54 protein-coding genes, 1 other RNA gene, 1 pseudogene and 1 riboswitch (2 of these 57 running past the window's edge) are annotated in these 55,976 nt (G+C 58.7%); of the genes and pseudogenes, 21 read left to right on the top strand and 35 right to left on the bottom strand.

Translation table 11 applies throughout. The annotated features are described in order from the left end of the window. The 9 genes from mraY to rsmI form a co-directional block, all read right to left on the bottom strand. Positions 1-420 carry the start of a phospho-N-acetylmuramoyl-pentapeptide-transferase gene (gene mraY / locus ACYZUA_RS07635; RefSeq protein ID WP_283189080.1) on the bottom strand. Its footprint begins 663 nt before the window's first position, so the window shows 420 of its 1,083 coding nt (coding positions 1-420); its start codon is at positions 418-420; the stop codon falls past the left edge of the window. Further along, positions 420-1,787, bottom strand: a complete 1,368-nt coding sequence (locus ACYZUA_RS07630) for a UDP-N-acetylmuramoyl-tripeptide--D-alanyl-D-alanine ligase (protein ID WP_461962614.1) — start codon at positions 1,785-1,787, stop codon at positions 420-422. Before ACYZUA_RS07630 ends, mraY begins: the two co-directional genes overlap by 1 nt. After that, entirely contained in the window at positions 1,780-3,243 is a 1,464-nt protein-coding gene (locus ACYZUA_RS07625) for a UDP-N-acetylmuramoyl-L-alanyl-D-glutamate--2,6-diaminopimelate ligase (protein ID WP_461962613.1), read from the bottom strand. The genes ACYZUA_RS07630 and ACYZUA_RS07625 overlap by 8 nt, the downstream gene beginning before the upstream one ends. Continuing rightward, a complete protein-coding gene (locus tag ACYZUA_RS07620; RefSeq protein ID WP_461963905.1) occupies positions 3,243-4,982 on the bottom strand; it encodes a peptidoglycan D,D-transpeptidase FtsI family protein in 1,740 nt (579 codons plus the stop codon). The genes ACYZUA_RS07625 and ACYZUA_RS07620 overlap by 1 nt, the downstream gene beginning before the upstream one ends. Then, positions 4,982-5,275: a cell division protein FtsL gene (gene ftsL / locus ACYZUA_RS07615; RefSeq protein ID WP_033053422.1), complete on the bottom strand. Its 294-nt coding sequence runs from the start codon at positions 5,273-5,275 to the stop codon at positions 4,982-4,984. The genes ACYZUA_RS07620 and ftsL overlap by 1 nt, the downstream gene beginning before the upstream one ends. Next, complete coding sequence (gene rsmH / locus ACYZUA_RS07610) at positions 5,272-6,219, bottom strand: 16S rRNA (cytosine(1402)-N(4))-methyltransferase RsmH (RefSeq protein ID WP_046048256.1); 948 nt, start codon at positions 6,217-6,219, stop codon at positions 5,272-5,274. The genes ftsL and rsmH overlap by 4 nt, the downstream gene beginning before the upstream one ends. Then, the gene (gene mraZ / locus ACYZUA_RS07605) at positions 6,216-6,671 is read right to left on the bottom strand and encodes a division/cell wall cluster transcriptional repressor MraZ (RefSeq protein ID WP_008025967.1); all 456 of its coding nucleotides are present in this window, start codon (positions 6,669-6,671) and stop codon (positions 6,216-6,218) included. The genes rsmH and mraZ overlap by 4 nt, the downstream gene beginning before the upstream one ends. A 356-nt stretch (positions 6,672-7,027) precedes the next feature. After that, an RNA gene (rnpB, locus tag ACYZUA_RS07600) (RNase P RNA component class A) lies at positions 7,028-7,381 on the bottom strand. Positions 7,382-7,456: 75 nt separating this feature from the next. Continuing rightward, positions 7,457-8,362 carry a 16S rRNA (cytidine(1402)-2'-O)-methyltransferase gene (gene rsmI / locus ACYZUA_RS07595; protein ID WP_165353260.1) on the bottom strand — a complete coding sequence of 302 codons (906 nt, stop codon included), beginning with the start codon at positions 8,360-8,362 and terminating at the stop codon, positions 7,457-7,459. Positions 8,363-8,539: 177 nt separating this feature from the next. Here rsmI and ACYZUA_RS07590 point away from each other — a divergent pair, with 177 nt between their 5' ends. The 4 genes from ACYZUA_RS07590 to ACYZUA_RS07575 all read left to right on the top strand — a co-directional run bounded on the left by ACYZUA_RS07590 (position 8,540) and on the right by ACYZUA_RS07575 (position 11,986). Then, complete coding sequence (locus ACYZUA_RS07590) at positions 8,540-10,351, top strand: penicillin-binding protein activator (RefSeq protein WP_461962612.1); 1,812 nt, start codon at positions 8,540-8,542, stop codon at positions 10,349-10,351. Next, complete coding sequence (locus tag ACYZUA_RS07585) at positions 10,351-10,713, top strand: YraN family protein (protein WP_461962611.1); 363 nt, start codon at positions 10,351-10,353, stop codon at positions 10,711-10,713. The genes ACYZUA_RS07590 and ACYZUA_RS07585 overlap by 1 nt, the downstream gene beginning before the upstream one ends. Positions 10,714-10,817: 104 nt before the next feature. Then, positions 10,818-11,411 carry a phosphoheptose isomerase gene (locus tag ACYZUA_RS07580; protein ID WP_008025961.1) on the top strand — a complete coding sequence of 198 codons (594 nt, stop codon included), beginning with the start codon at positions 10,818-10,820 and terminating at the stop codon, positions 11,409-11,411. Then, the gene (locus ACYZUA_RS07575; RefSeq protein WP_008147477.1) at positions 11,408-11,986 is read left to right on the top strand and encodes a BON domain-containing protein; all 579 of its coding nucleotides are present in this window, start codon (positions 11,408-11,410) and stop codon (positions 11,984-11,986) included. The genes ACYZUA_RS07580 and ACYZUA_RS07575 overlap by 4 nt, the downstream gene beginning before the upstream one ends. Before the next feature lie 150 nt (positions 11,987-12,136). Here the strand turns inward: ACYZUA_RS07575 and ACYZUA_RS07570 are convergent, their stop codons facing one another. The 7 genes from ACYZUA_RS07570 to rplM form a co-directional block, all read right to left on the bottom strand. Beyond that, entirely contained in the window at positions 12,137-12,550 is a 414-nt protein-coding gene (locus tag ACYZUA_RS07570; protein ID WP_461962610.1) for a ClpXP protease specificity-enhancing factor, read from the bottom strand. A gap of 16 nt (positions 12,551-12,566) precedes the next feature. Continuing rightward, positions 12,567-13,184, bottom strand: a complete 618-nt coding sequence (locus ACYZUA_RS07565; RefSeq protein ID WP_008155978.1) for a glutathione S-transferase N-terminal domain-containing protein — start codon at positions 13,182-13,184, stop codon at positions 12,567-12,569. A gap of 148 nt (positions 13,185-13,332) precedes the next feature. Then, positions 13,333-14,115, bottom strand: a complete 783-nt coding sequence (locus ACYZUA_RS07560) for a cytochrome c1 (RefSeq protein ID WP_461962609.1) — start codon at positions 14,113-14,115, stop codon at positions 13,333-13,335. Beyond that, entirely contained in the window at positions 14,115-15,326 is a 1,212-nt protein-coding gene (locus ACYZUA_RS07555; protein WP_309674874.1) for a cytochrome b, read from the bottom strand. Before ACYZUA_RS07555 ends, ACYZUA_RS07560 begins: the two co-directional genes overlap by 1 nt. Further along, on the bottom strand, positions 15,326-15,919 hold the full coding sequence (petA, locus tag ACYZUA_RS07550; RefSeq protein WP_461962608.1) for a ubiquinol-cytochrome c reductase iron-sulfur subunit: 594 nt from the start codon (positions 15,917-15,919) through the stop codon (positions 15,326-15,328). The genes ACYZUA_RS07555 and petA overlap by 1 nt, the downstream gene beginning before the upstream one ends. Before the next feature lie 267 nt (positions 15,920-16,186). Then, positions 16,187-16,579, bottom strand: coding sequence for a 30S ribosomal protein S9 (gene rpsI, locus ACYZUA_RS07545; protein ID WP_003216038.1), 393 nt, complete (start codon positions 16,577-16,579; stop codon positions 16,187-16,189). A 14-nt stretch (positions 16,580-16,593) separates the two neighbouring features. Beyond that, positions 16,594-17,022 carry a 50S ribosomal protein L13 gene (gene rplM / locus ACYZUA_RS07540; RefSeq protein ID WP_007905295.1) on the bottom strand — a complete coding sequence of 143 codons (429 nt, stop codon included), beginning with the start codon at positions 17,020-17,022 and terminating at the stop codon, positions 16,594-16,596. A gap of 245 nt (positions 17,023-17,267) precedes the next feature. On the opposite strand from rplM, the gene ACYZUA_RS07535 reads away from it, so the two are divergent. Continuing rightward, positions 17,268-18,308 (top strand): NADP(H)-dependent aldo-keto reductase, encoded by a 1,041-nt coding sequence (locus ACYZUA_RS07535; RefSeq protein WP_461962607.1) that lies wholly within the window; start codon positions 17,268-17,270, stop codon positions 18,306-18,308. 105 nt (positions 18,309-18,413) lie between these two features. Here ACYZUA_RS07535 and ACYZUA_RS07530 read toward each other — a convergent pair whose 3' ends face one another. Further along, positions 18,414-19,550, bottom strand: a complete 1,137-nt coding sequence (locus ACYZUA_RS07530; RefSeq protein WP_461962606.1) for an acyl-CoA dehydrogenase family protein — start codon at positions 19,548-19,550, stop codon at positions 18,414-18,416. A gap of 244 nt (positions 19,551-19,794) precedes the next feature. Between ACYZUA_RS07530 and ACYZUA_RS07525 the strand changes: the two genes are divergently transcribed. The 4 genes from ACYZUA_RS07525 to ACYZUA_RS07510 all read left to right on the top strand — a co-directional run bounded on the left by ACYZUA_RS07525 (position 19,795) and on the right by ACYZUA_RS07510 (position 25,184). After that, entirely contained in the window at positions 19,795-20,691 is an 897-nt protein-coding gene (locus ACYZUA_RS07525) for a GlxA family transcriptional regulator (RefSeq protein WP_173860460.1), read from the top strand. 213 nt (positions 20,692-20,904) lie between these two features. Then, on the top strand, positions 20,905-22,842 hold the full coding sequence (locus tag ACYZUA_RS07520) for a flavin monoamine oxidase family protein (protein WP_461962605.1): 1,938 nt from the start codon (positions 20,905-20,907) through the stop codon (positions 22,840-22,842). Positions 22,843-23,077: 235 nt separating this feature from the next. Beyond that, positions 23,078-23,965 (top strand): nitrilase family protein, encoded by an 888-nt coding sequence (locus tag ACYZUA_RS07515; RefSeq protein WP_461962604.1) that lies wholly within the window; start codon positions 23,078-23,080, stop codon positions 23,963-23,965. A 16-nt stretch (positions 23,966-23,981) separates the two neighbouring features. Beyond that, entirely contained in the window at positions 23,982-25,184 is a 1,203-nt protein-coding gene (locus ACYZUA_RS07510; protein WP_461962603.1) for a hypothetical protein, read from the top strand. Positions 25,185-25,247: 63 nt separating this feature from the next. Here ACYZUA_RS07510 and zapE read toward each other — a convergent pair whose 3' ends face one another. From zapE to ACYZUA_RS07495, 3 genes are all read right to left on the bottom strand, one after another. Next, positions 25,248-26,342: a cell division protein ZapE gene (zapE, locus tag ACYZUA_RS07505; protein ID WP_008155962.1), complete on the bottom strand. Its 1,095-nt coding sequence runs from the start codon at positions 26,340-26,342 to the stop codon at positions 25,248-25,250. A gap of 91 nt (positions 26,343-26,433) precedes the next feature. Continuing rightward, positions 26,434-27,789, bottom strand: a complete 1,356-nt coding sequence (locus ACYZUA_RS07500; RefSeq protein ID WP_309674811.1) for a tryptophan--tRNA ligase — start codon at positions 27,787-27,789, stop codon at positions 26,434-26,436. Between the two features lie 24 nt (positions 27,790-27,813). After that, on the bottom strand, positions 27,814-28,443 hold the full coding sequence (locus ACYZUA_RS07495) for an alpha/beta hydrolase (protein ID WP_461962602.1): 630 nt from the start codon (positions 28,441-28,443) through the stop codon (positions 27,814-27,816). A 144-nt stretch (positions 28,444-28,587) separates the two neighbouring features. Here ACYZUA_RS07495 and ACYZUA_RS07490 point away from each other — a divergent pair, with 144 nt between their 5' ends. Further along, complete coding sequence (locus tag ACYZUA_RS07490; RefSeq protein WP_309674813.1) at positions 28,588-29,022, top strand: Z-ring associated ZapG family protein; 435 nt, start codon at positions 28,588-28,590, stop codon at positions 29,020-29,022. A 238-nt stretch (positions 29,023-29,260) separates the two neighbouring features. Here the strand turns inward: ACYZUA_RS07490 and ACYZUA_RS07485 are convergent, their stop codons facing one another. Continuing rightward, positions 29,261-29,992, bottom strand: a complete 732-nt coding sequence (locus ACYZUA_RS07485; protein ID WP_461962601.1) for an OmpA family protein — start codon at positions 29,990-29,992, stop codon at positions 29,261-29,263. A gap of 116 nt (positions 29,993-30,108) precedes the next feature. Continuing rightward, positions 30,109-30,753: an MBL fold metallo-hydrolase gene (locus ACYZUA_RS07480; protein WP_046048274.1), complete on the bottom strand. Its 645-nt coding sequence runs from the start codon at positions 30,751-30,753 to the stop codon at positions 30,109-30,111. 233 nt (positions 30,754-30,986) lie between these two features. Here ACYZUA_RS07480 and ACYZUA_RS07475 point away from each other — a divergent pair, with 233 nt between their 5' ends. Then, the gene (locus tag ACYZUA_RS07475) at positions 30,987-31,799 is read left to right on the top strand and encodes a PP2C family serine/threonine-protein phosphatase (protein WP_461962600.1); all 813 of its coding nucleotides are present in this window, start codon (positions 30,987-30,989) and stop codon (positions 31,797-31,799) included. 54 nt (positions 31,800-31,853) lie between these two features. Here the strand turns inward: ACYZUA_RS07475 and ACYZUA_RS07470 are convergent, their stop codons facing one another. From ACYZUA_RS07470 to ACYZUA_RS07455, 4 genes are all read right to left on the bottom strand, one after another. Next, a complete protein-coding gene (locus tag ACYZUA_RS07470; protein ID WP_461962599.1) occupies positions 31,854-34,592 on the bottom strand; it encodes a LuxR C-terminal-related transcriptional regulator in 2,739 nt (912 codons plus the stop codon). Positions 34,593-34,857: 265 nt separating this feature from the next. Further along, a complete protein-coding gene (locus ACYZUA_RS07465; protein ID WP_461962598.1) occupies positions 34,858-36,222 on the bottom strand; it encodes a DUF1329 domain-containing protein in 1,365 nt (454 codons plus the stop codon). 28 nt (positions 36,223-36,250) lie between these two features. Further along, complete coding sequence (locus tag ACYZUA_RS07460) at positions 36,251-38,188, bottom strand: DUF1302 domain-containing protein (RefSeq protein WP_461962597.1); 1,938 nt, start codon at positions 38,186-38,188, stop codon at positions 36,251-36,253. A gap of 336 nt (positions 38,189-38,524) precedes the next feature. Further along, the gene (locus ACYZUA_RS07455) at positions 38,525-40,207 is read right to left on the bottom strand and encodes a fatty acid--CoA ligase (protein ID WP_461962596.1); all 1,683 of its coding nucleotides are present in this window, start codon (positions 40,205-40,207) and stop codon (positions 38,525-38,527) included. A 346-nt stretch (positions 40,208-40,553) separates the two neighbouring features. On the opposite strand from ACYZUA_RS07455, the gene ACYZUA_RS07450 reads away from it, so the two are divergent. Continuing rightward, positions 40,554-41,447 carry a glycosyltransferase family 2 protein gene (locus ACYZUA_RS07450; protein WP_461962595.1) on the top strand — a complete coding sequence of 298 codons (894 nt, stop codon included), beginning with the start codon at positions 40,554-40,556 and terminating at the stop codon, positions 41,445-41,447. A gap of 15 nt (positions 41,448-41,462) precedes the next feature. On the opposite strand, the gene ACYZUA_RS07445 is transcribed toward ACYZUA_RS07450, so the two are convergent. Then, positions 41,463-42,092 carry a LysE family translocator gene (locus tag ACYZUA_RS07445; protein WP_461962594.1) on the bottom strand — a complete coding sequence of 210 codons (630 nt, stop codon included), beginning with the start codon at positions 42,090-42,092 and terminating at the stop codon, positions 41,463-41,465. A gap of 166 nt (positions 42,093-42,258) precedes the next feature. Here ACYZUA_RS07445 and ACYZUA_RS07440 point away from each other — a divergent pair, with 166 nt between their 5' ends. The 3 genes from ACYZUA_RS07440 to ACYZUA_RS07430 all read left to right on the top strand — a co-directional run bounded on the left by ACYZUA_RS07440 (position 42,259) and on the right by ACYZUA_RS07430 (position 45,094). Further along, the gene (locus tag ACYZUA_RS07440) at positions 42,259-43,224 is read left to right on the top strand and encodes a 2-hydroxyacid dehydrogenase (protein ID WP_461962593.1); all 966 of its coding nucleotides are present in this window, start codon (positions 42,259-42,261) and stop codon (positions 43,222-43,224) included. A 33-nt stretch (positions 43,225-43,257) separates the two neighbouring features. Beyond that, entirely contained in the window at positions 43,258-44,256 is a 999-nt protein-coding gene (locus ACYZUA_RS07435) for a methyltransferase (RefSeq protein ID WP_461962592.1), read from the top strand. A 40-nt stretch (positions 44,257-44,296) separates the two neighbouring features. Then, positions 44,297-44,421, top strand: a riboswitch (yybP-ykoY riboswitch). A gap of 88 nt (positions 44,422-44,509) precedes the next feature. Then, positions 44,510-45,094, top strand: a complete 585-nt coding sequence (locus ACYZUA_RS07430; RefSeq protein ID WP_095130427.1) for a TMEM165/GDT1 family protein — start codon at positions 44,510-44,512, stop codon at positions 45,092-45,094. Between the two features lie 142 nt (positions 45,095-45,236). Here ACYZUA_RS07430 and ACYZUA_RS07425 read toward each other — a convergent pair whose 3' ends face one another. Beyond that, entirely contained in the window at positions 45,237-46,055 is an 819-nt protein-coding gene (locus ACYZUA_RS07425; RefSeq protein WP_461962591.1) for a M48 family metallopeptidase, read from the bottom strand. Between the two features lie 273 nt (positions 46,056-46,328). Here ACYZUA_RS07425 and ACYZUA_RS07420 point away from each other — a divergent pair. Continuing rightward, positions 46,329-47,564: pseudogene (locus tag ACYZUA_RS07420) on the top strand (cache domain-containing protein); the annotation flags it as partial. A gap of 63 nt (positions 47,565-47,627) precedes the next feature. Continuing rightward, on the top strand, positions 47,628-48,470 hold the full coding sequence (locus tag ACYZUA_RS07415; protein WP_370695251.1) for a methyl-accepting chemotaxis protein: 843 nt from the start codon (positions 47,628-47,630) through the stop codon (positions 48,468-48,470). A 235-nt stretch (positions 48,471-48,705) separates the two neighbouring features. Here ACYZUA_RS07415 and ACYZUA_RS07410 read toward each other — a convergent pair whose 3' ends face one another. From ACYZUA_RS07410 to ACYZUA_RS07400, 3 genes are read right to left on the bottom strand one after another with little or no spacing between them, the layout of a single operon-like run. Continuing rightward, positions 48,706-49,329, bottom strand: a complete 624-nt coding sequence (locus tag ACYZUA_RS07410) for an SOS response-associated peptidase (RefSeq protein WP_461962590.1) — start codon at positions 49,327-49,329, stop codon at positions 48,706-48,708. Positions 49,330-49,364: 35 nt separating this feature from the next. Further along, entirely contained in the window at positions 49,365-49,625 is a 261-nt protein-coding gene (locus tag ACYZUA_RS07405; RefSeq protein WP_461962589.1) for a putative signal transducing protein, read from the bottom strand. A 12-nt stretch (positions 49,626-49,637) separates the two neighbouring features. Beyond that, positions 49,638-49,820: a CPXCG motif-containing cysteine-rich protein gene (locus tag ACYZUA_RS07400; RefSeq protein ID WP_461962588.1), complete on the bottom strand. Its 183-nt coding sequence runs from the start codon at positions 49,818-49,820 to the stop codon at positions 49,638-49,640. A gap of 142 nt (positions 49,821-49,962) precedes the next feature. Here ACYZUA_RS07400 and ACYZUA_RS07395 point away from each other — a divergent pair, with 142 nt between their 5' ends. Beyond that, entirely contained in the window at positions 49,963-51,126 is a 1,164-nt protein-coding gene (locus ACYZUA_RS07395) for a 1-acyl-sn-glycerol-3-phosphate acyltransferase (RefSeq protein ID WP_283189093.1), read from the top strand. A 176-nt stretch (positions 51,127-51,302) separates the two neighbouring features. On the opposite strand, the gene ACYZUA_RS07390 is transcribed toward ACYZUA_RS07395, so the two are convergent. Beyond that, complete coding sequence (locus ACYZUA_RS07390) at positions 51,303-51,587, bottom strand: hypothetical protein (protein ID WP_461962587.1); 285 nt, start codon at positions 51,585-51,587, stop codon at positions 51,303-51,305. 192 nt (positions 51,588-51,779) lie between these two features. Here ACYZUA_RS07390 and ACYZUA_RS07385 point away from each other — a divergent pair, with 192 nt between their 5' ends. Continuing rightward, positions 51,780-51,986 (top strand): hypothetical protein, encoded by a 207-nt coding sequence (locus tag ACYZUA_RS07385; RefSeq protein WP_461962586.1) that lies wholly within the window; start codon positions 51,780-51,782, stop codon positions 51,984-51,986. Between the two features lie 183 nt (positions 51,987-52,169). On the opposite strand, the gene ACYZUA_RS07380 is transcribed toward ACYZUA_RS07385, so the two are convergent. Continuing rightward, positions 52,170-52,754 carry a YajG family lipoprotein gene (locus ACYZUA_RS07380; RefSeq protein ID WP_309677343.1) on the bottom strand — a complete coding sequence of 195 codons (585 nt, stop codon included), beginning with the start codon at positions 52,752-52,754 and terminating at the stop codon, positions 52,170-52,172. A gap of 205 nt (positions 52,755-52,959) precedes the next feature. Between ACYZUA_RS07380 and ACYZUA_RS07375 the strand changes: the two genes are divergently transcribed. Both ACYZUA_RS07375 and mqo read left to right on the top strand, forming a co-directional pair. Further along, positions 52,960-53,193, top strand: a complete 234-nt coding sequence (locus ACYZUA_RS07375) for a hypothetical protein (protein ID WP_461962585.1) — start codon at positions 52,960-52,962, stop codon at positions 53,191-53,193. Between the two features lie 739 nt (positions 53,194-53,932). Further along, on the top strand, positions 53,933-55,441 hold the full coding sequence (gene mqo, locus ACYZUA_RS07370; protein WP_461962584.1) for a malate dehydrogenase (quinone): 1,509 nt from the start codon (positions 53,933-53,935) through the stop codon (positions 55,439-55,441). A gap of 151 nt (positions 55,442-55,592) precedes the next feature. Here mqo and ACYZUA_RS07365 read toward each other — a convergent pair whose 3' ends face one another. After that, entirely contained in the window at positions 55,593-55,880 is a 288-nt protein-coding gene (locus tag ACYZUA_RS07365) for a PA4642 family protein (protein WP_008153397.1), read from the bottom strand. 63 nt (positions 55,881-55,943) lie between these two features. Beyond that, a protein-coding gene (locus ACYZUA_RS07360) for a hypothetical protein (protein WP_461962583.1) crosses the window boundary here: on the bottom strand, positions 55,944-55,976 show its 3' portion. The gene runs 453 nt beyond the window's last position; only the last 33 of its 486 coding nucleotides appear in the window; the start codon falls outside the window, past its right edge; its stop codon occupies positions 55,944-55,946.

Raw genomic sequence — 55,976 nt, 5'->3', positions numbered from 1 at the left:
GAACACCGATTGCCAGAAGTACTTCCAGCGACTCGGCAAGCCACGGGAGTTCTTCTCGATCACTTTGCGGTAGTCGTCGACCCAGCCGATCGCGCCGAACAACAAGGTCACCAGCAACACGGTCCAGACATAACGGTTGCTCAGGTCAGCCCACAGCAAAGTACTGACGCCGATGGATGACAGAATCAGTGCGCCGCCCATGGTCGGGGTGCCCGATTTGGACAGGTGCGATTGTGGACCGTCGTTACGAACGGATTGACCGATCTGACGGTTCTGCAAAGTGCGGATCATCCACGGGCCAAAGCACAGCGACAAAACCAACGCGGTCAGCACACCGAGAATCCCGCGCAGGGTCAGGTACTGAAAGACAGCGAAGCCTTTGTAGAACTGTTGCAGATACTCCGCTAGCAGCAGCAGCATTAATGTTTCTCCAGGCTGGTCCCGCACAAAGCGGCGACGATGTTTTCCATCGCAGCGCTACGCGAGCCCTTGATCAAAATGGTGGTGTTAGTGTCTTGCTCGGCGCCGAGAGCCTTGATCAGTTCAGCCTGAGTGCTGAAGTGAAAGGCCTGTGGACCGAAAGCGTTCACGGCGTGAGCCATCATTGGCCCGACAGCGTAAAGCGCGGAAACCTTGCCGCGGGCGTACTCACCCACATCGCGGTGCCCCTGCTCCGCCCAATCGCCCAACTCGCCGATATCCCCGAGCACCAGAACGGTGCGGCCGGAAAAGCCGGCGAGTATATCAACGGCGGCGCACATAGAGGTGGGGTTCGCGTTGTACGTGTCATCGATTACGCGGATGCCATTGCTGGCCAGTTGCGCGACGGTGCGGCCCTTGACCGGTTGCACCGCGCCGAGGCCGGTGGCGATGCCGAACAGCGACACGCCCAGCGCATGGGCGGCTGCGGCGGCGGCCAGGGCATTGGCGACGTTATGGGTGCCGAGCAGGTTCAGTTGAACGCGCTCCATACCTTCAGGAGTGTGCAGGTTGAACGCCGGGCAACCGCGAGCGTCGCGGTCCAGATCGCTGGCGTAGAAATCGGCGCTGACATTGCTCAGGGCGAAGGTCAGCACTTTGCGACCGGCAGCGCGGGTCTTCCAGATGTCGAATGCCTTGTCGTCAAGATTGAGAACGGCGACGCCATCGGCATCCAGCCCTTCAATAATCTCGCCCTTGGCTTCAACGATTTTTTCCGGCCCGCCGAACTCGCCGACGTGGGCGGTCCCGGCGTTGTTGAGCACAGCCACATGAGGCTTGGTCATGCCGACGGTGTAGGCAATTTCGCCGAGACGCGAAGCACCCAGTTCGATCACCGCAGCGGCGTGTTCCGGTGCGAGCTCGAGCAGGGTCAGCGGAACGCCGAGATCGTTGTTCAGGTTGCCGCGGGTCGCCAACACCGGACCGCGCGTGCGCAGGATGCTGGCGAGCATTTCCTTGACCGTGGTCTTGCCGCTGGAACCGGTGATCGCTGCGACAGGGTTGGTGTAAGCCGCACGGTTCAACGCGCCGAGTTGCCCCAGCGCCTGACGAGAATCTTTCACCAACAATTGCGGCAGTGTGCTGTCGGCGACTTCGCGCTCGACCAATGCTGCTACGGCGCCTTTTGCGGCGACGTCATTGAGATAGTCATGACCATCGAAGCGCGGGCCGGTCAGGGCGATAAAGAGCTGGCCTGGTTTGATCGCGCGGCTGTCGATGCTGACACCGTCGAAGCTGGCATCGGCAGTGACCAGGCGGGCATTCAGCGCGCTGGTCAGTTCACTCAGTTTCAAGGCTTTAAGCATGGGCCACCTCCCACGCGGTCAAGGCGTGATCGGCCTCGACCAGATCGGAGAAAGCGTGACGCTGGCCGTTGATTTCCTGATAGTCCTCGTGACCTTTGCCGGCCAGCACAATCACGTCATCCGCCGAAGCGCTGGCGATCAACTGGGCAATCGCCTGGCCACGGCCAGCGACGAAGGTAACTTTATCCACAGCGGTAAAACCGGCACGGATGTCGTCGAAGATCACTGCCGGGTCTTCGGTACGCGGGTTGTCATCGGTCACCAGCACGCCGTCAGCCAGACGCTCGACCACTTCAGCCATGAGCGGACGCTTGCCGCGATCGCGATCACCACCGCAACCGAACAGGCACAGCAAACGGCCTTTGGCGTGAGGGCGCAGGGCCATCAAGACTTTTTCCAGCGCATCCGGTGTGTGGGCGTAATCGACCACCACCAGCGGCTGAGTACCGCCGCCGAGGCGCTGCATGCGACCGGCCGGGCCTTCGAGTTTCGGCAGCACGTTGAGGATTTCGTCCAGCGCGTAGTCCAAACCGAGCAAGGCACCGACCGCGGCCAGCACGTTGCTCAGGTTGAAGCGACCGAGCAAGGTGCTGCGCAGATGATGCTCACCCTGCGGCGTGACCAGCGTGGCGCGCACGCCTTCGTCGTCGAACTGCGCTTCACGGCAATAAAGGTAGGCACTGGAGTCTTCCAGGCTGTAGGTGATCAAGCGCGACTCGCGTTTATCGGCTGCCAGTTCGCGGCCGAATTCGTCGTCGAGGTTAACCACCCGGCACTTCAAATCATTCCAGGCAAACAGCTTGGCCTTGGCTTCGCCGTAGGCTTGCATGGTGCCGTGGTAATCCAGGTGATCGCGGGACAGGTTGGTCATCACCGCCACATCGAACGCCAGTGCGGTCACGCGCCCTTGATCCAGACCGTGGGAAGAAACTTCCATGGCAACGGCTTTGGCACCGGCCTTTTTCAGGTCGGCGAGGGTTGCCTGCACGGCGATCGGGTTCGGCGTGGTGTGCAAGCCGCTTTCGAGCGCGCCGTAGAAACCGGTGCCCAACGTGCCGACGATGCCGCAATGTTGGCCGAGCAAATCCAAGGCTTGCGCAACCAACTGCGTCACGCTGGTTTTGCCGTTGGTGCCGGTCACGCCGATCAGGTTCAGGTGACGACTAGGGTCACCGTAAAAACGCCCGGCGATGTCCGAGAGCTGCGCCGCCAGTCCTTTGACCGGAATCAGCGGTACATCGGTAATCGGCAATACAGTGGCGCCTTCGACTTCATACGCCACAGCGGCAGCGCCGCGTTGCAAGGCGTCGGCAATGTGCGCGCGACCGTCGAATTTGCCGCCAGGGACGGCGAGAAACAGATCGCCAGCCCGCACGTTGCGGCTGTCCAGGGTCAGTTCGCGGATCAACAGATCGCGGCCGGCGTGGGCGAAAATCTTGTTCAGACTCAGAGACATCAGCCTCGCCCTCCATTGGCTTTCAGCGGAACGACCGGTACTGCGTTCGCTTGTTGAGTAGGTGGCAGGTTGTCCGGGGTGATATTCATCAGACGCAAGGTCCCGGACATCACTTTGCTGAACACCGGCGCCGATACCAGACCACCGTAGTAGCCGGCCTTGGTCGGTTCATCGATCACCACCACGATGGCGTAGCGCGGATCGCTCATCGGGCCGAAGCCGGCGAACAGCGAGCGGTAGGAATTCTCGGCGTAGCCTTTGGTACCGACCGACGTTTTGCGCGCGGTACCCGACTTGCCGCCCACGTGATAAGCCGGCACTTGCGCACGGAATACACCGCGCGGGGCTTCGATCACTTGCTGCAGCATGGTTTGCATGGTTTTCGCGACAGCTTCCGGCAATACCTGTGTGGTTTGCGGCGCCTTGTCGGTTTTGATCAGGGTCAGCGGCGCGAGGCGACCATTGTTGGCCAGGGCCGAGAAGGCGTGGACCAACTGGATCGCAGTCACGGAAATACCGTAGCCGTAAGACAGCGTGGCGGTTTCAGCCTTGCGCCATTCGCGGTAGTTCGGCAGGTTGCCGACGCGCTCGCCCGGGAAGCCCAGGCCGGTGTCCTGGCCGAGGCCGACTTTTTGCGCCAGGCGGAAAATCGTTTCGCCGCCGATATCGAAGGCGACCTTACTCATGCCGACGTTACTGGAGTTGATCAGGATGCCGGTCAGGTCGAGCACCGGCCCTTCGCTCTTGGATACGTCCTTGATGGTGTATTTACCAATCTGCAAGGTGCCCGGGTACACCTCGACGGTATCGGTCGGCTTCCAGCGCCCGGTTTCAATCGCGGCGCTCATCGAGATCGCTTTCATCGTCGAACCCGGTTCGAACACGTCGATCATCGCGCGGTTACGCATCATCGCCGGTTGCAGGTTGCGACGGTTGTTCGGGTTGTAGGTCGGCTGGTTGACCATGGCGAGGATCTCGCCGCTCTTCACGTCCATGATCACCAGGCTGCCGGCCTTGGCGCCGTTCTCGATGATCGCGTTACGCAGTTCACGGTTGGCCAGGTATTGCAGACGCAGGTCAATGGACAACGCCAAGGGCTTTCCGGCCTTGGCGTTTTTGGTGACCTGAACATCCTTGATAAGTCGGCCACGCCGATCCTTGATCACTTGTCGCTTGCCAGGGACACCGGCCAGCCATTCGTCGTAGGCCAGCTCGACGCCTTCGCGACCGTGGTCATCGATGTCAGTAAAACCGACCATATGGGCCGTGACTTCACCGGCCGGGTAGAAACGCCGGAATTCTTCGATGCCATAAACGCCCGGCACTTTCAGATCGAGCACGGACTGGCCTTGTTCGGGGGTCAGCCCGCGCACCAGGTAAATGAATTCTTTGTTGGCCTGGGCCTCGAGACGTTCAGCCAGGGCTTTCGGGTCCTGCCCCAAGGCGGCCGCCAGTGCAGGCCACTTTTCTTTGGCCGTTTGCATTTCCTTGGCATTGGCCCAAAGGGTGGTGACTGGGGTACTCACGGCCAAAGGCTCGCCGTTACGGTCGGTGATCAGACCACGGTGAGCCGGAATAGGAATATGACGAACACTGCGCGCATCGCCCTGACCTTTAAGAAAGGCACGGTCGACTACTTGCAGATCGATAATGCGCCAGGCAATCGCCGCGACCATGACGCCGAGCAAACCCACCACCAGGCGGAACCGCCAAGGAAAGAGTGCGCCCTCGAGTTTCATCATGGCGCCACCATCTGCACTTCAGCTGCGCCAGGAATGCGCATCTTCAGTTGCTCGGTGGCCAGGACTTCGATACGGCTGTGGGCGGTCCAGGTGCTCTGTTCGAGAATCAAACGGCCCCACTCCGCTTGCGCCTTGTCGCGCACGCTCAACTCGTTGTACAGCGAATTCAGCAGCTGCCGGTTCCAGTGGGCGCTGTAGGAAACGCCGATGGCCGACACGAGCACACCAATAAACAGCAGAAACATGAAAAAGCTTCCGCCGGGAAGTGGCTTGGCGAAAAGCTTGCTCACCGCAGCTTCTCCGCGACGCGCATGACGGCGCTACGGGAGCGTGGGTTGGCTTTGAGTTCGGCCTCGGAGGCGGACTGCGCTTTGCCATGGATTTTGATGATGGGTTCGAAGGCGACGTGACGTACCGGCAGGTTGCGCGGCAAGTTGTCGGCTTCACCTTTCACCAGTTTGCGCATGAACAGTTTGACGATGCGGTCTTCCAGCGAGTGGAAGCTGATGACGACCAGACGGCCGCCGACTTCCAGGCATTCCAGAGCGGCTTCGAGGCCGGCTTCCAGATCACCCAGTTCGTTGTTGACGTGAATACGCAAGCCCTGGAACGCACGGGTCGCCGGGTTTTTGCCCTTTTCCCATGCAGGGTTGGCGACTTTCAGGACTTCAGCCAGATCGGCAGTGCGCTCGAACGGCTTTATGTCGCGACGCTCGGCCACGGCACGGGCCATGCGGCCGGAGAAACGTTCTTCGCCGTATTGCTTGAACACCCGGGCGATTTCTTCCACCGGGGCGGTGTTGACGAATTCGGCCGCGCTGATCCCGCGGGACGGGTCCATGCGCATGTCCAGCGGGCCATCATTGAGGAAACTGAAGCCGCGCTCAGGGTCGTCGAGCTGCGGCGAGGACACGCCGAGGTCGAGCAAAACGCCGCTGACCTTGCCGTCCAGACCACGTTCGGCGACTTCCGAACCGAGCTCGGCAAAGCTGCGCTGTACAACGACAAAGCGGCCGTCTTCGGCCGCTAGCGTTTGCCCGGTGGCAATCGCTTGAGGATCTTTATCGAATCCGAGTACCCGGCCATCGGGGCCGAGTTGGCTGAGGATCAACCGGCTGTGTCCGCCGCGCCCGAACGTACCGTCCAGATAGCAGCCATCAGGACGTACGGCGAGAGCCTCCACGGCTTCGTCAAGCAGTACGGTGATGTGGTTAAAGCCGCTATCAATAGTCACAGGATCAAATCACGCAGTTCATCAGGCATGGCGCCCGGTTGTTGAATGGCAGCCAGATCAGCGGCAGAAACCGCATCCCAGGCATCCTCGTCCCACAATTGGAACTTGTTCAGTTGGCCTACCAACATCGCGCGCTTATCCAACCTGGCATATTCACGAAGACGCGGCGGAACCAGAAAACGACCACTACCATCGAGCTCGAGGTCGACGGCATTACCAATCAGTAAACGTTGCAGGCGGCGGTTCTCTTCGCGAAGCGAAGGCAGTGCGCGCAGTTTGGTTTCAATAATTTCCCACTCATCGAGGGGGTAAACACACAAACACGGATCAACGGCATCAATTGTGACGATTAACTGACCAGAACTACGCGAAACGAGCTCGTCACGGTACCGGCTCGGCATAGCGAGACGGCCCTTTGCATCGAGACTGATAGCGTTAGCTCCGCGAAACACGTCAGCGTTTCTCCAAATATTAGCGTTTTGAGCTCAAAAAACCCACTTCATGCCACTTTCCGCCACTTGCGCACACTATAGGAATGCGGCCACCGCACCGTCAAGGCGCGGATTAAAGGAAAAGCCTTACAGAACTGAGATTTAGGAGCGCAAAAGGAGGGGTAGCGAGAATCTGAGGTGTCATCCTGCTCAACAACTTGAACCAGCACTGAAGGCTGCGCTCGAAAGTTAAAGTAATTTATTAAGAGTAAGATTTTTTTGGTATTACGAAAGTGCTTCTGCTGTTGATTCTGTAAGGAGGGGAATTGCTACTACAGGCGCCCTGCTCAATTGATTAAAGCAGGGAGGGGAAAAAGGTGGAGAGTCGATCTGTAAGCCGGGTTCTGTCTTGAACAGTCATTCGTCTACGATGGCCATCACTGGACATCTTTAGCAACCTACCCGGTCCCAGCGCGGGCCACGCCTTGGGACCCTATTTGGTCTTGCTCCAAGTGGGGTTTACCTAGCCACGAACTGTTGCCAGTCGCGCGGTGCGCTCTTACCGCACCTTTTCACCCTTACCGGCGCCGAAGCGCTTAGGCGGTTATTTTCTGTGGCACTTTCCGTAGGCTCACGCCTCCCAGGCATTACCTGGCACTTCGCCCTATGGAGCCCGGACTTTCCTCCCCCCCCTAATTTTCATAGAGGGCAGCGACTGTCCGATCGACTCTCCGCCGCGAAGATTAACGGCAGAGCAGCCGAAGGACAAGCGCTAAACGCCTCGGGCTACGCCTGCACGTCGGTTTTTACTCGCCCTTCTGTTTGTCCAGCGCGACCTGATAGAGCACATTCTTGCGCTCGCCGGTAATTTGCGCCGCCAACGCCGCGGCTCGCTTGAGCGGCATCTCTTCAAGCAACAGATTCAGAATGCGCATCGCTTCACTGCTGACGGCGTCCTCGGTCTCGGGGGCAGACCAACCCGCCACCAACACCACGCATTCACCGCGCTGCTGATTACTGTCTGACTCGACGAACTCGCGCAACTCGGCCAGCGGCAAGCCCTTAAGGGTTTCAAAGGTTTTAGTGATTTCACGGGCCAGCAAAGCCGGGCGCTCCCCACCAAACACCAACTCCATGTCTTGAAGGCACTCAAGGATCCGGTGCGGGGCTTCATAAAAAATCAGCGTGCGCGGTTCTTCCTTTACCAACTCAAGACGGGCGCGTCGACCGACAGCCTTGGCCGGCAGAAAGCCTTCGAAGATGAAACGGTCCGACGGCAACCCCGCCGCCGACAACGCTGCAATCAACGCGCAGGCGCCCGGAACCGGCACCACATTGATACCCGCAGCACGCGCCTGACGCACCAGGTGATAACCCGGATCGGAAATCAACGGCGTGCCGGCATCTGAAATCAGCGCCACATCGTCGCCGGCGAGCAAACGGGTGATAAAGCGGCTACCTTCATCCCGCTCATTGTGTTCATGACAGGCTGCCAGCGGTGTAGGAATGCCGAAATGTTGCATCAATCGCTGAGAGTGGCGGGTATCTTCGGCCGCAATCAGGGCGACCTCGCGCAGGATTTTCAGCGCACGCGCGCTGATGTCGTCCAGGTTGCCGATGGGCGTCGCCACCACATAAAGCGAGCCAGCAGCGGAATTCAAAGCACCTGGAGCAGTCAAAGCGCACACCTCATGATCTGTAAAAGCCGCCATTGTAGCGCGTCGCGACGTTCGCGATACGCGCAAGCAACCCTCGGTTTTGCAGCCTTTTGTGCAGTGCCGCAACATTTGCACGAGCTAAATTGATCGATTCACACCAGTAACATCGCGCCCCGGCCAGTGCTTGGGTACAATTCCACGCTAATTTGATCGAGTATCAGGAACACTTACATGATCGCTTGCCTGCGGCTGCTCACTGCCCTCTGCCTCGCTGCCTTGCTGGCGGCTTGCGCCAGCTCGCCCTCCTCCAGCCTTGGCGAACTTCCACGGACCCCGGATGCCAGTATCGAGCAATTGCTCGCACAGGCCGCTCAAAGCAAAGACCCGGAAAAAGCCTCCCTGTTGCGCCTGAGCGCGGCAGACCTGGCCTATCGTCAGGGGAATGCCGGCCAGTCCGCGCAAATCCTGCAACAAGTCCCCGTCGAAACACTCAAGCCTGGCCAACAGGTTTTCGCCAGTACCCTGGCGGCTGAACTGGCCATGGTTCGCAATCAGCCCAAAGCGGCGCTGACTGCCTTGAGTCATCCGAGCCTGCAACGCCTGAGCGAACTGCCGGTTGAGCAACAGGTTCGCACCGGCACCGTCCATGCCCGCGCCCTTGAAGCCGATGGCCAGACGCTGGCCGCCGCACGGGAGCGCATCTTCATCGCGCCGATGCTTGAAGGTGAAGCTGCGAGCAAAAACCACGAAGCGATCTGGACCCTGATCGCCTCGTTGCCGACCGACCAGTTGCAGCCAACCACCACCGACGACCTCGGCGGCTGGATGAGCCTGGCGCAGGCGGTGAAAACTGCCGGCACCCTGGAACAGCAGCAAGCTGCGATCGACAACTGGCGCGCACAGAATCCAAAGCACCCGGCCGCCATTCAGTTGCCGCTGCCATTGACCAAGCTCAAGGAACTGGCCAGCCAGCCTCTGAGCAAAATCGCCCTGCTGCTGCCACAAGACGGCCCGCTGGCGTCGGTCGGCAAAGCACTGCGCGAAGGTTTCATGGCTGCTCACTACCAGGCCCAACAAGCCGGGCAGAAGCCGCCAGCCATCGAGTTCTATGACAGCTCGCGCCTGACGTCCCTCGACGAGTTCTATCGCAAGGCTCAGGCCGACGGCGTGCAACTGGTGGTCGGCCCGCTGGAGAAACCGCTGGTCAAACAGCTCAGCGCTCGCCCGCAACTGCCAATCACCACCCTGGCGTTGAATTACAGCGAAGGCGCACAAGGTCCCGCGCAGTTGTTCCAGTTCGGTCTTGCGGCTGAAGACGAAGCCCGCGAAGTGTCCCGTCGTGCTCGCGCCGATGGCCTGCATCGCGCAGCCATCATGGTGCCGAAAGGCGAATGGGGCGACCGCGTCTTGAAAGCGTTCAGCCAGGATTGGCAGGCTAATGGTGGCAGCATCGTCGCTACCGAACGCGTCGACCAACCGGTTCAACTGGCCCAGCAAATTGCCGACATGTTCCAGCTGCGTCAGAGCGAAGGTCGTGCCAAGAGCCTGCAAAGCACCGTTGGCGGGCAGGTAGCCGCCCAGCCTTCGCGTCGCCAGGACATCGAGTTCATCTTCCTGGCTGCAACGCCTCAGCAAGCCCAGCAGATCAAGCCGACCCTGAACTTCCAGTACGCCGGCGACGTGCCGGTTTATGCCACCTCCCACGTGTTCAGCGCCAGCGGCGATGTGAACCAGTACAACGACATGAACGGCATTCGCTTCTGCGAAACCCCATGGTTGCTGGAGGCCAATGATCCACTGCGCAAACAGGTCACTGCACAATGGCCACAAGCTGCTGGCAGCCTGGGTCGTCTGTACGCGATGGGCGTTGACGCCTATCGCCTGGCACCACGCCTGGGTCAACTCAAGGCTCTGCCGGACAGCCGCATCGAAGGCCAATCGGGCAGCCTGGGCATGACTCAGAACCAACGTGTGGTCCGCCAGTTGCCGTGGGCACAGTTCGTCAGCGGCCAGGTTCAACGCCTGCCGGACACCCCGCGCTGATGCCCGACAGATCACGCCAGCAAAGCGGTAAAGATGCCGAGCGCCATGCGCTCGAGCATCTCCAACAACAAGGTCTGCGCCTGCTGGCGCAGAACTGGTTGTGTAAACGCGGTGAGCTTGATCTGGTCATGCTTGATGGCGATACAGTAGTATTCGTTGAAGTCCGCTACAGAAAAAACACTCAATGGGGTGGCGCGCTCGATAGCATTGATGGGCGCAAACAGCAGAAGCTGATATTTGCCGCGCAGTATTTTCTTCAGCGCGAGTCGCGTTGGGCCAATTCCCCTTGCCGTTTCGACGTGGTTGCCATCGACAGCAACCTCGATCAGTTGAATTGGTTGCAGAATGCCTTCGAAAGCTGATCGCGAGCACCCCGAACCGGACACTTTCACCCAACACTTTTGCTCTTTGCTTTGCGGGCTGCACATTCATGTGCCGAGTAGCCGCGCTAATTAAGGTCACACAGATGGACATGCAATCCCGAATTCGCCAGCTTTTTCAGGCCAGTATCGATACCAAGCAAATGGCGATGGACGTACTTGCACCGCACATCGAGCAAGCCAGCCAAGTGATGGTCAACGCCCTGCTCAACGAAGGCAAAATGCTGTCCTGCGGCAACGGCGGCTCTGCCGGTGATGCCCAGCACTTCTCGTCCGAGCTGCTCAACCGTTTCGAGCGCGAGCGTCCGAGCCTGCCAGCGATTGCGCTGACTACCGACAGCTCGACGATCACCTCGATCGCCAACGACTACAGCTACAACGAAATCTTCTCCAAACAGATCCGCGCCCTCGGCCAGCCGGGTGACGTATTGCTGGCGATTTCCACCAGCGGCAACTCGGCAAACATTATTCAAGCGATCCAGGCCGCACATGATCGCGAAATGATTGTCGTAGCATTGACCGGTCGCGATGGCGGCGGCATGGCATCGCTGCTATTGCCCGAGGACGTCGAGATTCGCGTACCGGCCAACGTCACCGCACGTATTCAGGAAGTCCACCTGCTGGCGATCCATTGCCTTTGCGATTTGATCGACAGCCAACTGTTCGGGAGTGAAGAATGACCCCTAATCGCCTAGGCCTTCTGGCCTTGACCCTGTGCCTCGGCATCAGCGGCTGCACCTCGGTGGTTAACGCCAGCCGTGAAGCACCGATTGAAGATGACCGCGGCACCCGCACCTTCGGCAGCAAGATCGACGACTCTCTGATCGACACCAAGGTCGGCGTGAACATCGCCAAGGCCGATCCAGCCCTGGACAACGACTCGCACATCGTCGTCACCAGTTTCAACGGTGTCGTGCTGCTCGCCGGGCAAACCCCGCGTGCCGACCTCAAGGCCAAGGCCGAACAGGCCGCTGCGGCTGTTCAGCGGGTGAAGACAGTCCACAACGAACTGCAAGTCCTGCCACCTTCCGGCTTCCTTGCCCGCCAGAACGACACCTGGCTGACCTCCAAGATCAAGACCCAGATGCTCACCGACCCGAACATCCCGGGCTCACGCATCAAGGTGGTCACCGAGAACGGCATCGTCTACCTGCTGGGTCTGCTGACCAAGCAGGAAGCAGCCCAGGCCACCAATTTGGTGCAGGGCGTTTCCGGCGTGCAGAAGATTGTGAAACTGTTTGAGTACATCGACTGACACTTGCTTACCGGCGATGGCATTCTTGAGATCGCCATTGACCTGTAGGAGCACAGCTTGCTGGCGATAGCGCCTTCAAGATCGCCATCGCCGGCAAGCCGTGCTTCTACACGTAATAAAAAAGGCGATCCTTGCGGATCGCCTTTTTTATTACTTCACCACCTTCAAACTGGGTCGACCGCTGGGACGCGGCGGCTCGCTGTCGGGTGGCGGAACATCGTCATCCGGCTCGATCTCTTCCTCGTCTTCCATAGGCGATTCCAGATCAAACACCATGCCCTGACCGTTCTCCCGGGCGTAAATGCCCAGGATCGATGCGATAGGCACGTACAGGGTGTGCGGCACGCCACCGAAACGCCCTTCGAAGCTGACCGCTTCGTTGTCCATGTGCAGATGACGCACGGCTGCCGGCGATACGTTCAGGACAATCTGTCCGTCACTGGCAAAACCCTGCGGCACCTGCACCGACGGATACTCGGAATTGACCAGCATGTGCGGGGTGCAATCGTTGTCCACAATCCACTCGTAGAGCGCGCGGACCAGATAAGGTCGACTGGAGTTCATAGCGGCTCCTTAAGCCTTAGCGCATATCGCGTTCGACACCAGACAGACTCGCCTGGAAAGCCTCACGCGCAAACGAGCGCTCCATGTAATCAAGCAGCGGCTTGGCAGGCCGCGGCAGTTCTATACCCAGAATCGGCAATCGCCAGAGTATTGGCAATAGGCAGCAATCCACCAGGCTTTGTTCCTCACTGAGGAAAAACGGCTTGTCGGCGAACAACGGCGACACGCCGGTCAGGCTTTCGCGCAGCTCTTTACGAGCCACGACACGGGCTGCTTCCTTGGACCGGGAATCCAGGATCAGATCCACCAGACCACACCAGTCACGCTGAATACGATGAATCAGCAGACGGCTGTTGGCACGCGCCACTGGATAAACCGGCAGTAAAGGCGGGTGCGGGTAACGCTCATCCAGATATTCCATCACCACGGTCGACTCCCACAACGCCAGGTCACGATCGACCAGGGTGGGCAGGCTGCCGTAAGGGTTCACTTCAATCAGTTTAGGCGGCTGGCGACCAGCTTCCACGTAAATGATCTCGGCGCTGACACCCTTCTCTGCAAGTACGATACGCACTCGGTGGGAATAGTGGTCGGCGGGGTCGGAGTAACAGGCCAACCGATTGGTCACGCCCATGGCGGTCCTCCTCGCTTGTTGAAATTATCGGAAACGGAAAAACGCGCGCGCCCAGAGGGCGCCTCCTGTAACGCCTGGATCACCAGGCTCGTTACACCTTCAGAGACGCCCTTGGGCGCGCGCGATTGACAGCAATTTTACAGCAATATCAATGGACGTCTTTCCAGTATTCACGCTTGAGCAAGTATGCGAATACGAAGAAGAACGCCAGGTACAGCAACACATAGGTACCGATGCGCTGATGCTGCAGCTTCACCGGGTTGGCCGAGTAGGCCAGGAAGGTCACCAGATTCTTGACCTTCTCGTCGAACTGCTCTTCGTTCAGCGTGCCGGTTTTCGGCAATACAGTCAGTTGATCGCAGGCTTCATGCGTCAAAGCGGTGCCGGTCAATGGATCGTATTGCTTCTTGTCGCCTTCGACGATTTGAACTTGTTTACAGCCTACCACCTGACGACCCTGCAGGCCGACCAGAACGTTAGGCATGCCGACGTTCGGGAATACCTTGTTGTTCACGCCCCAAGGACGCGATGGGTCTTCGTAGAAAGATTTCAGGTAACCGTAGAGCCAGTCAGTGCCACGAACGCGGGCGACCAGGGTCAGGTCGGGCGGCGCCGCACCGAACCAGGTCTTGGCGTCAGCCGGCTGCATGCCGATGCTCATGTGGTCGCCGATCTTGGCGCCGGTGAACACCAGCTTCTCAAGCATCAGCTCATGAGGAATGCCCAGATCATCGGCCACACGCTCGTAGCGCTGAAACTTGGCACTGTGGCAGCCCATGCAATAGTTGGCGAACGTACGCGCGCCGTCCTGCATGGCCGCTTTGTCGGAGACGTCGATATCGACCTTTTCCAACTCGGGAGCGCCAGCTGTCGAGGCGAACGAGAACACAGGCATCGCCGCAAGAATCAGTACAGCAAATAGCTTTTTCATCAGCCAGTCACCCTTTCCGGAACCGGTTTGGTCTTCTCGAGCCTGGTGTAGAAAGGCATCAGAATGAAGTAGGCGAAGTACAGGAAGGTACATACCTGCGACAGCAACGTACGGCCTGGCGTTGGAGCCAGAACACCCAACACACCCAGGATCACGAACGAGATGCAGAACACCCAGAGCCAGATCTTGCTCATCCAGCCTTTGTAGCGCATCGACTTGACCGGGCTGCGATCCAGCCATGGCAGGACGAACAGCACAGCGATGGCCGCGCCCATGGCGATAACGCCCAGCAGCTTGTCCGGAACCGCCCGCAGAATCGCGTAGAACGGGGTGAAGTACCAGACCGGAGCGATGTGCTCTGGCGTCTTGAAGGCGTTCGCCACTTCAAAGTTCGGCTTCTCGAGGAAGTAGCCGCCCATTTCCGGGAAGAAGAACACGATCGAGCAGAAGATAAACAGGAACACCACCACGCCGACGATATCTTTCACGGTGTAATACGGGTGGAAGGCAATGCCATCCAGCGGTACGCCGTTTTCGTCTTTGTATTTCTTGATGTCCACGCCGTCCGGGTTGTTCGACCCGACTTCGTGCAGCGCCAGAACGTGCAGCACCACCAGACCGAGGATCACGATCGGCAAGGCCACAACGTGCAGGGCGAAGAAGCGGTTCAGGGTGATACCGGAAATCAGGTAGTCACCACGGATCCACTGAGTCAGATCGTTGCCGATGACCGGGATCGCACCGAACAGCGAGATGATCACCTGGGCACCCCAGTAGGACATCTGACCCCACGGCAGCAGGTAACCCATGAAGGCTTCAGCCATCAGCGCCAGATAGATCAGCATGCCGAAGACCCACACCAGCTCACGCGGCTTCTGATACGAACCGTAAAGCAGGCCGCGGAACATATGCAGGTAAACGACGATGAAGAACATCGAAGCACCGACTGCGTGCAGCATACGCAGGATCGAGCCGTACTCGACGTCGCGCATGATGTATTCGACGGAAGCAAACGCCTCTTCCGCCGACGGGGTGTAGCTCATGGTCAGCCAGACACCGGTAACGATCTGGTTGACCAGAACGAGCAGCGCGAGGGAACCAAAGAAATAGAAGAAGTTGAAGTTCTTCGGGGCGTAGTACTTGCTGAGATGGTCTTCCCACATTTTGGTCGCGGGAAAGCGCGCATCAACCCAATCCATGAACTTGCTCATCACGCTTTCTCCGTATCGACGCCAATGACAATGAGGTCATCGGTCTCATAGGAATGCGGGGGAACTGGCAGGTTCAAAGGCGCAGGTTGCGACTTGTAGACGCGGCCAGCCAGATCGTAGTGGGAACCGTGGCAAGGGCAGAAATAACCACCTACCCAGTCCTTGCCCAGATCCGCAGGTGCCACTTCTGGACGGAAGGTCGGCGAGCAACCCAGGTGCGTGCAGATACCGATCAGCAGCAGAACCTCTGGCTTGATCGAACGCGTTTCCGGGTCGACATAAGTCGGTTGTGTCGAGTTCTTGGAGGCCGGGTCAGCGAGCTGGCCCTCGATCTTTTTCAGATTGCCCAGGATTTCCTCGGTACGGCGGACAATGAACACCGGCTGACCGCGCCACTCAGCAATCATCTGCTGGCCTGGCTCGATTTTGCTGACATTCACCTTCACCGGTGCACCTGCGGCTTTCGCCTTGGCACTGGGAAACCATGACCCCACGAACGGGACCGCAGCCCCCACCGCTCCTGCAGCACCCACCACGGATGTGGCTGCTACCAAGAAGCGACGCCGGCCTGCATTCACGCCGTCATTGCTCATTCAGTCCTCTCCCATCAGCTTTGTGGCCTGTTAAATCAGGCGTCTACTAAGTAAAAATCTGAACTTATAAAAATTTTGCCGAATGGTAATGAAAAGCCCCAATTCTGACAAGGTAATTACCGAGGGGCTCAACTGCCAAGCCTTGCAGTATAGGGCTTCTACGGCTGTGGCAAGTTGTCACAGAGCAATTCTTCGATAAATCGCGCCCATAAAAAAACGCCCAGCTTCGCGAGGAAACTGGGCGTTCTTTTTGAACGTAAAAGCGAATTAACGCTTCGAGTACTGCGGACGCTTACGCGCTTTACGCAGACCAACTTTCTTACGTTCAACTTCACGTGCATCGCGAGTAACGAAGCCAGCTTTGCGCAGAGCGCCACGCAGGGTTTCGTCGTACTGCATCAGTGCGCGAGTGATACCGTGGCGGATTGCGCCAGCTTGACCACTTACACCACCACCGATCACGGTGACGTAGATGTCGAATTTCTCGACAGTCTCAGTCAGTTCCAGCGGCTGACGAACTACCATGCGGGCAGTTTCGCGGCCGAAGAAATTTTCCAGGGTGCGGTTGTTGATGGAGATGTTACCAGTACCCGGACGCAGGAAAACGCGTGCGGTTGCGGTCTTGCGACGGCCAGTGCCGTAATTTTGAGTCGCCGACATAATGAACTATTCCGTTAAAACTTCAGTTCTTGGGGCTGCTGAGCAGTATGAGGGTGTACAGCGCCCGCATAGACTTTCAGCTTACGATACATGTCGCGACCCAGCGGGTTCTTAGGCAGCATGCCTTTGACCGCGGTCTCGATCACGCGCTCAGGGGCTTTAGCAATCAGCTTTTCGAAGTTGATCGACTTGATGCCGCCCGGGAAACCGGAGTGGGAGTAGTAGATTTTGTCGGTGGTTTTAGCACCGGTTACACGAATCTGCTCGGCATTGATAACGACGATGTAATCGCCGGTGTCAACGTGAGGAGTGTACTCAGCTTTATGCTTGCCACGCAGACGGCTCGCGATTTCGGTGGCCAGACGACCCAGGGTCTGACCTGCAGCGTCGACGACAAACCAGTCGCGCTGTACTGTTTCCGGTTTAGCAGTAAAAGTTTTCATTCTTTATAGCCTCAGGGGCCGCCCTGTAAATTAGACGGCGGATCTTACTGAATAGTGCGTACTTTGACAAGTCAAAGGCAGCCGGATACAGACGCTTTCGGGGGCTCGGGTCGGCGCGTCCGTTCAACGGCAAGATTCTTCGGCGGCGGCGCATCACTTCCACTGCAGAAAGAGGTGCGCAATTATGCAGATTGCGAAAAATAATTCAACCTGCTTTTATGATTGTTTTGCCCAAGGAGCACCCGATGGACTATCGACAGCTAGGCCGAACCAATCTGAACGTGAGCGCCATCTGCCTCGGAACCATGACCTGGGGCGAGCAAAACAGCGAGGCTGAAGCCTTCGCCCAGATTGAACGGGCCAAGAGCGCCGGGATTAATTTCATCGATACCGCCGAGATGTACCCGGTGCCGCCCAAGGCCGAAACCTACGCCACCACCGAGCGCTACATCGGCAATTACTTCAAAAGCCGCGGTGATCGCGCCGACTGGATCCTGGCCAGCAAGATCGCCGGCCCCGGTAACACCATCGATTACATCCGCGACAAAAACCTGCGACACAACCGCCAGCACATCACCGAAGCCGTGGACGCCAGCCTCAAGCGCTTGCAGACCGACTACATCGACCTCTACCAGTTGCATTGGCCGGAGCGCAGCACCAATTTCTTCGGCCAGCTCGGTTACAAACACCAGACCGAAGCCAACCTCACGCCGCTGGAGGACACCCTCGAAGCGCTGGACGAACAGGTCAAGGCCGGCAAGATCCGCCACATCGGCCTGTCCAACGAAACGCCATGGGGCACCATGCGTTTCCTCGCCCTGGCGGAAGCCCGTGGCTGGCCGCGCGCGGTGTCGATCCAGAACCCGTACAACCTGCTCAACCGCAGCTTCGAAATCGGTCTGGCGGAAATCGCCATCCGCGAACAGTGCGGCCTGCTCGCCTATTCGCCGCTGGCGTTCGGTTTCCTGTCGGGCAAGTACGAAGGTGGCGCGCGCCCGCCTAAAGGCCGCTTGAGCCTCTACAGCCGCTTCAGCCGCTATTTCAACCCGCAGTCGGAAGCAGCGTGCAGCCGTTATGTGGCACTGGCGCGTGAACACGGCCTGGACCCGGCACAAATGGCGCTGGCGTTCGTTACGCAGCAGCCGTTTGTGACCAGCAACATCATTGGCGCGACGACGATGGAGCAGCTTGAAAGCAACATCGCCAGTTTTGATCTGAAATTGTCGGAAGAGGTACTGGAAGGGATCGAGGCGATTCACAAGGATCATCCGAATCCGGCACCTTGATTGATTTCTAGATCCATTCGCGAGCAGGCTCGCTCCCACAGGGGGATCACCGTCACCTGTGGGAGCAAGCCTGCTCGCGATAGCGGTCTTACAATCACTGCCGCATCAAAGCGACCGCGCAATAATCTCCTTCATGATTTCATTGGTCCCCGCATAAATCCGTTGCACCCGCGCATCCGCCCACGCCCGGGCGATCGGGTATTCCCACATAAAACCGTAACCGCCATGCAGCTGCACGCATTCGTCGAGCACCTTGCATTGCAAGTCCGTGCCCCAGTACTTGGCCATCGCCGCGGTCGGCACGTCGAGTTTGCCTTGCAGGTGCAGTTCCAGGCAGCGATCGACGAAGACCCGACCGATCTGAATCTCGGTCGCCATCTCCGCCAGTTTGAAGCGGGTGTTCTGGAAGTCGGCGATCGCCTTGCCGAATGCCTTGCGCTCACGGGTGTAATCCAGCGTCCATTGCAGCGCAGCTTCAGCCGAAGCCAGCCCGCCGATGGCAACGGTAAGACGCTCTTGGGGCAATTCCTGCATCAGGTACGCGAAGCCCATTCCGGCCTGCCCCAGCAGATTTTCCTTGGGCACACGCACGTCCTGGAAAAACAGTTCCGAGGTGTCCTGAGCCTTCATGCCGACTTTTTCCAGGCGCTTGCCCTTGGCGAATCCTGGGGTGCTGGCTTCCACCAGAAACAGGCTGGTGCCTTTCGCGCCGGCCTTCGGATCGGTCTTGGCCACGACAATCACCAGGTCAGCGAGAAAGCCGTTGGTGATGAACGTCTTCGAACCGTTGATCACATACTCGTCGCCATCAAGCACCGCGGTGGTTTTCACCCCTTGCAGGTCGGAACCGGCACCCGGCTCGGTCATGGCAATCGCCGTGACCATCTCGCCAGACACCAGTTTCGGCAGGTATTTGTGTTTCAGCGCTTCACTGCCGTAATGCAGGATGTACGGCGCGACAATGTCCGAATGCAGGGAAAAACCGATCCCGGTCAGGCCGAGACGGCCGACCTCTTCGATCACCACCGCGCTGTAGAGAAAGTCCGCCCCCAGCCCGCCATATTCTTCCGGCAGATGCGAACAGAGCATCCCCGCCTCCCCTGCCTTGTTCCAGAGTTTGCGGTCGATATAGCCTTGTTTTTCCCATTGCGCATGGAACGGTACGGCCTCTTTTTCGAGGAACGTTCGCACGCTGTCGCGAAAAAGTTCGTGCTCGGAACTGAACAAGGTTCTGGGGATCATGCGGCACCTGTCGTTATTGTTAGCCGGAATTGACCCTCAGAGACTATGCCCCGCATCCGATACAGGACACTGGACACATCAGACAAAAAATAAGACGATCCAGCCGTCTGGTGACCACTTTCCCCTATAAGAATAAAGTTGAATTATGTCTAACCAAGTCTCCACGCCCTTGCGGCGCGTCAGCATCCTGGCTATCGACCGGGTTTTCGCTTCCACCCTCATGCAAGCCAAGGATTTCTTCCACCTGGCCAGCCTGCGTTACGGCAAACAACTGGGCCAAGGCCTGACTCCGGCGTTCGAAACCCGCCTGGTCAGCCCCGACGGCAAACCGGTGAACAGCTTCAGCGATGTGATCATGCCGGTGGACGGCGGCCTGGAAAACGCCGACATCATTGTCCTTCCAGCCTTCTGGGACGATTTCGACACCCTTTGCCAACGTTATCCACAGGTCCTGCCCTGGCTGCGTCAGCAACATGCTCGCGGCGCAGTACTCTGCGGCGAAGCCACCGGGGTGTTCTGGCTGGCCGAGGCCGGGCTGCTCGACGGCAAGGAAGCGACCACTTACTGGCGCTTCTTCAATGCGTTTGCCGAGCGCTTCCCACGGGTTCAGCTCAATCAGGACAAGCACCTGACCGATGCCGACAACCTGTATTGCGCGGGCGGCACTACTTCGGCCTGCGACCTTTACATCTACCTGATCGAACGCTTCTGCGGCGCCAACGTGTCCCAGGCCGTGGCGCGGGACATTCTTTATGAAGTGCAGCGCAGCTACTCGCCAGGACGAATCGGTTTCGGCGGTCAGAAGCTGCACCAGGATGTGATCATCCTGCAGATCCAGCACTGGCTCGAAGAGCATTTCGCCGACAAATTCCGCTTCGAAGACGTGGCCCGCGAACACGGCATGAGCATCCGTAATTTCATGCGGCGCTTCCAGACCGCTACCGGCGACAAGCCGCTGCATTACTTGCAACGACTGCGCATCGAAACCGCCAAGGGCTTGCTGTCCGGCAGCCGCAAGAGCATCAAGACCATCAGCTATGAAGTCGGTTACGACGATGCGAGCTTCTTCGCGCGGTTGTTCCGCCAGCACACCGAGCTGTCGCCGAACCAGTATCGGCAGCAGTTTCAACAGGCTGCATAACTGTTGGTTTAGGCGCCGCCAAGCGGCGCCTGTTTCAGAATTAAACTGCAAACACCAAGAGTGTTTAAAGATAACGATCGCGTGATTATTTCCCTTACGTGAAAAACGGAATGCAGAGTACCGAGCAAGTCCTTTGTACGCTTGCGGGCCGCTGACTGAGAACCCCACTATATTCTTCCCGCCCGCTGAACTGCACTTCAGGGAAGATCAACAATGACCACAGAAACAAGTTCCCGGCTTCTCTCATTTAACGACAAGACCGAAAATCTCCAGGCTAAAAATAAATGGTCCGGCCGATTCCCAAATCCGCCGGACTTATGCTTTGACTACCGAGCGTTAATTGAGCAGGAACACGGCGTAGCAAAGGCAACTGACCCCACTCATAAAATATGCATCATTGGCGCAGGCGTTACCGGACTCACTGCCGCCCGAGAACTTTATCGTTGCGGTTTTACCGACGTGACAGTAATAGAACAATCGACACGCATTGGCGGCCGGCACCTGACCGTCCATGGCAGCCATCCAATAAAAGAAAGTCATACACCTTTCGAGATGGGCGCTATGCGTCTGCCATTTTTCAATAGAGAAAACGAGCCACCCAAAGAGGGTCGATCGTTGATGGCTTACTACGCCAAGGCATTTGACCTGGCGCTATCGGACTTCCCCAATCCGGGAAGTCAATGGGTGAGTTCGACAGGCATTTATCTTCAGGAAGGCAGTCTGGGTGGTCGCGCGGATCCGCACATGTTGATCTGGAAGAATGAAGACGGCCTGACGCCTCCACCCGACGAGGCGCTGCAAACGGTTTATGCCAAGTGGAAAGCCTTTGCCGCCAGGATGACTCGCCAGATTGCGCTGATCTACGCCACGCAGGAGTGGGAAGCCGTTTGGGCGGCCATCGTCGAAAGGTACGAGCGTATTTCGTTTCGCGATCTGGTCTGCATGCCGGTGCTGGAATCCTGGAACAAGGACAAACCCGGAGATTTCGGCGGAGTCGGAATGACCTCGCACGAATCCACCTTGTTCTATTCGATCGGCATCGGCGATGGTAGCTGGGGCGCTTTTTATGACGTGTGCGCGCTCTACCCGCTGCGCACCGCCATTTTCGGATTCAGCAGTCGCCTGCAACTGGTTCACGGTCGGGTCGATTCGTGCGGCGAACCGCTTCCCGCGCCTTACTTGCACAGCGACGCTGTTCTCGATGCGAAGGGCCTGCCTTTCGACAGCCCGCGCTACATCGGCCTCGCGGCGCTGGACGAATGCCTGCTGTTCATGAACACCGACAGCGCGTACATGTCGTTCTACGAGCATTGTCTTGAAAGAGGCGACGGTTTTTTCACCGATTCATCCGTCAACAAACTGCAGAAGCTGGACGATCAAAAAGTACGCGTCTACTACACATGGAAATTCAGCCAGCCCTGCCAATCGCAGGAACTGTTCGATGACTTTGACGCCGTCATCATGACCTTGCCTTCATGGTTGATTGAAACAGGTATCCGGCTCGAAAACTTCAATCAACAGATGCTGCCATTCGCGATGATCAACGCTTACAAAACAGCGCACTGGGAGACAAGTTGCAAAGTGTACGCCCCCTTGAACAAATCATTCCTTTCAAGCCAAACCCGAATCCCTCACGCCATTGTGACCGACAGTTTCATTCATGACGTATACAGCTATCGCTACAACGAGAATTATCCATACGACTGCATATTATTAAGTTACACATGGGAGGATGACGCCACCAAACTGGTGTTGTTCAACGACCAGGAACTGGTGGCGAAGTGTGTAGAGGAACTCGACCGGATACTGATGAATTCCGCCAATATCCAGCAGAAGATTTCTCCCTACATTAAAACCGAACATGCCGTGGTCCAACGCTGGATGACGGACAGAAACGCTTTGGGCTGTGCAAAGTTATACAGGCCAGGCACTTATTACGACGCGGTGAGCCTGATGAAGTACAACCGGGATTTCTCGCATGTTTCCGGTCTGTATTTTTCCGGCGAATCGTTTTCAGTCGATGCCGGCTGGACAGAGCCCTGTTTTCGCGGCGCCGTCGATGCCGTGATTCATATCTGCAATAAAACCGCAGCGGTGTTCAACGGCGGATTCTGCATGAGCGACTACCCGCACTACCGCGTCCGCAACTGACACCCGGCTCCCTCTCGGAACCAATGCGCCCTGCGCGTTGGTTCTGTTTCTGCGCAACCGCTCTATTACGCCATCCTGCGCCCCGGCAGAAGCATTCGGGCGCCCTGCCCTGCGCGATCTTCGGACACGGACTACAGCTCAAACGGAAGCCGCTGACTTACGCAAAAACGCCATTTCAACTCTTATAAACACGCAGTTAAACAGCGTGAATAACAATAAAAAGAGGTTATCGAGAATGAGCGAGCCAACAAGTCCTGTTCGTGTAGCAGTCGTGCAATTCGACCCACAAGTCGGCAAAGAGAAACGTGCAGGTAATTTGCGTCATGGTCTGGAGTTGGCCCTGGAGGCGGTAAACGGCGGCGCGAATCTCATCGTGCTGCCCGAGCTTTGCAGCACAGGTTATTTCTTCAGCAATCGGCAAGACGCGTTCGACCATTCGGAGGTGATTCCCGACGGGCCAAGTGTGAAAATCTGGGTGGACTTCGCTCGTCAACACAAGGTTTACCTGGTGGCTGGCTTGACTGAGCGCGATGGCATGCAGCTGTTCAACACCGGCGTTCTGGTCGGGCCTGACGGCTTTATCGGCAAGTATCGCAAAGCCCATTTGTGGAACCTGGAAAAGCTTTGGTTCACCCCTGGAGATTTGGGCTTTCCGGTTTTCGACACGCCTATTGGCCGTATCGGATTGTTGATCTGCTGGGATATCTGGTTCCCGGAAGTGCCGCGAATCCTCAGTCAGCAAGGCGCAGACATCATTTGCAGCCTGAACAACTGGGTGTGGACGCCTCCGCCGCTGTTCGATGACGCCGGCAAGTGCATGGCGTCATACCTGACCATGACGGCCGCACACGTGAACAACGTGTTTATCGCCGCCGCTAGCCGGATCGGCGAAGAGCGTGGAGCTCGTTACCTGGGTTGTTCACTGATTGCCGGCACCAATGGTTGGCCGATTGGCGCGGTGGCGTCAGCGGACAAGGAAGAAATCCTGTTTGCCGATATCGACCTGACCAGCTCCCGCAGTGCGCCGATCTGGAACAACCTGAACGATCTGCATCGCGATCGTCGCACCGATCTCTACGATCAAATGCTCGGTTACACCCAGCACCCTTGTCTGCCGCGCTGATAAGGGGACATGCCTGATGGAAACCACAACCGAAAGAAACCGTCTTGCCGGCAGGTCGCCGCTGGATCTTGCGATCATCCTGCTGATGATCGGCACGACACTGCTGATTGTCTGGCTTTCATTCACCTACCGTTCCGCCTGGGAAGCGCATTGGCCAAGTTACAGTGACATGGTCTCGAGTCTCCCTGAACCCGGCGCCTGGTTGCGCTGGGTACTGGGCGACATCAGCGAGGTTGCGTTCTACAAACACGAGTTCGCTTCTATCGGGCTGTTGGCCGGCGCCTATCTGGCTTATTGGGCGAATCGAACGGGAAAAGCCTGGCAAGGTTTTGCCATCTCCTATGGGACGCGATTATGGCCGTGGCTGGTGACCAGTTCGTTGCTTGGGCTGTTGCTGAGTAATCTGCTGTGGGGCTGGACGGTCACGGCCACCAGTTGGCAACCGACGTTTGCGGCGTTTGTTTCACTGCCGGCGGCGATGGTGCTGATGTTCGGCAGAGGCTGGAAGGTCACGATCAATGGCGCAATCATGGGTGCCGTGTTCGTCACTCCGATGTGCTTGTTGATCGTCAATTACGTCTGCAACCCCCTCGGATTGCCGGCGGTGATCGGCAATGTCACGGGCATGGCTGTCGCCAGCGTCGGCGCTTTTCTGGTATGTCGTTACCTGCCGAGCCTGGTGAAGTCCGAGCCATCCAAGAAGCCGTCTCCCCCTGTGCCCGTACCCGCCATCACCAAAACGCCCGATTATGGTGTCGTGTGGAGCCTGCGCCGGGTGTTGGCCGACTTTTCGGAAGCGCCGTTCTTTGGCAACGAATGGGCCAGTCTCGGGTTGATCGCGGGCGCGTTGATGGCTTACACCTTGAACCCCACAAGCCCGGCGTATGGCACGGGCTTGCTGCCCCAACTGATCGCCGCGCAAGCGTTGACCTCGGCGTTAGGCGTAGTGATCTGGCGTCAGCAATGGATATTGCGCGGCTGGTATCCCACCTACGTTCCGTTGGTGTCAGTCGTACCGGCGGCCGTTCTGACGTACGGCGGCAGCTGGCAGGTCATCACCTCAAGCGCACTGCTGGGGGCATTGATTGCGCCACCACTGGCCTGCGCGATTGCCAAGCGGGTGCCGGCCTACATGCATGCCTACATCGGTAATGTCCTGTCCATGGCCATCAGCACGTTGCTGATCATTCCGGTTATTGGACTGCTGGTAGTCAGCTAACGAACGTCGCGACTGGCGCACAAAAAAGGCCTGCAATGCAGGCCTTTTTCACTTTCCGAAATCCTACGGTTTGTGCGCCCGGGACAGGAATTCATGAGACTGCATTTCCAGCAGACGGCTGAGGGTGCGCTGGAACTCGAAGTTCAGGCGACCGCCGGTGTAGAGGTCTTTGAGCTCGACTTCAGCGGAAATGATCAGCTTCACGTTGCGGTCGTAGAACTCGTCGACCATGTTGATAAAGCGTCGGGCGATGTCGTCGGTGGTGACGCTCATCTGCTCGACACCGCTGAGCAACACGGCATGGAAGATCTTGCCCAGTTCGATGTAGTCGTTCTGGCTGCGCGGGCCGTCGCAGAGTTCGCGGAAGTCGAACCAGGCCACGTCATCGCAGGTACGCAAGGCACGGATTTCGCGGTTCTCGATCATCAACACATCGTTCTCGATGGCTGCCGTGCATTCCGGCGTCAGGGCGCGGAAGCTCTTGCGCAGGCTTTCGTGGGACGCATCATCCAGCGGAAAGTGGAACAGCTCCGCTTGCTCCAGGTGACGCAGACGATAATCGACGCCGCTGTCGACGTTGACGATCTCGGTGTTCTGCTTGATCAGCGCAATGGCCGGCAGGAAGCGCGCACGTTGCAGGCCGTCCTTGTACAGACCGTCCGGCACGATGTTCGAAGTCGCGACCAGGGTCACGCCGTTCTTGAACAGCTCTTCCATCAGCGTGCCGAGGATCATCGCGTCGGTGATGTCGGACACGAAGAACTCATCGAAACAAATCACCCGGGCTTCGTCGGAGAAGCGTTTGGCGATGATGGTCAGCGGGTTTTTCTCGCCGCCGAGGGTCTTCATCTCTTCGTGCACGCGCTTCATGAAACGGTGGAAGTGAGTGCGGACCTTTTCCTTGAACGGCAGCGCTTCGAAGAAGGTGTCGACCAGATAGGTCTTGCCACGGCCGACGCCGCCCCAGAAGTACAGACCCTTGACCGGTGCCGCGTCTTTCTTGCCAAACAGTTTGCCGAACAGACCCGGTTTGCTATGCGAGGCCGCGACCAGATCGTCGTACAGGCGCTGCAAATGGCGCACCGCAGTTTCCTGCGCGGCGTCATGGAAGAATTCCGGGCGTTTCAGATCAGCTTGATATCGTTCTAGGGGCGTCATAATTCGTTAGCAAGGCAACAAAAACGGGCCGTCACTGTAGCGACGGCCCGTGGGAATGGCAATCGGCCCTTGGTCGGGCCGAGCCGTTGATTTATTCCTGAACCGGCGTCAGAGCAACCCGCAGGGTCTCGATGGCAGCATCGCGAGCGGCGCTGTCAGCAAAGGCCGGGCTGTCGGCAACGCACTCGCCTTCGAGCCAGACGCTGAAGCTCAGGTCTTCATTGCGCACGTCCAATGGCTGACCCGATTGCAGTTGCTTGGTCACCTGGCCTGCGGTTTTACCGTCGGCGAAGTTGCGCGACAACAGCAGTTGTTCGCCATCGGCCGCCAGCAGACGGAAGCGGAAACTGCCGTCGTCTTCACGGAAGCTGACGAAACGCGCGGCTTTCGCGGCTTTTTTCTTGGTGGTGGCAGCGACTTGAGTCTGAGCGACAAAAGAGCGCAGGCCCACCGCTTCACGCAGTTCGTGGAGGAACGGTGTCGCCACCGAACGAGCCTTTTTGGCGCCGATCTGCAGCATGTCTTCCAGGTCTGCCGGACGTTCGATCAGCTGGTGATAACGCTCGCGGGACTCGCCCAGCTCGCTGTCGAGCAGCTGGAACAGACGATTCTTCGCCTCGCCCCAACCCAGGCCCTGCAACAATTCGCTGCGGAATTCGTCGGACTGCGCCGGGGTGGCGAAGGCCTGGAACAAGGTGAACAGGTGCGAGTTGTCCGGATCTTTCGCCTCGCCCGGCGCACGGGAGTCGGTAACGATCCGCGAAATCGCGTCCTTCATTTCCTTGGCGCTGCTGAACAAGGGAATGGTGTTGTCGTAGCTCTTCGACATCTTGCGACCGTCGAGGCCTGGCAGCGTGGCGACGCTTTCTTCGATCAGCGCCTCGGGCATGGTGAAGAATTCTTTGCCCTGACCGAACAGATGGTTGAAGCGCTGGCCGATGTCACGGGCCATTTCCACGTGCTGGATCTGGTCACGACCGACCGGCACCTTGTGGGCGTTAAACATCAGAATGTCCGCGGCCATCAGCACCGGGTAGCTGTACAAGCCCATGGTGATGCCGGCGTCCGGGTCTTCACCGGTTTCGACGTTCTTGTCCACCGAAGCCTTGTAGGCGTGGGCACGGTTGAGCAAGCCCTTGGCGGCGACGCAGGTCAGCAGCCAGGTCAGCTCAGGGATCTCCGGGATGTCGGACTGACGGTAGAACGTCACGCGGTCAACGTCCAGGCCACCGGCCAGCCAGGTCGCGGCGATTTCCAGACGCGAGCGCTGGATGCGCAGCGGGTCATCGCATTTGATCAGGGCGTGGTAGTCGGCCAGGAAGTAGAACGAATCGGCATTGCTGTCACGGCTGGCGATGATCGCCGGACGGATGGCGCCGGCGTAGTTGCCCAGGTGCGGCGTGCCGGTGGTGGTGATGCCGGTGAGGATGCGGGTACGAGTCGTCATGGGTAATCGCTTGTCAGACTGCAATCAATTCGAAAGACGCGGCAGGATCAGATCCTTGAGATCGGTCAGCTTGCCATGAAAAAAGTGTCCGCATTCTGCCACTTTCAGCAGCTCATGGGGGCGCTCGAGTTTCGAGGACCAGTCGTAGACGGCTTGCGGATCGATGACTTCGTCGGTTTCCGGCTGGATCAGTGTCAGCTCGCCGTGTTGCGGCAGTTGATCCTGATCGCTGAGACGCATGACAGCGGGCGCGACCATGAACAAATGTTTCAGCTGTTCGCCCTTCGCTTCCAGCCGTCCGCCGAGACTGGCGGCAACAAAACCGCCGAAGGAGAAACCGAACAGCGTCAGCGGCAACTCAGGGTGTTTGGCTCGTAGCCATTCGGCAACGGCCTGGGCATCGTCGACTTCGCCGGTGCCCATGTCGTGCGCGCCTTCACTGGCACCCACGCCACGGTAGTTGAAACGCAAAGTAATCAAACCGGCGTCGCGCGCTGTGCGCTGCAAGGTCGAGACGACTTTGTTGAGCATGGTGCCGCCCTGCACCGGGTTCGGGTGGCAGATCAGCGCAATGCCGCGTGGCTGCTCGCTGTCCAGATACAAGCTCTCTAATTGACCGACCGGGCCATCAATCACTACAGGGGTTTCGCGCATAAGCAAGGAAGGAACTCCGTGACCTCGAATCGGGTCGACTCGTCTAGCAAATTGTCTGTGCCAATCTATTGCGAGTGAATCGCGGTATACAGCGCAGGTTCGAGCCGTTAACGTAAAGCAAAGCCGTTTATAGAGGAAGGACTCGTGGAACACTCGCTCTTAGTTTGGTTGTTGCCGACTCTTGCCCTGGTTGTGGGTGTCGCCATTGGTTTCCTGATCGCTCGCCTGGTGCCGAATGCTGCGCCTAGCAGCACACAACGTCAGCTGGATGACATTCAGGAACGCTTCGATAGTTATCAGAATGAGGTGGTCACCCACTTCAACAGCACTGCAACACTGGTCAAGAAGCTGAGTCAGAGCTATCAGGACGTGCAGGATCATCTCGCCGAGGGTGCCAACCGCCTGGCCCTGGACGAGCAAACCCGCCAACGCCTGCTGGCCTCGCTGCACGCCGATGCGGCAGCCGCCCCACGGGAACGCCTGACGCCGCCGCGCAATCAGGAGCCGCCTCGCGACTACGCTCCCAAAGCCCCGAACGCGCCGGGCATGCTCGATGAGCATTACGGCCTGAAGAAGTAATCAGGTTTAGCGCGATACAAAAAGCCTCCGGATGAGTGATTGTCCGAGGGCTTTTTTATTGCTGATCCAATATCTCTAGCGCCCATTCGGGCCCTATCGCGAGCAGGCTCGCTCCCACATTTGGAATGCGTTCCCCTGTGGGAGCAAGCCTGCTCGCGCAGGGGCCAGTTCTGGCGACACAAAAAAATGCCCGATCACTTAAGGATCGGGCATTTAGTATCAGGGAGACATCAGCCCCTTATGGGTACTGCTGAACCGTACCTGGTTGTTGCTGGCCACCATACTGCTGACCCGGAATCGCCTTCAGGTTGACCTCGACCCGACGGTTCTGCGCCCGGCCATTGACGTCACCGTTGCTGGCAATCGGGTTATCCGGGCCGGCACCGCGAGCTGACAGGTTGGCGCCGCTCACACCTTGAGACGTCAGGTAAGTCGCCACGCTCTGGGCGCGACGCTGGGACAGGTCCATGTTGTGCTGACGGCTGCCGGTGCTGTCGGTGTAGCCGACGATCTCGATCTGGTTCTGGCTGAACTCCTTGAGCGAGCCCGCCAGATTGTTCAGTGGCTGGTAGAAACCCGACGCGATGTTCGCCGAATCGGTGGCGAAGGTGATGTTACCCGGCATGATCAGTTTGATCTGATCACCCTGGCGCTGCACTTCCACCCCGGTGTTGGCCATGCTGGCGCGCAGCTTTTTCTCTTGCTGGTCGGCGTAATAACCGTAACCGGCGGCGGAAGCACCCACCACCGCAGCGCCAATCAGCGCGCCCTTGCCACGGTTATCGTGACCGATGGCGGCACCGGCCAGAGCACCGGCCAGAGCGCCGAGGCCACCGTATTTAGCGGTTTTGCTCATGCCCGTGGAACCACCATCGGCCTGGCCCTGGTTGTCGTAAGGGTTAGGCGAGGCGCAGCCAGACAACAAGGCCACAGCCGTAGCGACAATAATCAAACGCTGCTTGGTGAACATGTAGAGCTCCTACTTTTTGCATTCTGTGGTGCAACGGACCAAGGCATTAAACCTTTGCGGGCGTTGGATCATGGCGGATGAAAATAATTCCGCCACGCCCTTCACAACATTAGATATCACGCCCGCACAAAAGGGTTCTCGCGCATTTCATCGCCCAGACGGGTGTCCGGACCATGCCCGGTCACCACCGTCGCCTCTTCGTCGAGGGTGTACAGCCGCTGCTTGATCGACCGCACGATGGTCGCCTGATCGCCACCCCACAAATCCGTGCGCCCTACCCCGCGACGAAACAACGTGTCACCGGCAATCAGCAGCTTAGCCTCTGAAAACCAAAAGCTCATGGAACCCGGCGTATGACCCGGCGTATGCAACGCCACGCCGCAGCCGCAGGCCAGTTCTTCATCATCGGCCAACCAGCGATCCGGCGGCGGCACCGGCGTGTAGGGCACACCGAACATCTGGCATTGCATCTCCAGGTTGTCCCAGAGGAATTGATCTTCTTTATGCAGGTGCAGGGTTGCGCCGGTTTTTTCCTTCAACTGACCGGAAGCCAGGAAGTGATCGAGGTGCGCATGGGTGTGAATGATGCTGACCACCTTCAAGCCCAGTGCGTCGAGCCGCGCCAGGATCAGTTCGTGATTACCGCCCGGATCGACCACGATGGCCTTTTTGGTGATCGGGTCGCCGATGATCGTGCAGTTGCACTGCAACGGGCCGACCGGGAAGGTTTCGCGGATGAGGGCTGTATTCGGGGTTTGCATGGGTTTAATCCTGGTGCCAAGGCTGGGTACTGCGGTTATGATCCGCAAAATTGATAGGTTATCCTCGCGCCGCGCCTATTTGAAACAGGACGGCAGGAAGCCAATGCCTGGCTCAAACGACTCTTGAAGCGCTTTTTTGTAACGCTCAGCCCAAAAAGGATAATCCCATGCAAGAAGACTATCTCCTTCGTCAGGACATTAAAGGTATCGAAGCCTGGACACAGGCCTGAACCATGCCTGAGATTCCGGAAGACTTCAGCTGTAAAACGGCCTGCGCGTTTGTGGCAGGACGCGAACACCTCAGCACTCAAACGCCTTGTCAGGACTATGTCGCGGCCAGAGAGTCCAACGAGGTGACCTGCATTTCATTGGCCGTAGGGGCTGGCTCCAGATCCGACATCGGCGCCCAGGTAGCGGTCACCGCAACCCTGGCCTTTGTCTGCAAAAACTTTGAAAGCCTTTGGCAAAACATGGACAAACACAACGCGAAGGCCGCCCAGCGCCTGGTTAATCGCTGCCTGGACGCGTTCAGACGCAAAGCTGCAAAGCTCAGCGGCGATATCAACGACCTGGCCTGTACCTTGTCGTTTGTCGCTTACTCACAAGGCCGCTACCTCGCAGGTCACCTGGGCGATGGCGTCATCGCAAGCGTTGACGCGGACGGACAACTTCAGGCCCTTTCTCATCCAGAAAATGGCGAGTCGGCCAATACCGCCCCGTTGCTGACTGACCATAAAGCGGCGTCGCGACTCAGGTTGTACCGTGGGCAAATCGAAGCCACGACTGGCTTCGCGCTCATGAGCGACGGCACCGCGCAAAGTCTCTATGACAAATCCAGCGGCGTCCCCGCCCCGGCGCTCCAAAAGCTGCTGGAGTGGAATGCAGCGCTGCCCAGAAAAAAAGTAAGGGAAGTGTTGGGTGACCACTTGCAACAGTCCATTGCCAGTAAAACCGAAGATGACTGCTCCATAGGCTTACTGTCGATCCTGAAGCGCTCCATCGACGTGGTGCAGACATCCGGAGTGACTGCCTCAGAGGAGAGATGACCGAAAACCTCTGATCGCAAGGCCCAACGTGTTTCAAAGGTCTTCAAACAGCGATTACTGCAATACACCCAAGTCTTTCGCCCTGGCGACCGCTTGCGTTCGCCGCTCCACCCCAAGCTTGCTGTTGATATGGCTGGCGTGAGTTTTTACGGTGTGCAGCGAGATAAACAGCTGATCGCTGATCTCCTGATTTGAACAGCCCTGGGCGATCAGTCGCAGAACAGCCATTTCCCGCGTACTGAGTTGTTCCGCGGTGGCGGATGACTCCACTGCGGGACGGGCTGTCACTGCTGGAAGTTTTTCTGCAAGGCTCTGTGACACGGGCGTCGGTGCACCGAGTTGAAGTTGTCCACGCAGCCAGTCCGGATGTTCAGCCAACAACCTGTCAAACGGTTGCAGCACTCCCCCGGCCGCCGCTTCCAGCGCCTGACTAAGGGCCTTGCGGGCCTCGGGTTCGCGCCCGCCCCCCAGCAATAACGTCACTTTCTGAGTCAGTGCCATCACGCTGAGCAGCTGCCTGCCGGTTTGCTGCCCATGCTCAAGCAACGCGTTCAATCGTCCTTCGGCCAGCATCGGCTGTCCCTGAATGACCTCCAGCAAGGCTTGCTGCAACTCGATATGCAGCGGCAGTTGCGGATGAAACTCCGGAGGGGCTGCCGCGTGTTCGCCGTTGTAGGTCTGGCCCAAGCGAGCGAGCCAGGCTTCGGCCAGATCGGTACGCCCCTGAGCCAGCCAGAGTTCGCATTTCACCAGGGTGATCATCGCCAGGTAGTAGATCGGTGGCACGTCCCAGATGTGCATCAGGCGCTCGGCTTCGGCGAGTTCGGCGAAGGCTTTGGCGAATTCACCGCTGATGCCTTCAAGCCTGGCGATTACGCAGTGGCCGATCAATACGCTGATATCGCGACAGGCGCGTGCTTCATTCAAACCGGTTTGCAAGCGTGCCCGCGCAGCTTGGGGCTGCAATCGCAGGGCTAACAAAAAGCCTTCGTACAACGTCAGTCGGGCGCGGACGGCATACAGCCGTTGCGGGGATAACCCTTGCAGGCGTTGCAGGCCCTGGCGCACTTCATCCAGCGCACGAAGGATTTCCCCTCGCGCTTGCAGCACGCGAGCGCGGTCGTAATGGGCCAGCGCTTCGAACAGCGGGTTGCCGACCCGTTGCGCCAACTCGAGAGATTCACGGTTCAACCCGCGGGCACGCCACAAGTCGCCGTCGGCAATGGCCAGGTTGGACAGGGTCGAGAGGCACATCAAGCGTTGCCCGTAGCGTTTGGCGGGCAGGCTCTCCTGCGCTTCGGTGCAGTAGAGCAGCGTCAGCTCGCGATTGCCGCGCCCGCGGGCGATGATCCCGCTCAGGGCCAGCCATTGCGCCAGCATGGATTTCTGCGCAGTGGCCGACGGGGCCGGCAGGAAGCGACTCAAATGACTGGCCAGCTCCTCGGCGGCGTCCAGCTGACAGGCCAGCCCCAACGCCCAGCTGTACAGCACGATCAGCCGTGGTGTGCTGACCAGCAGGCTGTCGGGCAAGTCCATTTTCCAGCGCAGCAACATGCCGACGTTCTGTTCGGCCAACAGTTGTTCTTCGGAGAGGTTCTGCACCAGGTTCGCCGCGACGTCCAGGTGCCCGGCGCGCAATGCCTGCTCCACCGCCTCGTCGAGCAGCCCCTGGGCATTGAACCAGCGACAGGCGCGCAGGTGCAGGCTGGCCGCCGGTACCATCGCTTGCGCGGTAGGCCGGGTACGCAACAGGTCGGAAAACAAATGGTGGTAGCGATACCAGTGACCGTTTTCATCCAGTGGCACCAGGAACACCTGATGGGCCAGCAGAAATCGCAGGATCTCGGCACTGTCATGGGCTTCGCGAACGGCGTCGCACAGTTCGCTGCAAAAGCGTTCCTGAGGTGCGGTGTCGTAAAGGAATGACTGCACCTCGGCGGGCAGACAATCGATGACTTCTTCGAGCAGATAATCGCGGATCAGCCCTTCCCCGCCATGCAGCGTCTGCGGCAAGGCACCCTGGGAGCCCGCCTCAGACGCTGCCAGCAGCCAGAAACGCAGTCCGGCGACCCAACCTTCGCTGCGCTGGATGAGACTCTCCAGCGCTTCGCCGCGCAAGGAACTGCTGTGCCGATCAAGCAGGGTCAAAGCCTCATCGTGAGTCAGGCGCAAGTCCTGTTCATTCAACTCCAGCAGTTGCCGCGACAGGCGCAGGCGCGCCAGATGCCAGTCCGGCCGCTGCCGACTGGTGACCATGACCAGCAAGCCGTCAGGCAGGTGATTGAGGAAAAATTGCAGGCAGCGATCGAGCACCGGGCCCTGCGCCAGATGGTAGTCATCCAGCACCAACAGCAGGGGCGTGCTCGTAGACAGGTGCACGGCCAACTCATCGAGCAAACCGTCCAGCCATTCTTCAAAGGCAAACGGCTGGTGCCGCTGGCGCATTTTCAGCAGTCCCAGTGACTTGCTGCCCAGTTGCGGAAAAAAGTCCTGCAGGCCTTCGAGCAACCGCTCGAGAAAACGTCCGGGATCGCTGTCTCGCGGACTCAACCCCAACCACAGACTTTGCCAGTGAGCCGGCAAGCCCTGACAGAACTCCACCGCCAACGAACTCTTGCCAAACCCCGCCGGTGCGCTGACCAGCAACAGCCTGCCACCGAGGCCCGCACTCAGGCGCTCGCATAGGCGAGGCCGCAGCACATGGCCGTCAGGCAACGGAGGCCGAAAAAAACGCCCGTCCAGTGCCGCGACGGCAACGCTTGCAGGGCCCGGGTGTGGGGACAGATCAGTCATGGCCGGCTCTTGTTTGAATGACGGTTGGCGGCGTTGCAGATGTCCGCAGCCTAGCGGTAAACGAAGAGGGAATGAAGGTTATTGCTACAAATGGCTACAAAAAGACCGTAGGAGCATGGCTTGCCCGCGATTGGGTTGACGCGGTGTATCGACAATCATGCGGTGGTGATACGGACGCCATCGCGAGCAAGCTCGGCTCCCACAAAAAAAACGCCCCGAACCAGTCGGGGCGTTTCTCGAGGATGCGGCCTCTGTTCAGGGCAGCTTAGCGAACGCCTTCCTGGCGCAGAGCGGCCGGAGTGAAGTCGCTGGTGGTGGCGGTGAAGCCGAAGTCATAGGCAGACTTCTCTTCGTTCTTCATGCCCAGGGCCAGGTAACGGCCCGATTGCAGGTCGTACAAGGTTTCGAGGGCGTACCACGGCACTTGCTTGTCGTAGTAGTTCTCGGAGTGAGCCTCGGCGACACGCCACAGTTGCCCGCGACCGTCGTAGTGGTCGACCACCGCCGCCTGCCAGGTGTCTTCGTCGATGTAGAAGTCACGTTTGGCGTAGATGTGACGCTGACCTTCCTTCAGGGTCGCGACCACATGCCAGACCCGACGCAGTTCATAGCGAGCCAGGTCCTGGTTGATGTGGCCGGCCTTGATGATGTCGGCGTACTTCAGTTGTGGCGAATCGAGCTTGTAGCTGTCGGAGGCGATGTACATCTCTTTTTTGCCTTCGAGCTTCCAGTCATAGCGATCCGGCGCACCGTTGTACATGTCCAGGTTGTCGGAGGTACGCAGGCCATCGGCAGCGGTACCCGGCCCGTCATAGGACACTTGTGGTGCGCGACGCACACGGCGCTGACCGGCGTTGTAGACCCACGCCGATCGCGGCTCTTTCACCTGGTCGAGGGTTTCGTGTACCAGCAGCACACCACCGGCCAGACGTGCCGGCGCGGTCACTTTCTGCTTGAAGTAGAACAGGATGTTGCCCGGGTTCGCCGGATCGTAATCCTTCATCTTGTCGCGGAACACGAACTGGTCCTGGAAGTACACCAGGCTATACGAGCCGTTCGGCTGCGGCGTGGCCTGGGTTATCAGACGGGTCACACTGCCGCCGCGATAACGGGTGATATGGTTCCAGATGACTTCAACGCCACTTTTCGGAATCGGGAACGGGATCGCGGTTTCGAAGTTTTCCAGACCGTTGCCGCCGGACACCAGTTTAGTGTTGGTGGCGTTTTTCTTGATGGAGGCGAACACGTCATCCGGCACGGTGGCACCGCGATGGGACGGGTAGACCGGCATCTTGAAGGATTCCGGGTAGCGCTTGAACATCGCGTACTGGCCCGGCGCGAGCTTGTCCTTGTACTGGTCGACGTTCTGCGCGGTGATGGTGAACTGCGGTTTTTCACTCGCGAACGGATCAGACAGAAAACCCTTGCTGTCCACGCTACCGGCGTTTTTCGCCATCGGCTTCCAGGCCGGGATCGATCCGTCAGCGTTGCCCGCCATCTCGGCGCCCATCGGGGTCAGGCTCTTGCCCAGTTTGTCCGCTTCGGCCGCAGGGACCGCTGCCATGACGCCGGTCGCCAGCAGCGAAAGCCCCAGAACACCGACGTGGAACAGACTCTTTGTTATTTTCATAGGTGTGTTCGTCCTGATAATGCAGTGCTTAGAAGTTCACGCCGAAGCTGAGCGCAACGAAGTCGCGGTCATCGACGGTGGTGTACTTGCCATCAAAGAAGTTGGTGTAAGCCAGGCTCGCGGTGTAGGTGTTCTGGTACTCGGCATCGACGCCCAGGCTTACCGCTTTGCGACCTTCCTCGAAGTTGCCGCCAGGGCCAGGCGAGTAGCCTTCCACGTCATGAGACCAGGCCACGTTCGGCTTGAGGTTCACGCCGGCGAATACGCTGTTGTATTCCCAGATGGCACGACCGCGATAACCCCAGGAGTTTGCAGTGGTGAACCCGTCGTTTTCGCAGTAGCGACTCACGTTGTTTTGCGGTCCGCCGGCCAGGGTGCCGGTGTTCAATGTCTGGCACTGACCACCCGGCAATGGACCAGGGCCGTAGCTCGGGTCACGGCCGTAACGCGCTTTGTCAGTGCTTTCCAGACCGCCAACGTGGGTAAAGCCGACCTCGCCCACCAGAGTCAGTCGCTCAGCACCCATCACCTGGTCGAAGAAGTGAGTAAGGGTCGTCTGGAGCTGGGTCACTTCCTTGCGGCGATAGCCTTTTTGATCCGCTCCTGGCGTACCCTGGAGCACGGAAACGTTAGGGTTCAGCGGTGTCAGACCGGAAAAGAGAATGTCGGTGGTGTTGAGCTGAACCGGAGCATTCGGCCGGTAGCTGACTTCACCACTCCACGCGGTACCTGTCGGTAACGTAGTAGAGAAGCTCAAGCCATACAGGCGAATATCTTCAGGGTACTCGACGTAGTAGCTGGAGTTACCGGCCACATTCAATGGCAACAAGGTCGGTGCCAGGTTACGCGCGACAGCGAGAGGAACACCCCTGGCCACCAGCGAGCCCACCAGGCCCGCCGCGCTGTAAGCGCTCGCCGGAGCACCTTGACCGCTGAAAATCGGCGCACGGCTGTGGTAGTTCATGAAGTAGGCGCCGAACTCGGTGTCCAGCGGATCGAACATGTATTTGAAGGACACGCCAAATTGACCACTGTCGCGGGCATCGCGATCCGGACCGCGACGAACGATGACGCCTTCATCCGGATCACCCCAGTTCACGCCCCTGGCAGCCAGGGTGTTGATGCTGGCGTTACGCAACGAAGCCGGCAGCCCCGCAGCCGTCAGTGCACTGTTAAGCCCGTTACGGGTGCGCAGTACGGCCAGGTTGTTGTCGCAGCCATCCGAAATCACGTCCGGTTGCGAGAAGAAGGTGCCGCAGTTGTCGGTTACGGTCTGGTCCCATTCGAGCTGGTAGAAGGCTTCGGTCGAGAGGTTCTCGGTGAGGCTCTGGGACACGTAGAACATGTTGACCGGGATCAGGCCTTCCTTGATCTCGGCACCAGGACGACGGAACGCGGACACGTCGATCGGGTTGATCGAGTTGATACCACCGCCGATGAAGGTACTTTCACCCCAACTCACTACTTGCTTGCCCAGACGCACGGAGCCCGGCTGATCGGCAACGGAGTAGTTGTGGTAGACGAAGGCGTCGAGGATCTGGCCGCCGGAGGACTTGGCGCCTTCCTTGCGGTTACTGTCGCTGATGTCCTTGAACGGACGATCTTCATCCTTGAGTTCAAAGTCGTACCAGTATTTGCCACGGACGAAAACGCCGGTGTCGCCATATTTCAATTCAAGGTCATGGATGCCCTTGAAGATCTTGGAGAACGTTTCGCCGCTCTTGAAGTTCAGGTGACCGTCGTCGGATGTCTGGGACAGGCCACGGCCGCCGTTGTTGACGCCGATGAGGTTCTTGTTGGCACTTTCAGTCGACCAACTGGCACCGACCGACAGGGACGAGTCGAACTGACCTTCGATTTCACCAACGTTGAAACTGACGCCGAATGCTGGCCCGGCGAGCGTAGAGGCAAGACTGACCGCCAGGGGCAGTTTTGCCCGGCGCCAGAACTGGTTTACTGATGTCATCGACGCTACTCCATGTGCATTATTGTTATGGCAGTGAGCACTTCTAAAAACGCTGTGGATGACTGGAAGCCAAGGTATCCCTAAGTCATGCCAAAGTTGCATCGCCCCGTTTTGTGCGTTTGCTCCGTTCTTAAAAATCCTTGAGCGGACTATAGCCAGCAGGTAGTACTGCTTGATCCCTCTAAAGTGTGATTTGCAGCTGCCAACCACTCTGGAACAGTCCTTTGCCAAGCCGACACCCGTCGGCACGCCAAGGATGGCTGAAATTTCAGATTTGACAAGCCAAGCGCTTGCTTGGTGGGGCTGGCGTGCCCTTTTGAGCACGCCAGGTCACGCTTAAAGCGTCGAGAGGAAGGTGCTGTTGTTGGCTTGCCACTCGGTGATGTCGACGCGAATACGCTTCTTGTCGAGTTTGCCGACACTGGTCTTGGGAATTTCAGTAACAAGGGCGATCTGGCTCGGGATGGCCCACTTGCTCAGGTGCCCCAGTTCCACGAACGGCTTGAGGTGTTCTTTCAGTTCTTTGGCCCCGATCTCATGGCCTTCGCGGACCACCAGCAGTGCGAACGGACGTTCGCCCCACTGCGGATCGGCGATGCCCACAACTGCTACTTCGCGTACCGCAGGGTGGCGGCTGATCAAGTCTTCAAGGTCCAGGGAGGAGATCCACTCGCCGCCGGTCTTGATCACATCCTTGATCCGGTCGCGAATGTCGATCACACCCATGCTATCCAGAGTCGCTACGTCACCGGTGTGCAGCCAGCCCCCGGCCCAGAGCTCGGCGCCCTTTTGCGGTTCGTTGAAATAGCCCTCGGTGAGCCATGGTGCACGCAGCACCAGTTCGCCTTGGGTCTCGCCATCGGCGGGCAGGAAGTTGCCGTCGGTGTCGACGATCGCCGCCTCCACCAATGGCCCCGGCACACCGGCCTTGATCCGGTACGTGGTGCGTTCGTCTTCGGTGCCGGCCATCAGCTCGTCGTTGAGGTGCGCGCACGAGATCAGCGGTCCGGTTTCCGACATGCCGTAAGCGGCGGTCAGCTGAATGCCATTGGCCTTGGCGGCTTCGTACAACGTGCGGTTCAACGCACTGCCGCCGATCACAATTTTCCAGCCACCAAAGTCGGTACCTTGCGCGGCCTTGGAATTAAGGAGCATTTGCAGAATGGTTGGCACGCAATGGGAAAAGGTGACCTTCTCCTTGCGCCACAGCTCTACCAGGTACTCAGGGTCATAGCGACCGGGATAGACCTGCTTGAGCCCGAGCATGGTCGCCACATACGGCAGGCCCCAGGCGTGCACATGGAACATCGGGGTGATTGGCATGTACACATCGTTGGTGCCCAGCAACCGCACGCTGTCGATGGCGCCCATGATGGTCGACACACCCATGGTGTGCAGCACCAGTTGCCGATGGGTGAAGTACACACCTTTGGGATTACCGGTGGTGCCAGTGGTGTAGAACGTGGTCGCGACCGAGTTTTCGTCGAAGTCCTGGAAGTCGTACTGCGGGCTCGCCGCCGCCAGCAACTGCTCGTACTCGCCGATGAGGTTCGGCAAGTCGGCGGTTTTCTGCGGCAGGTCGGTCAGCAGCAGGGTTTTCTCTACCGTGGTCAAGTGCCCGGCAATGGCCTGATACAATCCGACGAACTCGCTGTTGACCAGCACAAAGCGGTCCTCGGCGTGGTTCATGGTGTAGAGGATCTGTTCCGGTGACAGGCGCACGTTGATGGTGTGGATCACCGCGCCGATCATCGGGATAGCGAACATGCATTCCAGATAACGATGGCTGTCCCAGTCCATTACCGCCACGGTATCCCCGGCCTTGACGCCGGCCGCCGTCAGCACGTTGGCCAGCTTGGCGACCCGTTCGATCAGGGTCGGATAGCTGTAGCGCAACTGGTCGCGGTAAATGATCTCGCGGGTTTTTTCATAACGAGCGCCGGACATCAGCAGCCGTTTGATCAGCAGCGGATACTGGTAAGCGCCTTCGGCTGGAGGGATAACGCGAGTCTGCAACATAAGAGTCCCTTTTCTGACTGCACAGTCGTGGCTGAAAGCAAGCACTTTAGTGCCCTTGGACGTCAGCCAAATCAGCCAAAGGAATGATTTGCAGAACCGGGCAAAATGCTAGCTTTGCGCCACCATCCGGCATGTTTCGACAGGAATTCGGGATTTGCGCTGTAAAATGTTGCAACGCATGTACGTAACACTTGTCTGTGAGCATACGTACCATACGGACACGATGAGCCGATCGGTTGGCAGCCCAACAGTTGCCCCAGGTCACCCGACCTCAACCTCATCTTCAAGAGAAGGATCTTGCCCACTAGACCTGTCTGGTCAAACGCCATCGGTATTGCATATAACAATGACTATTGAATTAACCACCCCCGAGAACTCCCCATCGTCACAAGCGCCTCTGGTTTCCATCGTGGCGTCCTGCTTCAACATGCAAAAATTTCTGGAAGAGGCCATCAAGAGCATCTTCGCCCAGGACTACCCGAACTTCGAAGTCATCATCGTGAATGACGGGTCCAGCGACGACAGCCTCGCCACACTCAAGCGATTGCAACAAACCTATGACTTCCAGCTGTATTCGCAACCGAACCAGGGTGTGAGCGCAGCGCTCAACCACGGCTTGCGATACGCCAAAGGCGTCTATGTGACGACGCCGGACCTGGATGACATCATGTTGCCGGGGTCATTGCGCATTCGCGCCGAATACCTGGACCAGCACCCGAACGTCGGCTGCGTGGGTGCGCTGATCAGCTACATGGACAGCGATGGCAACACCATCAAGCAGCAACAGCGCGACAAGATCCACACCTACAACTTCGATCAGGTCCTCAGAGGAGCCGTCGTGATCGGCGCCCCTGTTGCGCTATATCGCATGAAAGCGATGCGAAGTGCCGACTTCTACGCGCCGAAACTGCGGGTTCAGGACTTTCAGATGACGTTGCGGATTGCCCGGCTGGGTTATGAGATCCATGAATTGCCGATCTGCATGACCCGCTATCGCCGCCATGCCAACAACCTGTCGAGAAAATACCGGATATTGCTCCAGGCGGACCTTGAGGCGATCGCGCCGTACGTGAACCACCCCGGCTATCAGAGCGCCCGCACCAAACTGGTGAACAAGGCCCTCAAATATGCCGTGGTCGAAGACAAGAAAGAAGCCTGGCAACTGTTGCGCTCGATTCCCTGGCGGCACCTCAATAGAACCAGCTTCAAACGCTTCAAGCGGCTGGTATTACATCGCTAGCCGCCTCACCGGGCCTCAGTGCATCTCGGTAAATGCGAGTTTCACACCAATGGCGATCAGTACCGCGCCCATGGTCCGATCGAACCAGTGGCCCATCCGGGCAAAACCTGCGCGCACGCGCTGCTGGCTGAACAGCATCGCCACCAGGCAGAACCATACCGCGGTGGCCACCGCGAGGTAGATACCGTAGCCCGCCTGTACCGCCAGCGGCGTGTGCGGATTGATCACCACGGTGAACAGCGAAAGGAAGAACAGCGTCGCTTTCGGGTTCAGACCGTTGGTCACGAAACCCGAAGTGAAGGCGCCGCGACCAGTGCGCTCGCCCGCTTCCTTGTGCAGATCGTCAGCCGCAGGTTGGGCCGGTTGTGCTCGCAGGGCCTTGAAGCCGATGTACAGCAGGTACGCCGCGGCCGCCCATTTCAGGGCATTGAACAACACGATCGACTGGGACACGATCAGGCCAATGCCCAGCAGCGAATAGCCGACGTGCAGGAAAATCGCCGTGCCGACACCCAGCGCCGTCCAGGTGCCAGCGCGCCGACCATGGGTCACGCTCTCACGCACCACCACGGCAAAGTCCGGGCCGGGGCTGGCCACGGCCAGCAGGTGAATCAGGGCAACGGTCAAAAACTCTGTCCAGTACATGGGGGATCCTTTTTGGGCAGGGCGATCAATAAAAAACTCTTAGGTCGACTTCACTTCTGTGCCAACTATCAAATCTGTGGCGGGAGCTTGCTCCCTCGCCACAGGTGTTTCATCTGATAGGCTCGGCAGATTACGCCTTCAGTTCATTGCACAAAAGGTACAGTTGATGACGAACACTCACCGCGCCGTTTTCCTCGACCATCCGTCCCTGGACCTGGGCGACCTCGACCTCAGCCCGTTGCAAGAGTGTTTCAGCGACTTACAGCTTTTCGCCCAGACCACGCCGGACCAGGTGATCGAACGCCTCAACGGCGCCACCGTTGCCATCAGCAACAAAATCCTGATCGACGCCGCCGCCATCGCCGCCAGCCCAGAGCTGAAGCTGATCCTGATCACCGCCACCGGCACCAACAACGTTGACCTCGCCGCCGCCCGCGCCCACGGGATTACCGTCTGCAATTGCCAGGGTTACGGTACGCCGTCGGTGGCGCAGCACACAATCATGTTGCTGCTCAATCTGGCAACGCGCTTGGCCGATTATCAAAAGGCTGTTGGCGACGGTCGCTGGCAGCAGGCGAAACAGTTCTGCCTGCTGGATTACCCGATTGTCGAACTGGAAGGCAAAACCCTCGGCCTGCTCGGTCACGGCGAACTGGGCGGCGCAGTCGCACGACTGGCCGAAGCCTTTGGTATGCGCGTACTGCTCGGTCAGATTCCCGGGCGACCTGCCCGACCGGATCGTTTGCTACTGGAAGAACTGCTGCCGCAGATCGACGCGCTGACCCTGCACTGTCCGCTCAATGAACACACCCGTCACTTCATCGGAGCCCGTGAACTGGCCTCGATGAAACCCGGTGCGTTCGTGGTCAACACCGCGCGCGGTGGCCTGATCGACGAACAGGCCCTGGCCGATGCCTTGCGCAACGGTCACTTGGGTGGTGCGGCCACCGACGTGTTGAGCGTCGAGCCACCGACCGCTGGCAATCCGCTGCTGGCCCACGACATTCCACGGTTGATTGTCACCCCGCACAACGCCTGGGGCAGTCGCGAGGCGCGCCAGCGGATCGTGGGCCAGTTGACCGAAAACGCGCAGGGATACTTCAGCGGTAAAGCACTGCGGGTCGTCAGTTGATAGACTGCGGCACTTTTTTTACAGGAGCAGAGTATGGATCCGCGCAGTGAAGTACTGCTTCGTCAGGCCGAGTTATTCCAGGGTTCGGTGCTGCTGGCCGGTTTGCCCGCCGATGACCTGCTGGGCCGTCTGCCCGACGCTCATGGCTGGTGCTGGCATGCCGGCGATCAAGCAGCGCTGGAGGCCCGCTTCGCCGAGCGCAGCCATTTCGGTGTGAATGCGCCGGAGCGCACGTTCGACACCGCCGTGGTGTTTCTGCCCAAGTCCAAGGACCTGACCGACTACATCCTCAACGCCCTCGCCTCCCGGCTGGCCGGTCGCGAGTTGTACCTGGTGGGGGAAAAACGCAGCGGCATCGAAGGCGCGGCCAAGCAACTGAACCCCTTCGGCAAACCGCGCAAGCTCGACAGCGCACGGCATTGCCAACTCTGGCTGGTTACCGTGGCCACAGCGCCAGAAGCCAGGTCGCTGGAAAGCCTGGCCCAGACGTATGAGCTGCCGCTGGCCGAAGGTCCGCTAAAAGTCATCAGTCTGCCGGGCGTGTTCAGCCACGGTCGGCTGGATCGCGGCAGCGCGCTGTTGCTGGAGCATCTGGACAAATTGCCGAGCGGCCATTTGCTGGACTTCGGTTGCGGCGCCGGTGTGTTGGGAGCAGCGGTGAAACGTCGCTATCCACACAACCAGGTCACCTTGCTTGATGTGGATGCGTTTGCCGCCGCCAGCAGTCGCCTGACATTGGCTGCCAACGGTCTGGAAGCTGATGTGATTACCGGTGACGGCATCGACGCAGCACCCATGGGTTTGAGTGCGATTTTAAGCAACCCACCGTTCCATGTCGGCGTACACACCGATTACTTCGCTACCGAGAACTTGCTGCGAAAAGCCGCCAAACATCTGAAAAACGGTGGCGAACTGCGCTTGGTGGCGAACAGCTTCCTGAAGTACCAACCGCTTATCGAAGAGCACCTCGGCGTGTGCGCAATCAAGGCCGAGGGACAGGGTTTCAGAATCTATCGGGCCAAACGCGGCTGATCAATAAGTGCTTGCCTAACGGATTTTGCCTAGGCAGAATCCGCTCCGTCCTAGGGGAGTAGTCTCCCACGAGCGCCATGCTCGTCCGGCATACGTCAACATACTTGGTCAACAGACCATGGCGTATGCGACCCAAGCGTCCGCATCAGACGGTTCGCAGGGTTTGACAAGACCTATGACACGAACACCTTACCCGGGGCGGGAAGGCTGTACGTGTCATAGCCGTGTCGACCCGCCCCTTAGGAAAACCCTGATGCTGGATTCACTTCTCGTTCCCACCGCAATTGTTGCCTTGGCCGAAATCGGCGACAAGACGCAACTGCTCGCGCTCATTCTCGCCGCTCGCTTTCGCAAACCCTGGCCGATCATCGCCGGTATCGTCGCTGCAACCCTGGCCAACCACGCTGCAGCCGGCGCGGTAGGTGCCTGGGTCGGTAGTTTCTTCTCGAATGCGACGCTGCACTGGATCCTCGCCGCGAGCTTCGCCGCGACCGCATTGTGGACCCTGGTGCCGGACAAGATGGATGACGACGAAGCCAGCACTGCCCGCAAATTCGGACCGTTCCTGACCACGCTGATCGCGTTTTTCCTTGCGGAGATGGGCGACAAGACTCAAGTCGCCACGGTGATGCTCGCGGCGCAATACCCGGAGTTGTGGCTGGTGATCATCGGCACCACCGTCGGGATGCTGATTGCCAACGTGCCAGTGGTTTTGGCGGGTAATTTTGCGGCGGACAAACTGCCACTGACTTTGATTCGTCGCCTGGCGGCGTCGGCGTTCTTCATCCTCGCCATTGTCGCGGTGTACAAGGCGATGCAGAGCAGCGGTTGGGTTTGACGGTTTAGGTCGATAGACCGCGTTATCGTTCATCGTCGGAACGCCGCCCGGAGCCGGCTCGCTCCCACATTGGTTTTGTGATCGACAATGACCCCTGTGGGAGCGAGCCTGCTCGCGATGAGGCCGGAAGCCTCAATACACGTCAGGACTTCTTGGCTTTCTCGTACAACGGCATCACCTTCGGAATCGCCGCCTGCAAGGCAGCAATACGACTGGCCGACGCCGGGTGAGTGCTCAAGAATTCTGGCGGTGCGCCATTCGAGGCTTTGCTCATCTTGTTCCACAGGGTGATCGCCGCGTTCGGGTTGTAACCGGCGCGGGCCGCCAGTTCGAGACCGATCAGGTCTGCCTCGTTTTCATTGCCGCGACTGTTGGGCAAGGTCATGCCGTATTTCGCCACGGTGTCCGCCAGCGCCAGGCCGCCCTGCCCCAGACCGAACAAGGCACCGGCGCCTTGCTTGGCCATTTCGATGCCGTAAGCCTTGGACATCGCTTCACGACCGTGCTCACGCAAGGCGTGAGCGATTTCATGGCCGATGATGGCGGCGATTTCGTCATCGGAGAGTTGCAGGGTGTCGATCAATCCGCTGTAGAAAATGATCTTGCCGCCAGGCCCGCAGGAGGCATTCAGCTCGTCGCTCTTGATCAGGTTGACTTCCCATCTCCACTGGGCCGAATCCGGACGGAAAATCGGCGCCTGGGCAATCAGGCGGTCGGAAATGATCTGGACACGTTTGGCCTCGTTACTGGTCTTGTCCAGCACGCCTTTGGTGTTCGCCTCGCCGATAGTCTTTTGATAGGACTGGGCATACATCTGGTTGACCTCGTCGGTCGACAGCATGCTGAACATGTACTGTTTACGCTCAACGCCCACCGCGCCACCGCTGGTGGTGTTGACCGACTGACAACCGCCGAGCAGCAAACCTGCGCTCAGTGCACACACAACCAATGTCTTGTTCATCAAAAAACTCCCTGAAAACATGCCGCGTATCCTAGGCGTGGAATTGTATCGACGCCAGATACAACAGAGGTGTAGACGCATATTTCAGATAAAGCTCTCATGGACGTAGGAAAAAATTCACATAACGGTGCCCACCGTGGTCGATAACGGCCCGCAGTGATTCGTTTGCGACATCAATCCCTCCAAAACAGCCATTTCGTCAACCTCCGCTCATGGCCATCGACACCCCTGCCGATACAGCACCGCAGACGTCCTCTTGCGTGCGGAGCACCCATGAAATTCAAGTCAATCCAGTTTTCCGTGGCGGCGCTCGCCGGCGCCATCGTTCTTAGTGTCGTGGCAGCCTTGGTGCTGTACGCGTTGTTTTCCGGCGCACGGACCCAAGACATGGTCCAGCAGCGGACCCAGGCACAATTCGAGCAAGTCATCGAACAACGCCTGACGTCACTGGCGCAAACCCAGGTCAGCCAGATCCAGCGCGAGCTCGAAGCGCCACTGCTGATTGCCGGCGGACTGGTGCGAGTCAACGCATTGATCGGCACACCGGGCGCCGATGGCCAGCCACAGTTGAACCTGAGCCGTGAGCAATTGATCAGCCTGATCAAGGAAAACGTCGCCAAGAACCCGAAAATTCTCGGCACCTACATCGGTTGGGAAAAAAACGCCCTTGATCACAACGATGCGGCCTACGTCGACACACAGGTTGTCGGCATCGACGCCAGCAACGGCCGTTTCCTGCCGTGGTGGTTCCGCAACGAAGACGGCAGCCTGGGCCTGGACAAACTGGTGGACGTCGACGACCAGAAAACCCTGTCCACCGGCGTACGCGCCAGCGAGTACTACCTGTGCTCGAAAGAAACCAAAAAATCCTGCGTGATCGATCCGGCGCCCTACAAGGTCGGCGACAAGATCGTCATGCTCGCCTCCTTTATAGAGCCGATCATGCTCAACGGGGCCTTCCAGGGCATCGTCGGCGCCGACCTGTCGGTGAACTTCATCCAGGAAATGCTCCTCGGCGCGAATCAGCAGTTGTACAGCGGCGCGGGTGAAATGGCCCTGATTGGCGGCAACGGCCGGATCGTTGCCTACACCAAGGACCCGAGCAAATTCGGCGAGAAGGTCAGCGACATCCTCGACAGCCAGCAGATCGCCAACATGGCCAATCTCAAGCGCGGCGAAGTCACCTACACCGTCGACAAGGCACAGGGCCGGATCGAGTTGTACCTGCCGTTCGGCATCGGCCAGACCGACGCTCGCTGGACCCTCATGCTGCAACTGCCGTTGAACGCGGTGATGGCCGATCTGCAAAAACTTCAGGGCGATCTGGACGCCCAGCGCAAGTCCGACACCTTCGGCATGGCCATGGTCGGTTTGTTGATTGCCGGTATCGGCTTGCTGGTGATCTGGCTGGTGGGCCACGGCATTGCCCGGCCACTGAAGCAGATGGTTACGATGCTCGACGACATCGCTCAGGGCGAAGGTGACCTGACTCGCCGTCTGACCAGCGACCGCGCCGACGAACTGGGCTCTATCGCCAAAGGCTTCAATACCTTCCTGGCCAAGTTGCAGGTGATGATCACCCAGGTGGTGACTTCGGTGCAGAGCGTCAGTGATTCGTCGGAACACACCGCCGACATCGCCATCCGCACCAACATCGGCGTGCACAAGCAAATGGCCGAGATTGATCAAGTCGCCACGGCGGTGCATGAAATGACCGCCACCGCCCAGGACGTGGCGCGCAACGCGACCCAGGCTGCGCAAGCCGCCAGCCATGCCGATCAGGCTGCGGCGCAGGGTATGCAAATCGTGCGCGATACGTCGAACTCGATTGGCGTGCTGGCGATAGAAATCGGCAAGGCTGTCGGTGTGGTGCAAACATTGGCCAAGGACAGCGAGAACATCAACGCCATCCTCACCGCCATTCGCGGGATCGCTGAGCAGACCAATCTGCTGGCCTTGAACGCCGCCATCGAAGCGGCCCGCGCTGGCGAACAGGGACGCGGTTTTGCGGTGGTAGCCGATGAAGTGCGCAACCTGGCGCAGAAGACTCAGAAAGCCACTGAAGAAATTCAGACCATGATTCAGCAACTGCAACAAGGCACGCGCGATGTGGTGCGGGTGATGGAGGACAGTCAGAACCGTACCGACGAAAGCGTGCAGCACGCGGCTAAAGCGGCCGAGGCGCTGGAGACGATTACTCAGGCAGTGTCGGTGATCAACGACATGAACACCCAGATTGCCAGTGCGGCTGAGGAACAGAGTGCGGTGGCTGACGACATCAACCGTAACGTGATCAACATCGGGCAAGTAGCCAATGAAGTGGCGGGCGGAGCGGATGAGTCGAGTGCGGCGAGTGCGGACCTGACCAAGCTGGCTGAGCAGCAGCGACGGTTGATTAATCAGTTCAAGGTCTGAAGAGCCCTCACCCTAACCCTCCCGAAACGTCGGACCGCCCGCAGGGAGAGGGGACTGACCGATGTGCTTAATAGAAATTTTGCGACCTTAAACGTCGCGCCGAACGCAGGTTTGAAATGCATGAAGATCGGCACCCTTTCCCCCTCTCCCCTGTGGGGCGGTCCGACGTTTCGGGAGGGCTGGGGTGAGGGGTCGATTTTGAACCTGACACATATTTGAAGACACTGGCGGATCATCAACCCGGGGTAAGACACTCCGGCCCATTAAGCTTCGGATCATTCACCAGATTCGCCAACACCCGCTCGCGCAACGCCGCGGGTTCACTGGCGAGCAATGCCTGCAAGGCATGCAATGGAGTCGCGGGATTGAGCCAGGCCTCCTGCCCTGCCGCATCGAGAATCAATGGCCGACGCTGACTCGCCGCTGGCTGCGTGATCACCGCTGTACTCAACCACACCTGTTCCTGCACCGGATACGCTTCCCAGATCGCCGCAAAGAACAGCGTCGAACCCTCCCCCGGCGTCAGCCAATACGGTCGCTTGCGGGTCGTGCCGCGCCATTCGTAAAAACCGTTGGCCGGCAGCAGGCAACGACGTTCGCGCAGGGCCTGGCGAAACATCGGTTGCTCGGCAACGGTTTCGGCCCGGGCATGGGCTGGTGTGCGGGACAAATCGGTCAGCCATGGCGGCGTCAACCCCCAACGCGCGCGGGCCAACTCACGCTGGCCATCGACACCTGCACGCAGCATCAACACCGAATCATTGGGAGAAATATTCCACTGGGCCTGCTGATCGGCGGGGAAGCCAGGCAGGGCCGCGAAGGCGGGGTTCCAGCGAAACAGGGCATAACGTCCACACATGGGGCAACACGACTCTAGATAAAACGAACGTCAGCCTAACAGACCAGCGTGCCGGGAAAACTCTCCGGTTCATCACCGGGCATCGGCAGCGCGGCATTGTACGCGGTGATCAACTCCCGGGCGTAATCGGCCTGGTCGTTATCGACCGATAAACCCAGCAGGCCGAAGATTGGCAATTCGCCGGTCCCGCCGATCAAATCGCGGCCCACCAGATGCGCTTCGACGCCCTCGCTGGCCAACATGCTTTGCAGCAACTCACCTTCCATGAGGTTTTCCGGCTCGTAGATTCGCTGCATGGGATGCCCCTTTCATTCGTTTTCGCTGAAAACTTCGAGATGCCATTCCTCACCGTGAACCTGCAAAACAAATGTTATTGGCCGGCAGCACACCTGGCAGTCTTCAATATAGGTCTGATCGCCCCCGGACAGATCCACAGACGTCTCAACCTCCTCACCACAATACGGACATTCATACAGCGCAGATTCCAGCATCGCGGTCTCCCAGGTGACTTGTGCGTATAATCGCCGGTCTATTTGCAGGGCTATTTTTGTCTGGCTGACTTTTCAGACCGTACCCCGTTGGATTTCGATCAAAACCTTTACTTACCCTAGCCGTTTCTAACAAGAGAGCATGATGGGCGAATTCGATGCCATCCGACCTTACAATGACAGCGAAGTCCCGGCAGTGCTGGACCGGCTGCTCGGTGACAAGGCGTTTCTAGATATCCTCATCCACTTCCGCTTCCCGCGTTTTGCCGGTGCTTTCGGCTGGATGCTCAAACCTCTTATAGCTCATCGGCTGCGCCGTGAGTTCGCCGGCGTTACATCGGTGGCCACGTTGCAGGACAAAGTCGAGATGTACGTCGATCACACCATCGAGCGAGCCACTGACGGTGTGACGTACACCGGCGTCGAGCAGTTCAGGTCCGGCAGCGCCTACCTGTTCATCGCCAACCATCGCGACATCGTAATGGACCCGGCCTTCGTCAACTACGCCGTGTACCACGCCGGCCTGCCGACGCCGCGCATCGCGATCGGCGACAACCTGCTGCAAAAGCCCTTCGTCAGCGATCTGATGCGCCTGAACAAGAGCTTCATCGTGCACCGTTCGATCGCCGGTCGACGCGAGAAGATGGCGGCGTATCAGCTGCTGTCGGCCTACATCAATCACTCGATCCGCAAGGATTGCGCGTCGATCTGGATCGCCCAGGCCGAAGGCCGGGCCAAGGACGGCGACGACCGCACCGAGTCGGCCATCCTCAAGATGTTCCACATGAGTCGCAAGGACGAGCCGTTCGGCGAAGTCATTCAGTCGTTGAACCTCACCCCGGTGTCGATCAGCTACGAATACGACCCGTGCGATCAAGCCAAGGCTCGCGAGCTGTTCATCCGCGCCACCACCGGCAGCTACACCAAAGTGCCGGGCGAGGACGATGTGAGCATTGCCAAGGGCATCACCGGCTACAAGGGCCGCGTGCATGTGAACTTCGCTTCGCCGATCACCGAGCTGTTCGACGACACCAAGCAATTGGCGATCGAGATGGACCGGCAGATCCTCGGCGGCTACCGCCTGTTCCCGGTGCACTACCTGGCCTATGCCCAGTGGAAAGATGCCGACCCGCAATTGCAGGTGCCGAAAGCCGCCGAGGTGTTTGCCGCCGACGAACTGGCCAAGGCTCAGGAGCAATGGCAACAGCGTCTGGACGCGTGCCCTGAGGAGCATCGTCCGTTCATGGTTCTGCAATACGCGACGCCGGTGCGCAATCAGTACCGGGTCAAGGCGGGGTTGCCGCTTTAAACCCGACAACGGCGCCTTCGGGCGCCGTTTCTATTTGTCTGACACAACATTTTCTGTGGCGAGGGGATTCATCCCCGTTCGGCTGCGCAGCAGTCGCAAATTCAGTTTGCGCGGTGTGAGTGACATACGTTAGGGACTGCTGCGCAGTCCAACGGGGATAAATCCCCTCGCCACAGTCAGACCCGTGTGCTGATCCACGACACCAGCAGTGCCAATCCCAGGCAGGCAAAACCGAATCGATAGAAAAACCGGTTGATGCGCAAGGTCGCGCCATCCAGCATCAACGTCGGTTCATCGATACGACGGTTCTGGCTTTGCGCTTGGAGAATGGCCAACGCGCGCTGTTCGCGGCGGCGAGTGGCATGCAGCATCCAGCCGCCCGGAAAGGCCAACAACAAGGCCAACAGGTTGATCAACTTGGCGGGATGGTTGGTAAACAGCGAAATCAAATGCAACGACATCACGAACCTCAGCAAAACAGGTGTGGCAGACGCCGAGCCGACGACCGCGGCGCGAATTCTACCGAAAGCCTCGCCTCCTGCCCTTGCTTTCCGACAATTAACGAACCATTTGACCGATTCCTGTCCTGTGTCACGGCGCCGTCATCTGAGTACGACAGTCTGGCGCCCCTCGAAACCGACACGGAAACCGTCATGCTGCACGCCGAAAACCAGGATCGCCTCTACCTCATCGCCCAAACCGACGAACAACAAAACCTCGTTGGCAGCCTCGCCTTCAACGTCCAGGACCGCCACTGGCTGGTGTATTGCGCATTGGGTGGGCATCAGCATGCGGATTTGCCGGAGACGGATTTGCTGACGGGCGTGAGTGTTCTGGATTTCTATTCGCAAGCGGCCTGACACAACACATTCCCTGTGGGAGCGAGCCTGCTCGCGAAGGCGTCGTGTCAGTCGACATTTACTTTGACTGACACTCCGCTTTCGCGAGCAGGCTCGCTCCCACAGTTGTTCGGTGGTGTACACCTGAATGAAAAAGCCCGGGGCCATTGCTGGCACCGGGCTTTTTTTGAATCCAGCGAATGTTTACTCGCCGAGAACCTGACCAATCGTCGGATCCTTGAACAGACGCGTCAACGCATCGCTCAGCACATCGCTGACCAGTTTGGTGTTGGTTTCCTGATTCGGCGCCATACCAAAACGCTGATCCAGGGACGCACCGTAACGACCGCTGTAACGACGATTGGCATTCTGCACATCGGAGCGGAATGTCGCGCCGATGGTCGCTTCGGTCACGTACATGCCTTCTTTAGGCGACTGATATTTCAGCTCGGCCAGGGTCACGGTTATTTGCGGTGCATTCGGTGCATTGTTGGTTGGCGTAAAACCCAGCAACCGCACGGCCGCTTCGGCTTGAGCCTGCAACTTCGGCAGAATCTGCGCGCCCTGCACGGTGATCGCGCTGGTCTCAGGGTACAGGCCACCACGGGTGCCCAAGGTCGGCGACGGACGACCGTCCACCACACGCACCACCACCGGTTGACCATGACCGACCGGTGCCAGCTGAGTCGTCAACTTGGGTTCAGGGTTCAGTTGTTGCGGGCTGTGGGCGCAGCCGACGAGGGTCAAACTGGTCACAGTGATCAAACCGAACAACAGGCGTTGCAACATGCTCTTCTCTCCAGAATCAGGCACAAACAGGCCCGCAGTATAGCGGTGGGCCACTGTGGGTAACTAGCACCTCACAGTGAATACTGAAATGTCTGACAAACCCTTGGGAAGCCGGTTCCTGTCACAGATCTGTCATCGCCCATACACTTGCACGTCACGGCTCGCTGGCAACCTTCACAGCAGGTCACCCACAAGGTACTTCGCCATGCGTTATCTCATCTCGCTGTTCGCGCCACGCCCGCTTCACCGCAGCTTCGCCCTGCTCGACCGCAACGGCCATTGCCAGGCTTTCAAACAGTGCAGCCTGCAGCCCATGGGCGATGGCTGGGTCGAAATCGAAGAAATCCGTCTCAACTGGTTACACCATCCCCTGCCGCCCAGCGCCCGTGTCAGCCAGCGCCAGCCACGTGCGCGGGCTCAACACTTGTTGACCACCTGACCGAACACCTAATAAAAGTCATTAAACACGACCATTTCCCTGCGTTTCTTCGCTACAATCTCCCCCCGATTATAAGGACGTCTCCTGATCGGGCCTCGCAGCATCGTCAATGCGCTTGTATTGACACCCCGCACCGCCCTGCAGAGAGCCGCCCACACAGATCGAGTGAAGCTGGCGCGCTTGCTGTTCCTTGAGCAAAACCCCCACTTTTCGCGAATCTGCAGAGCTGTCATTACGCTCGGTTACTGAGCTGTTTGCCCGTTTTGCCTGTCATGTATCCCATGGCGGCAATCCATCCGGGCACGGTGCCAGGCTGGGGCAGCCCTTTTTTGAGGTTCACGTCTTCAAAAGAGCGTGAAAAAACGGGTTTTCACAACTTCACAAGAGTGTGGCGAGCAAATGAATAGTTTTGCGTCTGAATATGCACCATTAGCGTCTGAAACAGCCCAACGACACAGGACCGAGTACGCCTCGAATACCGGATCCTGAAGCCTGTCCTCTACGGATTTGGTTGCACAAACGGATGTATCGACCATAAGTCGAATTGCCAGCCGCGCGTTGAAGTGAGTTCATGTAACTCTTTTAGACCCGGCCGGTAGCGTCCGTCGAAGTTGCGAAAAATTGCGAAGATTCGGACATGGCGTTACTGCCATGGGTACTTGGGGCATCACTGACACGCCCCTGAACACCTGGCAGCCATGCCGACAATTTGGTGCTGCAGATTTTGGAGACGCGTTAAATGGCGCATAACGAAGCAGTCGACGTAGTACTGGTTGGGGCCGGCATCATGAGTGCCACCCTCGCTGTACTGCTCAAAGAGCTCGACCCCGCGATCAAGCTGGAAGTCGTCGAGCTGATGGATTCCGGTGCCGCGGAGAGTTCGAACCCGTGGAACAACGCCGGTACCGGTCACGCCGGGCTGTGTGAGCTCAACTACACGCCGCAGGCCACCGACGGCACCGTCGACATCAAGAAAGCCGTGCACATCAACACCCAGTTCGAGGTGTCGAAGCAGTTCTGGTCCTACCTGACCCGGAAAAACACCTTCGGCTCGTGCAAGACGTTCATCAGCCCGGTGCCGCACCTGAGCTTCGTCCAGAGTGACGATGGCGTTTCCTTCCTGAAGGAACGCTTCAAGACGCTGAGCAAGCACCACGCCTTCTCGGATATGGAATACACCGAAGACAAGGCCACCATGGCCGAATGGATGCCGCTGATGATGCCTGGCCGGCCGGCCGACGAAGTCGTCGCCGCCACCCGCGTCATGAACGGCACCGACGTCAACTTCGGCGCCCTGACCAATCAACTGCTCAAGCACCTGACCAGCGCACCCGATGCCCAGGTCAAGTACTGCAAGCGCGTGACCGGCCTCAAGCGTAACGGCAGCGGCTGGACCGTCAGCATCAAGGACGTCAACAGCGGCAATTCCCGTGACGTCGACGCGAAATTCGTGTTCCTCGGAGCTGGCGGCGCAGCACTGCCGCTGCTGCAAGCTTCGGGCATCGAAGAAAGCAAAGGTTTTGGCGGCTTCCCGATCAGCGGCCAATGGCTGCGTTGCGACAACCCGGAAGTGGTCAAGCACCACCAGGCCAAGGTTTACAGCCAGGCGGCGGTGGGTTCGCCACCGATGTCGGTGCCGCACCTGGACACCCGTGTAGTCGATGGCAAGAAGTCCCTGCTGTTCGGACCTTACGCCGGTTTCACCACCAAGTTCCTCAAGCACGGCTCCTTCATGGACCTGCCGATGTCGGTTCGCGCCGGCAACATCGGCCCGATGCTGGCCGTGGCGAAAAACAACATGGACCTGACCAAGTACCTGGTCAGCGAAGTGATGCAGTCGATGGAGCAGCGCCTGGATTCCCTGCGTCGCTTCTACCCTGAAGCGAAAGCCGAAGACTGGCGCCTGGAAGTGGCCGGCCAACGGGTGCAGATCATCAAGAAAGACCCGAAAAAGGGCGGCATTCTGCAGTTCGGTACCGAACTGGTCGCGGCCAAGGACGGTACGCTTGCTGCCCTGCTCGGCGCTTCGCCAGGTGCATCGGTGACTGTTTCGATCATGCTTGAGCTGATCGAGAAGTGCTTCCCGAACAAAACTTCTGGCGAATGGGCCGCCAAGCTCGCGGAAATCTTCCCGGCCCGGGAAAAGGTTCTGGAAACCGACGCTGCGCTGTATCGCAAGATCAATGTGCAGAACAACGTCGCGCTGGAACTGGTTGAAGCCAGCAACGAGACCGAAAGCTACGCTTGATTCGGCCGCATAAAAAACGCCCCGTTCTCATTGAGAGCGGGGCGTTTTTTTGTGCGTTTCTGTAGGAGCACGCGGTGCGGCGATCCGACTTGCCGGCGATGGCGTCCTTGAGATCGCTATCGCGAGCAAGCTTTGCTCCTACAGGTTTGGGTTAACCGCGAGCCTTTTCGATCAGCTCGATGTACTCGGCCGCGTTGCGCTGATCCTTGATCAGGGCAACGAAGTCATTGCCGTGCTCATCCTTTCCGTCCAGATCCAGACCGGCTTCGACGAAGAACGTCAGAAAGCGCCCGAAGTCATCGATGCGCAGGCCGCGATAGGCCTTGATCAGTTTGTGCAGCGACGGCGACGTGGCGTCGACCGGTTCGAAATCGAGGAACAGCTTGATCTGCTCATCGCCGATCTCGTCACCAATCACTTGCTTCTTATCTTTACGCATTGCCGACTCCAGCTCGCAGACATTTCACGGGGCGGGCAGTTTACCCCTCCCTTGCCACCGGGCTCAACGCGGACGAACAGCGCCCGTGTGCAGATC

Source organism: Pseudomonas sp. LS2P72, from assembly GCF_054897865.1.
Note: the sequence above shows the minus strand (reverse complement) of the source record. Positions and strands in the feature narration are given on the sequence as shown.

Excerpts from the sequence above, each read along its gene's own strand:
- ACYZUA_RS07630 (WP_461962614.1), bottom strand. The coding sequence starts at position 1,787 with ATGCTTAAAGCCTTGAAACTGAGTGAACTGACCAGCGCGCTGAATGCC.
- ACYZUA_RS07625 (WP_461962613.1), bottom strand. The coding sequence starts at position 3,243 with ATGTCTCTGAGTCTGAACAAGATTTTCGCCCACGCCGGCCGCGATCTG.
- ACYZUA_RS07620 (WP_461963905.1), bottom strand. The coding sequence starts at position 4,982 with ATGAAACTCGAGGGCGCACTCTTTCCTTGGCGGTTCCGCCTGGTGGTG.
- rsmI (WP_165353260.1), bottom strand. The coding sequence starts at position 8,362 with ATGGCGGCTTTTACAGATCATGAGGTGTGCGCTTTGACTGCTCCAGGT.
- ACYZUA_RS07590 (WP_461962612.1), top strand. The coding sequence starts at position 8,540 with ATGATCGCTTGCCTGCGGCTGCTCACTGCCCTCTGCCTCGCTGCCTTG.
- ACYZUA_RS07585 (WP_461962611.1), top strand. The coding sequence starts at position 10,351 with ATGCCCGACAGATCACGCCAGCAAAGCGGTAAAGATGCCGAGCGCCAT.
- ACYZUA_RS07580 (WP_008025961.1), top strand. The coding sequence starts at position 10,818 with ATGGACATGCAATCCCGAATTCGCCAGCTTTTTCAGGCCAGTATCGAT.
- ACYZUA_RS07575 (WP_008147477.1), top strand. The coding sequence starts at position 11,408 with ATGACCCCTAATCGCCTAGGCCTTCTGGCCTTGACCCTGTGCCTCGGC.
- ACYZUA_RS07570 (WP_461962610.1), bottom strand. The coding sequence starts at position 12,550 with ATGAACTCCAGTCGACCTTATCTGGTCCGCGCGCTCTACGAGTGGATT.
- ACYZUA_RS07565 (WP_008155978.1), bottom strand. The coding sequence starts at position 13,184 with ATGGGCGTGACCAATCGGTTGGCCTGTTACTCCGACCCCGCCGACCAC.
- ACYZUA_RS07560 (WP_461962609.1), bottom strand. The coding sequence starts at position 14,115 with ATGAAAAAGCTATTTGCTGTACTGATTCTTGCGGCGATGCCTGTGTTC.
- ACYZUA_RS07555 (WP_309674874.1), bottom strand. The coding sequence starts at position 15,326 with ATGAGCAAGTTCATGGATTGGGTTGATGCGCGCTTTCCCGCGACCAAA.
- petA (WP_461962608.1), bottom strand. The coding sequence starts at position 15,919 with ATGAGCAATGACGGCGTGAATGCAGGCCGGCGTCGCTTCTTGGTAGCA.
- rpsI (WP_003216038.1), bottom strand. The coding sequence starts at position 16,579 with ATGTCGGCGACTCAAAATTACGGCACTGGCCGTCGCAAGACCGCAACC.
- rplM (WP_007905295.1), bottom strand. The coding sequence starts at position 17,022 with ATGAAAACTTTTACTGCTAAACCGGAAACAGTACAGCGCGACTGGTTT.
- ACYZUA_RS07535 (WP_461962607.1), top strand. The coding sequence starts at position 17,268 with ATGGACTATCGACAGCTAGGCCGAACCAATCTGAACGTGAGCGCCATC.
- ACYZUA_RS07530 (WP_461962606.1), bottom strand. The coding sequence starts at position 19,550 with ATGATCCCCAGAACCTTGTTCAGTTCCGAGCACGAACTTTTTCGCGAC.
- ACYZUA_RS07520 (WP_461962605.1), top strand. The coding sequence starts at position 20,905 with ATGACCACAGAAACAAGTTCCCGGCTTCTCTCATTTAACGACAAGACC.
- ACYZUA_RS07515 (WP_461962604.1), top strand. The coding sequence starts at position 23,078 with ATGAGCGAGCCAACAAGTCCTGTTCGTGTAGCAGTCGTGCAATTCGAC.
- ACYZUA_RS07510 (WP_461962603.1), top strand. The coding sequence starts at position 23,982 with ATGGAAACCACAACCGAAAGAAACCGTCTTGCCGGCAGGTCGCCGCTG.
- zapE (WP_008155962.1), bottom strand. The coding sequence starts at position 26,342 with ATGACGCCCCTAGAACGATATCAAGCTGATCTGAAACGCCCGGAATTC.
- ACYZUA_RS07500 (WP_309674811.1), bottom strand. The coding sequence starts at position 27,789 with ATGACGACTCGTACCCGCATCCTCACCGGCATCACCACCACCGGCACG.
- ACYZUA_RS07495 (WP_461962602.1), bottom strand. The coding sequence starts at position 28,443 with ATGCGCGAAACCCCTGTAGTGATTGATGGCCCGGTCGGTCAATTAGAG.
- ACYZUA_RS07485 (WP_461962601.1), bottom strand. The coding sequence starts at position 29,992 with ATGTTCACCAAGCAGCGTTTGATTATTGTCGCTACGGCTGTGGCCTTG.
- ACYZUA_RS07480 (WP_046048274.1), bottom strand. The coding sequence starts at position 30,753 with ATGCAAACCCCGAATACAGCCCTCATCCGCGAAACCTTCCCGGTCGGC.
- ACYZUA_RS07475 (WP_461962600.1), top strand. The coding sequence starts at position 30,987 with ATGCCTGAGATTCCGGAAGACTTCAGCTGTAAAACGGCCTGCGCGTTT.
- ACYZUA_RS07470 (WP_461962599.1), bottom strand. The coding sequence starts at position 34,592 with ATGACTGATCTGTCCCCACACCCGGGCCCTGCAAGCGTTGCCGTCGCG.
- ACYZUA_RS07465 (WP_461962598.1), bottom strand. The coding sequence starts at position 36,222 with ATGAAAATAACAAAGAGTCTGTTCCACGTCGGTGTTCTGGGGCTTTCG.
- ACYZUA_RS07460 (WP_461962597.1), bottom strand. The coding sequence starts at position 38,188 with ATGACATCAGTAAACCAGTTCTGGCGCCGGGCAAAACTGCCCCTGGCG.
- ACYZUA_RS07455 (WP_461962596.1), bottom strand. The coding sequence starts at position 40,207 with ATGTTGCAGACTCGCGTTATCCCTCCAGCCGAAGGCGCTTACCAGTAT.
- ACYZUA_RS07450 (WP_461962595.1), top strand. The coding sequence starts at position 40,554 with ATGACTATTGAATTAACCACCCCCGAGAACTCCCCATCGTCACAAGCG.
- ACYZUA_RS07445 (WP_461962594.1), bottom strand. The coding sequence starts at position 42,092 with ATGTACTGGACAGAGTTTTTGACCGTTGCCCTGATTCACCTGCTGGCC.
- ACYZUA_RS07440 (WP_461962593.1), top strand. The coding sequence starts at position 42,259 with ATGACGAACACTCACCGCGCCGTTTTCCTCGACCATCCGTCCCTGGAC.
- ACYZUA_RS07435 (WP_461962592.1), top strand. The coding sequence starts at position 43,258 with ATGGATCCGCGCAGTGAAGTACTGCTTCGTCAGGCCGAGTTATTCCAG.
- ACYZUA_RS07430 (WP_095130427.1), top strand. The coding sequence starts at position 44,510 with ATGCTGGATTCACTTCTCGTTCCCACCGCAATTGTTGCCTTGGCCGAA.
- ACYZUA_RS07425 (WP_461962591.1), bottom strand. The coding sequence starts at position 46,055 with ATGAACAAGACATTGGTTGTGTGTGCACTGAGCGCAGGTTTGCTGCTC.
- ACYZUA_RS07415 (WP_370695251.1), top strand. The coding sequence starts at position 47,628 with ATGATCACCCAGGTGGTGACTTCGGTGCAGAGCGTCAGTGATTCGTCG.
- ACYZUA_RS07410 (WP_461962590.1), bottom strand. The coding sequence starts at position 49,329 with ATGTGTGGACGTTATGCCCTGTTTCGCTGGAACCCCGCCTTCGCGGCC.
- ACYZUA_RS07405 (WP_461962589.1), bottom strand. The coding sequence starts at position 49,625 with ATGCAGCGAATCTACGAGCCGGAAAACCTCATGGAAGGTGAGTTGCTG.
- ACYZUA_RS07400 (WP_461962588.1), bottom strand. The coding sequence starts at position 49,820 with ATGCTGGAATCTGCGCTGTATGAATGTCCGTATTGTGGTGAGGAGGTT.
- ACYZUA_RS07395 (WP_283189093.1), top strand. The coding sequence starts at position 49,963 with ATGGGCGAATTCGATGCCATCCGACCTTACAATGACAGCGAAGTCCCG.
- ACYZUA_RS07390 (WP_461962587.1), bottom strand. The coding sequence starts at position 51,587 with ATGTCGTTGCATTTGATTTCGCTGTTTACCAACCATCCCGCCAAGTTG.
- ACYZUA_RS07385 (WP_461962586.1), top strand. The coding sequence starts at position 51,780 with ATGCTGCACGCCGAAAACCAGGATCGCCTCTACCTCATCGCCCAAACC.
- ACYZUA_RS07380 (WP_309677343.1), bottom strand. The coding sequence starts at position 52,754 with ATGTTGCAACGCCTGTTGTTCGGTTTGATCACTGTGACCAGTTTGACC.
- ACYZUA_RS07375 (WP_461962585.1), top strand. The coding sequence starts at position 52,960 with ATGCGTTATCTCATCTCGCTGTTCGCGCCACGCCCGCTTCACCGCAGC.
- mqo (WP_461962584.1), top strand. The coding sequence starts at position 53,933 with ATGGCGCATAACGAAGCAGTCGACGTAGTACTGGTTGGGGCCGGCATC.
- ACYZUA_RS07365 (WP_008153397.1), bottom strand. The coding sequence starts at position 55,880 with ATGCGTAAAGATAAGAAGCAAGTGATTGGTGACGAGATCGGCGATGAG.